Annotated in this window: 54 protein-coding genes (1 of these 54 running past the window's edge); 30 read left to right on the forward strand and 24 right to left on the reverse strand. The window is 63.6% G+C overall.

Annotation, left to right across the window (positions count from 1 at the left end; translation table 11 throughout):
- The 15 genes from AC1DBN_RS19315 to AC1DBN_RS19385 all read left to right on the forward strand — a co-directional run.
- Positions 1 to 288, forward strand: a 288-nt coding sequence (locus AC1DBN_RS19315) for a PadR family transcriptional regulator (protein ID WP_477723717.1), incomplete at its 5' end; no start/stop codon positions are given.
- A gap of 25 nt (positions 289 to 313) precedes the next feature.
- Positions 314 to 937: a hypothetical protein gene (locus AC1DBN_RS19320; RefSeq protein WP_477723951.1), complete on the forward strand. Its 624-nt coding sequence runs from the start codon at positions 314 to 316 to the stop codon at positions 935 to 937.
- Between the two features lie 626 nt (positions 938 to 1,563).
- On the forward strand, positions 1,564 to 5,895 hold the full coding sequence (locus AC1DBN_RS19325; RefSeq protein ID WP_477723952.1) for a DUF7933 domain-containing protein: 4,332 nt from the start codon (positions 1,564 to 1,566) through the stop codon (positions 5,893 to 5,895).
- Positions 5,896 to 5,971: 76 nt separating this feature from the next.
- The gene (locus AC1DBN_RS19330) at positions 5,972 to 7,474 is read left to right on the forward strand and encodes a SpaH/EbpB family LPXTG-anchored major pilin (protein WP_477723953.1); all 1,503 of its coding nucleotides are present in this window, start codon (positions 5,972 to 5,974) and stop codon (positions 7,472 to 7,474) included.
- A 174-nt stretch (positions 7,475 to 7,648) separates the two neighbouring features.
- Positions 7,649 to 8,485, forward strand: coding sequence for a class C sortase (locus AC1DBN_RS19335; RefSeq protein ID WP_477723954.1), 837 nt, complete (start codon positions 7,649 to 7,651; stop codon positions 8,483 to 8,485).
- A 358-nt stretch (positions 8,486 to 8,843) separates the two neighbouring features.
- A complete protein-coding gene (locus AC1DBN_RS19340; protein WP_477723955.1) occupies positions 8,844 to 9,230 on the forward strand; it encodes a PadR family transcriptional regulator in 387 nt (128 codons plus the stop codon).
- Between the two features lie 841 nt (positions 9,231 to 10,071).
- Complete coding sequence (locus tag AC1DBN_RS19345) at positions 10,072 to 10,575, forward strand: hypothetical protein (RefSeq protein WP_477723956.1); 504 nt, start codon at positions 10,072 to 10,074, stop codon at positions 10,573 to 10,575.
- A gap of 1,369 nt (positions 10,576 to 11,944) precedes the next feature.
- Positions 11,945 to 12,163 carry a Flp family type IVb pilin gene (locus tag AC1DBN_RS19350; protein WP_477723957.1) on the forward strand — a complete coding sequence of 73 codons (219 nt, stop codon included), beginning with the start codon at positions 11,945 to 11,947 and terminating at the stop codon, positions 12,161 to 12,163.
- Positions 12,164 to 12,294: 131 nt separating this feature from the next.
- Positions 12,295 to 13,032, forward strand: a complete 738-nt coding sequence (gene cpaB / locus AC1DBN_RS19355; protein WP_477723958.1) for a Flp pilus assembly protein CpaB — start codon at positions 12,295 to 12,297, stop codon at positions 13,030 to 13,032.
- Entirely contained in the window at positions 13,029 to 14,219 is a 1,191-nt protein-coding gene (locus AC1DBN_RS19360; RefSeq protein ID WP_477723959.1) for a CpaE/TadZ family protein, read from the forward strand. Before cpaB ends, AC1DBN_RS19360 begins: the two co-directional genes overlap by 4 nt.
- Complete coding sequence (locus AC1DBN_RS19365; RefSeq protein ID WP_477723960.1) at positions 14,216 to 15,655, forward strand: CpaF family protein; 1,440 nt, start codon at positions 14,216 to 14,218, stop codon at positions 15,653 to 15,655. The genes AC1DBN_RS19360 and AC1DBN_RS19365 overlap by 4 nt, the downstream gene beginning before the upstream one ends.
- Entirely contained in the window at positions 15,655 to 16,602 is a 948-nt protein-coding gene (locus AC1DBN_RS19370) for a type II secretion system F family protein (RefSeq protein WP_477724002.1), read from the forward strand. Before AC1DBN_RS19365 ends, AC1DBN_RS19370 begins: the two co-directional genes overlap by 1 nt.
- Positions 16,603 to 16,610: 8 nt before the next feature.
- Entirely contained in the window at positions 16,611 to 17,492 is an 882-nt protein-coding gene (locus AC1DBN_RS19375) for a type II secretion system F family protein (protein ID WP_477723961.1), read from the forward strand.
- A 44-nt stretch (positions 17,493 to 17,536) separates the two neighbouring features.
- A complete protein-coding gene (locus AC1DBN_RS19380; RefSeq protein WP_477723962.1) occupies positions 17,537 to 17,995 on the forward strand; it encodes a TadE/TadG family type IV pilus assembly protein in 459 nt (152 codons plus the stop codon).
- Entirely contained in the window at positions 17,983 to 19,416 is a 1,434-nt protein-coding gene (locus AC1DBN_RS19385; RefSeq protein WP_477723963.1) for a pilus assembly protein TadG-related protein, read from the forward strand. Before AC1DBN_RS19380 ends, AC1DBN_RS19385 begins: the two co-directional genes overlap by 13 nt.
- Before the next feature lie 111 nt (positions 19,417 to 19,527).
- Here AC1DBN_RS19385 and AC1DBN_RS19390 read toward each other — a convergent pair whose 3' ends face one another.
- The gene (locus AC1DBN_RS19390) at positions 19,528 to 20,091 is read right to left on the reverse strand and encodes a sigma-70 family RNA polymerase sigma factor (protein WP_477723964.1); all 564 of its coding nucleotides are present in this window, start codon (positions 20,089 to 20,091) and stop codon (positions 19,528 to 19,530) included.
- A 323-nt stretch (positions 20,092 to 20,414) separates the two neighbouring features.
- Between AC1DBN_RS19390 and AC1DBN_RS19395 the strand changes: the two genes are divergently transcribed.
- The 6 genes from AC1DBN_RS19395 to AC1DBN_RS19420 all read left to right on the forward strand — a co-directional run bounded on the left by AC1DBN_RS19395 (position 20,415) and on the right by AC1DBN_RS19420 (position 25,371).
- Positions 20,415 to 21,188, forward strand: a complete 774-nt coding sequence (locus tag AC1DBN_RS19395) for a hypothetical protein (protein WP_477723965.1) — start codon at positions 20,415 to 20,417, stop codon at positions 21,186 to 21,188.
- Complete coding sequence (locus AC1DBN_RS19400) at positions 21,185 to 21,706, forward strand: hypothetical protein (protein WP_477723966.1); 522 nt, start codon at positions 21,185 to 21,187, stop codon at positions 21,704 to 21,706. The genes AC1DBN_RS19395 and AC1DBN_RS19400 overlap by 4 nt, the downstream gene beginning before the upstream one ends.
- Positions 21,684 to 22,496, forward strand: a complete 813-nt coding sequence (locus AC1DBN_RS19405) for a hypothetical protein (protein ID WP_477723967.1) — start codon at positions 21,684 to 21,686, stop codon at positions 22,494 to 22,496. Before AC1DBN_RS19400 ends, AC1DBN_RS19405 begins: the two co-directional genes overlap by 23 nt.
- A 343-nt stretch (positions 22,497 to 22,839) precedes the next feature.
- Positions 22,840 to 24,264 (forward strand): glycosyltransferase family 2 protein, encoded by a 1,425-nt coding sequence (locus AC1DBN_RS19410; protein ID WP_477723968.1) that lies wholly within the window; start codon positions 22,840 to 22,842, stop codon positions 24,262 to 24,264.
- Positions 24,265 to 24,325: 61 nt separating this feature from the next.
- Positions 24,326 to 24,997, forward strand: coding sequence for a hypothetical protein (locus tag AC1DBN_RS19415; RefSeq protein ID WP_477723969.1), 672 nt, complete (start codon positions 24,326 to 24,328; stop codon positions 24,995 to 24,997).
- A gap of 5 nt (positions 24,998 to 25,002) precedes the next feature.
- Positions 25,003 to 25,371, forward strand: a complete 369-nt coding sequence (locus AC1DBN_RS19420; RefSeq protein ID WP_477723970.1) for a response regulator transcription factor — start codon at positions 25,003 to 25,005, stop codon at positions 25,369 to 25,371.
- Between the two features lie 52 nt (positions 25,372 to 25,423).
- Here AC1DBN_RS19420 and AC1DBN_RS19425 read toward each other — a convergent pair whose 3' ends face one another.
- Positions 25,424 to 26,350 carry a response regulator transcription factor gene (locus AC1DBN_RS19425; RefSeq protein WP_477723971.1) on the reverse strand — a complete coding sequence of 309 codons (927 nt, stop codon included), beginning with the start codon at positions 26,348 to 26,350 and terminating at the stop codon, positions 25,424 to 25,426.
- Between the two features lie 931 nt (positions 26,351 to 27,281).
- Positions 27,282 to 27,773: a universal stress protein gene (locus tag AC1DBN_RS19430; protein WP_477723972.1), complete on the reverse strand. Its 492-nt coding sequence runs from the start codon at positions 27,771 to 27,773 to the stop codon at positions 27,282 to 27,284.
- Positions 27,774 to 29,056: 1,283 nt separating this feature from the next.
- Here AC1DBN_RS19430 and AC1DBN_RS19435 point away from each other — a divergent pair.
- From AC1DBN_RS19435 to AC1DBN_RS19445, 3 genes are all read left to right on the forward strand, one after another.
- Positions 29,057 to 29,677 carry a TasA family protein gene (locus tag AC1DBN_RS19435; RefSeq protein WP_477723973.1) on the forward strand — a complete coding sequence of 207 codons (621 nt, stop codon included), beginning with the start codon at positions 29,057 to 29,059 and terminating at the stop codon, positions 29,675 to 29,677.
- A 97-nt stretch (positions 29,678 to 29,774) separates the two neighbouring features.
- Positions 29,775 to 30,437: a signal peptidase I gene (locus tag AC1DBN_RS19440; RefSeq protein WP_477723974.1), complete on the forward strand. Its 663-nt coding sequence runs from the start codon at positions 29,775 to 29,777 to the stop codon at positions 30,435 to 30,437.
- Positions 30,434 to 30,829 (forward strand): Hpt domain-containing protein, encoded by a 396-nt coding sequence (locus tag AC1DBN_RS19445; protein ID WP_477723975.1) that lies wholly within the window; start codon positions 30,434 to 30,436, stop codon positions 30,827 to 30,829. The genes AC1DBN_RS19440 and AC1DBN_RS19445 overlap by 4 nt, the downstream gene beginning before the upstream one ends.
- Positions 30,830 to 30,886: 57 nt before the next feature.
- On the opposite strand, the gene AC1DBN_RS19450 is transcribed toward AC1DBN_RS19445, so the two are convergent.
- Positions 30,887 to 31,684 carry a response regulator transcription factor gene (locus tag AC1DBN_RS19450; RefSeq protein WP_477723976.1) on the reverse strand — a complete coding sequence of 266 codons (798 nt, stop codon included), beginning with the start codon at positions 31,682 to 31,684 and terminating at the stop codon, positions 30,887 to 30,889.
- A gap of 157 nt (positions 31,685 to 31,841) precedes the next feature.
- Between AC1DBN_RS19450 and AC1DBN_RS19455 the strand changes: the two genes are divergently transcribed.
- Positions 31,842 to 32,276, forward strand: coding sequence for a hypothetical protein (locus tag AC1DBN_RS19455; RefSeq protein ID WP_477723977.1), 435 nt, complete (start codon positions 31,842 to 31,844; stop codon positions 32,274 to 32,276).
- Between the two features lie 380 nt (positions 32,277 to 32,656).
- Here the strand turns inward: AC1DBN_RS19455 and AC1DBN_RS19460 are convergent, their stop codons facing one another.
- From AC1DBN_RS19460 to AC1DBN_RS19520, 13 genes are all read right to left on the reverse strand, one after another.
- Entirely contained in the window at positions 32,657 to 33,988 is a 1,332-nt protein-coding gene (locus tag AC1DBN_RS19460) for an ApeA N-terminal domain 1-containing protein (protein WP_477723978.1), read from the reverse strand.
- Positions 33,989 to 34,142: 154 nt separating this feature from the next.
- Complete coding sequence (locus AC1DBN_RS19465) at positions 34,143 to 34,583, reverse strand: DUF4913 domain-containing protein (RefSeq protein WP_477723979.1); 441 nt, start codon at positions 34,581 to 34,583, stop codon at positions 34,143 to 34,145.
- 11 nt (positions 34,584 to 34,594) lie between these two features.
- Positions 34,595 to 36,364, reverse strand: a complete 1,770-nt coding sequence (locus tag AC1DBN_RS19470; RefSeq protein WP_477723980.1) for a type IV secretory system conjugative DNA transfer family protein — start codon at positions 36,362 to 36,364, stop codon at positions 34,595 to 34,597.
- Positions 36,361 to 37,047 (reverse strand): hypothetical protein, encoded by a 687-nt coding sequence (locus AC1DBN_RS19475; RefSeq protein WP_477723981.1) that lies wholly within the window; start codon positions 37,045 to 37,047, stop codon positions 36,361 to 36,363. The genes AC1DBN_RS19470 and AC1DBN_RS19475 overlap by 4 nt, the downstream gene beginning before the upstream one ends.
- Positions 37,044 to 38,618, reverse strand: a complete 1,575-nt coding sequence (locus AC1DBN_RS19480) for a helicase HerA domain-containing protein (protein WP_477723982.1) — start codon at positions 38,616 to 38,618, stop codon at positions 37,044 to 37,046. The genes AC1DBN_RS19475 and AC1DBN_RS19480 overlap by 4 nt, the downstream gene beginning before the upstream one ends.
- Positions 38,618 to 40,126 carry an SCO6880 family protein gene (locus tag AC1DBN_RS19485; protein ID WP_477723983.1) on the reverse strand — a complete coding sequence of 503 codons (1,509 nt, stop codon included), beginning with the start codon at positions 40,124 to 40,126 and terminating at the stop codon, positions 38,618 to 38,620. Before AC1DBN_RS19485 ends, AC1DBN_RS19480 begins: the two co-directional genes overlap by 1 nt.
- The gene (locus AC1DBN_RS19490; RefSeq protein WP_477723984.1) at positions 40,113 to 41,393 is read right to left on the reverse strand and encodes a TrbL/VirB6 family protein; all 1,281 of its coding nucleotides are present in this window, start codon (positions 41,391 to 41,393) and stop codon (positions 40,113 to 40,115) included. The genes AC1DBN_RS19485 and AC1DBN_RS19490 overlap by 14 nt, the downstream gene beginning before the upstream one ends.
- Position 41,394: 1 nt before the next feature.
- Positions 41,395 to 42,150 (reverse strand): DUF8175 domain-containg protein, encoded by a 756-nt coding sequence (locus AC1DBN_RS19495; RefSeq protein WP_477723985.1) that lies wholly within the window; start codon positions 42,148 to 42,150, stop codon positions 41,395 to 41,397.
- A 28-nt stretch (positions 42,151 to 42,178) separates the two neighbouring features.
- Positions 42,179 to 42,448 (reverse strand): hypothetical protein, encoded by a 270-nt coding sequence (locus AC1DBN_RS19500; RefSeq protein WP_477723986.1) that lies wholly within the window; start codon positions 42,446 to 42,448, stop codon positions 42,179 to 42,181.
- 11 nt (positions 42,449 to 42,459) lie between these two features.
- A complete protein-coding gene (locus tag AC1DBN_RS19505) occupies positions 42,460 to 43,092 on the reverse strand; it encodes a DUF6668 family protein (protein ID WP_477723987.1) in 633 nt (210 codons plus the stop codon).
- A gap of 4 nt (positions 43,093 to 43,096) precedes the next feature.
- Positions 43,097 to 44,560, reverse strand: coding sequence for a MinD/ParA family ATP-binding protein (locus tag AC1DBN_RS19510; protein WP_477723988.1), 1,464 nt, complete (start codon positions 44,558 to 44,560; stop codon positions 43,097 to 43,099).
- 45 nt (positions 44,561 to 44,605) lie between these two features.
- The gene (locus AC1DBN_RS19515; protein ID WP_477723989.1) at positions 44,606 to 45,118 is read right to left on the reverse strand and encodes a hypothetical protein; all 513 of its coding nucleotides are present in this window, start codon (positions 45,116 to 45,118) and stop codon (positions 44,606 to 44,608) included.
- Entirely contained in the window at positions 45,115 to 46,194 is a 1,080-nt protein-coding gene (locus tag AC1DBN_RS19520) for a CHAP domain-containing protein (RefSeq protein ID WP_477723990.1), read from the reverse strand. The genes AC1DBN_RS19515 and AC1DBN_RS19520 overlap by 4 nt, the downstream gene beginning before the upstream one ends.
- 201 nt (positions 46,195 to 46,395) lie before the next feature.
- Here AC1DBN_RS19520 and AC1DBN_RS19525 point away from each other — a divergent pair, with 201 nt between their 5' ends.
- Positions 46,396 to 47,517, forward strand: a complete 1,122-nt coding sequence (locus AC1DBN_RS19525; RefSeq protein WP_477723991.1) for an alpha/beta fold hydrolase — start codon at positions 46,396 to 46,398, stop codon at positions 47,515 to 47,517.
- Here the strand turns inward: AC1DBN_RS19525 and AC1DBN_RS19530 are convergent.
- From AC1DBN_RS19530 to AC1DBN_RS19540, 3 genes are read right to left on the reverse strand one after another with little or no spacing between them, the layout of a single operon-like run.
- Positions 47,514 to 48,425: a hypothetical protein gene (locus AC1DBN_RS19530; protein ID WP_477723992.1), complete on the reverse strand. Its 912-nt coding sequence runs from the start codon at positions 48,423 to 48,425 to the stop codon at positions 47,514 to 47,516. The two genes, AC1DBN_RS19525 and AC1DBN_RS19530, sit on opposite strands and share 4 nt — an antisense overlap.
- Before the next feature lie 3 nt (positions 48,426 to 48,428).
- Positions 48,429 to 48,875: a hypothetical protein gene (locus AC1DBN_RS19535; RefSeq protein ID WP_477723993.1), complete on the reverse strand. Its 447-nt coding sequence runs from the start codon at positions 48,873 to 48,875 to the stop codon at positions 48,429 to 48,431.
- A complete protein-coding gene (locus AC1DBN_RS19540; protein ID WP_477723994.1) occupies positions 48,876 to 49,328 on the reverse strand; it encodes a hypothetical protein in 453 nt (150 codons plus the stop codon). It lies immediately after the preceding gene.
- A gap of 623 nt (positions 49,329 to 49,951) precedes the next feature.
- Between AC1DBN_RS19540 and AC1DBN_RS19545 the strand changes: the two genes are divergently transcribed.
- From AC1DBN_RS19545 to AC1DBN_RS19560, 4 genes are all read left to right on the forward strand, one after another.
- Positions 49,952 to 50,188 (forward strand): hypothetical protein, encoded by a 237-nt coding sequence (locus AC1DBN_RS19545; RefSeq protein WP_138605593.1) that lies wholly within the window; start codon positions 49,952 to 49,954, stop codon positions 50,186 to 50,188.
- A gap of 201 nt (positions 50,189 to 50,389) precedes the next feature.
- Entirely contained in the window at positions 50,390 to 52,231 is a 1,842-nt protein-coding gene (locus AC1DBN_RS19550; RefSeq protein WP_477723995.1) for a MarR family transcriptional regulator, read from the forward strand.
- 236 nt (positions 52,232 to 52,467) lie between these two features.
- Positions 52,468 to 53,103, forward strand: a complete 636-nt coding sequence (locus tag AC1DBN_RS19555) for an AAA family ATPase (protein WP_477723996.1) — start codon at positions 52,468 to 52,470, stop codon at positions 53,101 to 53,103.
- Positions 53,097 to 53,498, forward strand: a complete 402-nt coding sequence (locus AC1DBN_RS19560; RefSeq protein WP_477723997.1) for a hypothetical protein — start codon at positions 53,097 to 53,099, stop codon at positions 53,496 to 53,498. Before AC1DBN_RS19555 ends, AC1DBN_RS19560 begins: the two co-directional genes overlap by 7 nt.
- Before the next feature lie 1,534 nt (positions 53,499 to 55,032).
- Here AC1DBN_RS19560 and AC1DBN_RS19565 read toward each other — a convergent pair.
- From AC1DBN_RS19565 to AC1DBN_RS19580, 4 genes are all read right to left on the reverse strand, one after another.
- Positions 55,033 to 55,350 carry a hypothetical protein gene (locus AC1DBN_RS19565; protein WP_477723998.1) on the reverse strand — a complete coding sequence of 106 codons (318 nt, stop codon included), beginning with the start codon at positions 55,348 to 55,350 and terminating at the stop codon, positions 55,033 to 55,035.
- A gap of 45 nt (positions 55,351 to 55,395) precedes the next feature.
- Complete coding sequence (locus AC1DBN_RS19570) at positions 55,396 to 56,676, reverse strand: Y-family DNA polymerase (protein ID WP_477724003.1); 1,281 nt, start codon at positions 56,674 to 56,676, stop codon at positions 55,396 to 55,398.
- A 349-nt stretch (positions 56,677 to 57,025) separates the two neighbouring features.
- Positions 57,026 to 57,169 carry a hypothetical protein gene (locus tag AC1DBN_RS19575; protein WP_477723999.1) on the reverse strand — a complete coding sequence of 48 codons (144 nt, stop codon included), beginning with the start codon at positions 57,167 to 57,169 and terminating at the stop codon, positions 57,026 to 57,028.
- Positions 57,170 to 57,481: 312 nt separating this feature from the next.
- Positions 57,482 to 57,671 carry the 3' end of a helicase associated domain-containing protein gene (locus AC1DBN_RS19580; RefSeq protein WP_477724000.1) on the reverse strand. 482 nt of this gene lie beyond the right edge of the window, so the window shows 190 of its 672 coding nt (coding positions 483-672); its start codon lies beyond the right edge, outside the window — the gene reads right to left on this strand; its stop codon occupies positions 57,482 to 57,484.

Consider the following 57,671-nt stretch of genomic DNA (forward strand, 5'->3'; position numbering starts at 1 on the left):
GCGCTGCTGTCGGCAGAGAGCGTGTGGGGCCTGCAGATCGTCAAAGATGTTGGCAAGAAGCCGGGTACCGTCTACCCCATCCTGGACAAGCTTGAAGCTGCCGGATGGGTCCGGGGCGAATGGGACGCCAGCGAGGAGCGGAAAGGCCCCCGCCGCCGGTATTACCGGCTCCTGGCCGAGGCCCGCCCCCTTGCCCAGGAATACGTTGCGACGCAGAAAGCCAAGACGCCACCAGTGCAGGGACGACCGTCGCCCGCGCTTCTCGAAGGTCGCTGGAGCGGGGCATGAGCGTCGGCGACGCCCTCCTGAACCTGTGCCTGATGGTGACACCGCCCCCCTGCGCGCGGTCCGCGAAGAGCAATGGAGGGCCGACCTTCGCGACGGCCCGTCCATGGGCATTTCAGCGGGTTCCCTCCTTGCGGCGGCCGCGCGTTCGTCGGCCACCGCAAGGGTCCAGGACATGCTTTACCGCGGCGGCACCGTGCTGGCGCGCATCAAAGGGGGAAACATGAAGATGACACTGGGCATTGCCGGCGCTGCTGCATTCGTGGTGGCTGGGACGGTCTTTGGCGTTCAGGCCAGCAACTCGGCCGGGGAGGCACCCGCGGCTCAGACGCCTGTGCATGACCTGCAGATCCAAGGATACGAGGGGTGGTGGAACTCGACGCCGGCAAACGGCGACACCACCGGGCTGCCGGCAGAGACAGTTACCGTCAACACCCGCACCGGAGACGTCATCGACGTCTTCAACCGGGCCAAGAACAGCACCCTGGCCTCGGATGTGGATTACACGCCCGTCCCGGATCCGTCCTGGCCGGCCAACTCGATCATCATCATTGACACGGCCTCCGGACAAATAATCGAAGATTTCCTGGTCGACGACAAGGGCTCCCCACTCGACGAAAACGGCAAACCCCTCGGATCCCCTGGCGCATAGAGGTCGCTGAGGTCTGACCGGTACGGCAGCCGCTCACTAGCCCGTTTCGAGTGCAAACCGGTTCTGACTTCTACCGCCATCAGCCCGACAACAGAAGCCGAACGTCCCACCGGACCCACTAAAGGACCCCACTCCCCCAGCTTTACAGAATATCCATTATCGGCGTTTCAAAACGGCTAGGGGAGAGGTTCCGGCAGGGGCCGTTTACCGGCGCACAGGCACCCGGTTCCCTCTCCACCGAAGCAGCTACTGGCGCGTCCACGACCTGTTCAGCGTCCGGCCCTGGACGAGCACGAGGGGCGACGGTTGATCCGCGACCTCGCCGAACTTGCCGCAACCCGCCGGCCCGAGACTTCCTAAGAGGATCACCACCTGGCGTGCGCTGCACCATGAACGTACTGTCCACAGCGGGTGTCACGTGTCTCGCCAAGCTGCTGACCAGTACTAATAGCGAGATATGTGATTGTACGGTCTTTGAACCCCTTGCTATATTCATCCTGTCAGCGCGCCTTCAGTGCGCGCAGACTCTGGAGTTGGGGGCTTCTTCTCGGACCTGGTGACGCTTGCGTTACATCCGTCGTGGGCGTCTGACAAACGACCACGTCACCGAGGGGAGCGCTACCCTGTTGAAACACTCAAACCAACCGGGGCGCGCTGCTGCCCGGTCGGGCGCGCGGCGCGTGATCCGCGTCATCTCCGCCGCGGTCGCCCTGGTGGTCATGTTGGGCGGATGGGGGGCAGCTGCGGCCGCCTTGCCGGCCGAGGCCAGCCTGCTGCCCGCCCCGGCAGAGACCCTGGCGCTACCCGAATCCCCTGAGGCAGCCGACGGTTCCGCGCTGTCCACGTCCGGTCCGAAGCCCGGGCCGGCTCCTGAGCATCCGTCCACCCAGCCGGAAACCCCGGAGAAGCCGACACTGGACGGATCTGACCCGTCCACCACCGGCCCTGTTCTGGGAACGGAACCCGTTCCGGCGGGTAACGCGGCGGTCCCGGGCACCGCCCCCGAGGTGCCCGGTGAGGAATCGGTGGCCGAATCAGGCCGGGCTCCGCCCCCTACAGCCCATACAGCCCAGGCGATCGGCCCCTTCGCCCAAGTCGGTCTTCTTGCTGCGGGGGTTGCCGAGGCACCCCGCCAGGTGTGGTTTGAGGCCTTCGAACAGGGACTGATCAACACCGCCAGTGGACTCCCTGCGTACTCCGGAGGCCAGTACACGGCATCGACAGGCTGGCTAAGCGGCACCAACTGCACCGGTGTTCTTCTGAATTATTCCGCCCCGTACCCGAACCCGGCTTTTTGTCCCACGCAAGCAAATGGCCTTGGGCAGTCTTCCCTTTCTGCGCGGGACACCCGCCGTATGGCAGATGTCCTCGGCCAGGTAGCGGCAGGGGTTCCGGGTTCCGCTTCCGCCACCTCACCGGCCAACAGTTCTACTGCTTCCACGCAGGGTAACCACGCCCTGGTTGCCCGACCCTACTCAACCGTCGCCGGCGGCACGACGGTACTGCAGGCCACCAACGGGACCGGTGTGACCGCCCCCGATTCCCGGTTCTATGCGCTGGGCATGAACGCCGTCGGCGCGCAATGCGGGACGAACAACGCATCGCTTTCACTGAACCTGGTGTCGGGGGCAACCACCCTGCTGGCAGGGTTCGCGTCCCCGGTTATCCCCTGCACGAGCACGGGCAACGTCTATTACACCTCCCCGGTTCTTCCCACTCTCGGGACCATCTCCGGGATCCTCGACCCGGTCTGGTCGGCCTCCGTACGCGCCGGAACCTACAGCGGGACGAACACCGCCCTCCTCACGCCCGCACAGATCTCCGCTGCCAGGGTGCAGCTCGTGAACACGGTGACTGGTACCGGCAGCGGATTCGGTGTCGACAACCTCCGCGTCCTTGATGTCACCCCTGCCCTCGATGCCGCTTTCGAGACGGGCCCTGCGACGGCGACCGTCCCGACCACGCTGACCTACACGGTCACCAACACCAGCGACCTGCTCGCCAAGACCGACTGGGGATTCACCACCGCACTGCCCTCCGGGCTGACGGTCGCGCCGACCCCGGCGGTGGCCGGCACCTGCACCAACGCCGCCGGCACCGCTTTCACGGTCACCGCCGCGGCAGGGTCGGGCAGCATCACAGCGGCCGGCGGTGACCTCACCGCGGGCACGACCTCGTGCACGATCTCCGTTGATGTGGTGGCCGCCAACGCCGGAACCTACACCAGCGGCAGCGTGAGCCCCGCCGGGCTCATCACCGCCCAGCCCGCCAGCCTCACGGTAGCGGCCGCGACGACCATCACGGTCCGTAAAAACCTGCCCGCTCGCACCACGTCAACGGACCAGTTCACCCTGTCACTCCAGAGCGGGACCACGGTCCTGGCCTCGGCCACCACTACCGGCACAGCGAGTGGTATCCAGGCCGCGCAGATCAGCCGTACCGTTGTGCAGCCCGGGGCGACCTACACCATCCACGAGGCCCCCACCTCGGGTGCAGGGCTCGGCTACGCCAACAGCTACGAGTGCACCCGGTCCGGCACCGTGATCGCCTCCGGGGCCGGGGCCGCCGGCGCCATCACCATTCCCGATGAGGTCGGCATCGACGTCGTCTGCACCTTCACCAACACCGCTCAGGCGGCACGGCTGTTCTGCGACACGAACCATTTCTACTCGATCACCGCCGCGGGCGCCCTGGAACAGGGCGACATCGTCTCGGGGAACCTCGCACCTGTCGGTAGCTGGGCCGGTGTCACGGCCGCCAACGCCCTCGGCGTCGGCGCGGACGGGAATCTCGCCTACGCCCTGGACCGATCAGCGGACGCCAGCGACGTCGCCTCCATCCTGAAGTGGACCCCCGGCGGCGGCTTCCAAAAGCTGGCCAACACCGCTTACACGACCGTCGCCGGCGGAACCCAGATCGATGGCAGCATCGTGGCCGGCGCCATCGACCTTTCGACCGGCAGGTATCTCTTTGGCACCTTTGCCAACTCGCAGTTCTACCTCTGGAGCTTCACCGAAGCGAACCCTGCCGCGACCCGCTTCGCGTTCGTCGGGGCCTTCCCGACCGGCTCCGCACCGAACGGCAACGGCGACATGGCCTTTGACGGCCGCGGAAACCTGTACGTCGTCGGCGCGGCCACGGTCAACTCCACCAACAGCGCCACGATCTACACCGTCACCGCTGAGTCTCTTGCCGCGGCATCCGGCGGCACTCTGGCTGTGAACACATCCACGGTCAAAGCAACCACCGGCACCGATGCGGCGTTCGCCAATATCAACGGCATCGCGTTCTCCCCGCGGGGCACCGTCTACCTTTCCAACGCCGGCAGCGCGTACGAATTCGATGCAACGACCTGGCGCCGTGTGGCCGGCACCCCGCGCGTGGCGGTGAACTCCGTGGACCTCGCCGGCTGCTCCTCACCGCCGACAATCACCGTGCAGAAGAACGTCGTCGGACGCCAGGCGGCCAGCGACCAGTTCACGCTGACAGCATCCGCCGGGTCCCCCCTGGCAGCATTCGCGACGGCAACGACGGCCGGCACGGCCACCGGGCGGCAGGCCGCGCAGATCGGGCCCTTCCCAACCCAGGCCGGCGCCGCGATCACGATCTCCGAAGCCATGGCCACCGGGTCGGCCTCGGCCATCAGCGCGTACACCACCCTGTTTGAGTGCTGGGCCGACGGTGTGCGGCTGAGCACGGGCACCGCCACGACCGGGTCCGTCACGATGCCGAACAGGCTCAGTGCGAACGTGACCTGCACGTACTTCAACTCCCCCGCCCCGGTCTCCACCGTCCGGATCACAAAGACCATCCGGGAATTCTCCGGCCTGACCCGTCCCGGGGCCGACTGGAGCGTGGGCACCACGGCGACGGCAACGACCGGCACCGCGACCGCCCTGCCGGGCGGGGCACCCCGGCAGCAGACCGACGCTGCAGGCCAGGCCAGCTGGACCATCCTCTTCGGCTCGGCAGCATCCCGGGCAACAGTGGTCGTCTCGGAAGTCCAGCAGGACGGCTTCGCGTTCGTCAGCGGCGCCTGCACGGTCAACGGGACGGCCCGGCCGGCTACCTTCACCCAGGCCGGGACCGTGATCAGTGCCTCCCTGACCGCCATCGCCCCCTCCTCGGCGGTCGAATGCACCCTGGTGAACCGGCCCACCGCGTCCCTGACCCTTGTGAAGGAGGTGGCCTACGGATCCGCGCTCCCGACGGACTGGACCCTCAGCGCCACCGGCCCGGCCGGGGCGTTGCCCGGGCCAGCCGGCCGTAACGGCACAGCAGCAGCCTCCGGGGTTCCCGTCACCCCCGGTGTCCCCTACCGCCTGGCAGAAGCCGGCGGCACCGGCACCTACGTCCAGACCGGGACCTGGCAATGCCGGACAGCAACCGGCGCCACCGTGGAGGTCACGGCCTCCGGGGACCTCACCCCGCCCGGCACCGCGACGATCACGTGCACGGTGACCAACGCGACGGCGTCCATCACGCTGCTGAACCAGGTGATAAACCCCCGGCCCGGCTTCCAGGCCCCCGACTGGAGACTCACCGCGACCCCCGCACCGCTGCCAGGGGTGGCCCTGCCCACCGAGAACCGGCCAGGGGCCGAGTACGCCGCTGCAGGGAACCCGGCGAACACCTTCGAGGTGCGGCCGGGACACAGCTACACCCTCGCCGAAGCCGCCACCGACCCGACACGGCGGCTCGCGTACCAGGAACTTCGCCTCGAACGGCTCACAGGGTCAGTGTGGACCCCGGTGACCTCACGAACCATTTCCGCTCCGGCGGCCGGGCAGACCGCGGTCTACCGCTTCGTCAACGCCCCCGTGGAGCCGACCCGCCTGCCGCTGACCGGCGGCACGAGCGCCGACGCGTTCTACATCGGAGGAGGGGCGCTGCTCGTTACAGCCCTCGGCCTCCTGCTGTGGAACAGGCGTCGAAGAATGCGAGGCGCCTTGCAGTGAACCCCCTGCTCTTTCGCCCCGTCCCCTTTTGGTCTCACTAACTATCCGCATCCTCACCTCACATAGGAGAAAACCCGTGTCCATTCCGATCCTCGGACGGCTTTCCGCCGCCGTCGGCGTGCTGGCGCTGACGGCAGCGGCAGCTCTCGTCTCCGTCGCACCGGCGACGGCCGTCACGCAGCCCGGCAACATCGACCCGGCCATCGCCCGCACCCTGACCATCCACAAATCCGCGCTGGGCCCCAACAATGGCCAGCAGATCGGCACCGGCCAGGAAGTCACCGTCCCCGGCACGCCGCTCTCCGGTGCAACCTTCACCGCCGCCCTGGTCCAGGGCGTGGACCTCACCACCACCGAAGGCTGGAACGCTGTCTCCACCCTCACCCCGGCGACGGCCGCCTCACGCGTCACGGCCGCCGACACCTACACCGCCACCACCGGGACCAATGGCGTGGCGGTCTTCAACAACGGCAACACCCTCCCGATCGGTCTGTACCTTGTGACCGAGACGGAACTGCCGGTCGAGGCAACGAACCCGTCCGCGCCCTTCCTGGTAACCCTTCCGTTCCCGACCGGCCCGGGCGGGGCACCGTCCAACCAGTGGATCTACGACGTTCACGCGTACCCCAAGAACGCTGTCACCGACCTGACCAAGACCCGCGTCCCGGCGCCGGCCAACTCGGTCGAAGCCCGCAACCCGGACCTGATCCGGTGGGCCATCAACTCCGACGTCCCGACCCTCGCGGCAGGCGACGCCCTCACCACGTTCACGCTGACCGACACCCTGCCGGCCGAACTGACCTACCTTGGCACCGGCCCGACCGGGGTCGCCCCGACAAGCATGCGGGTCGCGAACGCCGCCGGCGTCACCCAGAACTTCGTCGACGGCACCGACTACACCCTCACCTACGACGCCGCCACACGCAACGTCACCGCAGCGTTCACCCCGGCCGGCCTCAACCGCCTCAAAGCCCTGCCCGGCGGCGACGTCACCCTCACCGTGCTCAGCCGGGCAATCACGATCCCGGCGAACGGCATCATCACCAACACCGCCACGTCCGTCGTGAACGACGCCACCGAAACGGTCACCGGCAGCACACCGATCGGCCAACTCACCGTTTACGCCTTCCAGGACGAGAACGGCGTCCGGACCCCCCTGGCAGGTGCCGGCTACCAGGTGTTCCTTAACCAGAACGACGCCAACCTCGGGCAGAACCCGGTCTCCATCAACGGCACCCTGACCTGGACCACCGGGGCCAACGGCATCGTCGCGATTCCGATCATCACCCCGGGCAACTACTACGTCCGCGAGATCACCCCGCCGGCCGGCTTCCAACTGCCGACGCCGGCGCAGGTGCAGACCCAGGTCGTCGCCGGTCCGAGCTCCACCACCGCACCGGTGCAGAACTACGTCGAGTTCGAACACAACCAGGTCCCGGCGTTCGCTCTGCCGCTCACCGGTGGTGACGGAGCCCTCTGGTTCACCGTCGGCGGTATCGGGCTCATCGCCCTTGCCCTCGGAACCGGAATCGTCTCCGCGCGCCGCCGCCGTGCCACCCTGGCACCCGCCAGCGCGTAACGTAGCACTGTGAAAGCGAAGGCGGGACGTCAAAAAGGCGCCCCGCCTTCGCACTTCCCCGGCAAAGAATCAGCCACATTACCCCCCGACCCGTCCACGCATCAGAGCAGGCGCGGACGGCGCAAGCACCTTCGATGGCGCCTCCCGGCGCTTCCGCTGCTCGTCGCCGTAGCGATGGTCGCCGGCGCCGCGCTTCTCCTCTACCCGTCCGCAGCGGCATGGTTCAGCTCCGTGGAACAATCCCGCGAGATCGACAAACTCACCCAGGGAATCAAGGACCTTGGAGCAGAAACCCTGCACGAACGGCTCGCCCAAGCCCGCGAATACAACCAGAACCTGAATGGCGGCGGCGCAGCCGTCGCCGCGAACGAGCGGCTCCCGCTCGCCAACGAACCCGCCACCGATACCGGGCCAAAGTACCTCGACATGCTGCGCGGAGACTCCGAAGGCCTCATGGCCCGCATCAGGATCCCCTGGATCAAACTGGACCTGCCGATCTACCACGGCACGAGTAACGCCGTCCTCGAACACGGCATCGGTCACCTCGAAGGCACCGCGCTCCCCGTGGGTGGCGCATCGACCCACGCGGTGGTGACCGGACACAGAGGCCTGGCCACCTCCGAACTCTTCAGCAACCTCGACAAAGTCACCGTCGAGGACACATTCACCATCGAGGTCTTCGGTGAGATCCTCTCCTACCGGGTCATCGAAACCATCGTGGTCGAGCCCGATGACACCCAAAACCTGCTCATCCAGCCCGGAAAAGACCTCCTAACCCTCGTCACCTGCACACCCCTGGGCATCAACAGCCACCGCATCTTGGTCACCGGCGAACGGGTCATACCCACCCCGCAGGAAGACGTCGACGCGGCCGGCGAAGCCCCCGACATCCCAGGGTTCCCTTGGTGGATGGTGATCGCCGGCGGCGTAATCGTGGGCGCCGGATCCTACGTGTGGATATCAGGACGGCCGCCACGGGCCCTGCAGCTCCAGCGTCAGCACCGACCTTAGATGCCAAATGCTGTCCAAGCACGTCCACGGGTAGCGGCAGGATACCTGGGCCGGTGGCGTCCGGTTCCGCCTAAACAATGCGAGAACTTTCTCCCCGGGGTTTCTAGCCCGAAGAGCTTACCCGGCTTAGGTGACAACACGCCGGAACTGGACGAGTCGCATCGCCTTTACACAATCTGCATAATGGGGCGTTTAATCCGAGTGCTCACTAGATGGGGAGACACGCATCTGGTCGAGGATTGTTCTGCAGCGTTATCGCCCGAAGCCGCTGCAGCGACGCCGGAGGCCGTGACTAACGGAGCGGGGAGTTCCTGTAGGCGGAATCGTTACGCGTACGGAGCCGAGATATCCTCGATGAGTGGCTAAGAGGATAATGGCGGAACCGGCTTTTTTCATCCTCTCAGTCCTCGCCCAAGGTTCCGCCCACGGCTACATGGTCATTTCAGAAGCAAAGAAATTGTCCGGTGGACGCGTCAAACTACAGTCCGGCGCCGTGTACGCGACCTTGCAGCGTCTCCATAGACAGGGGCTTGTATCCGTTGCCCGCGAAGACTTCATCGATGGCAGGCTGCGGCGGTACTACGACCTGAAGGACGCGGGCGCAGCTGCTCTCGCAGAAGAAATAGCTCGGCTCGAAACAAATCTCGCAGCCGGAAAAGCTTCCCTTGACCGTCGTGCGCCACGGCCGGAAAAGGCTGGAGCAGCGATAACGGGTAAACCACTCCTCGGCGCGGTCAACACATAGCCAGGCCCTCAGCCCTAAAGACCCCCAAGCGCACGCCTGGGCGCTGCTGCACCGCCCGTCTTGGACTCCGGTCCGCGGGCGGAACTAAATGGAGCTCCTGGCATCCGCGTCCGGGCGTCCTCCGGCAGCTCCTTCAGGACGATCACATCGGCGACCCGCGGCAGTTGTGAGATGCGCGCTTCCAACTACGGCTGGACCTACGTAGCAGCCAGCGGTCATTGGCTGGGCGACTCAGAAGGCCTCATGGCGCACCCGGATCCGCTCCATCAAAGTCGACTTGCTCATCTACCACGGCACGAGTGACGCCGTCCTAAAACACGGCAAGAGAAGCCCACGGCAATCATCATTGAATCCAGAGTTTCAAGCCACAACGGACCACGTAAGTAGAGGCTGAGAAGCGACAATCATTTCCGGACGCCTCGCAGCGGGCGTAAGAATATGGGGCCGGCGTCGGAAGGACCACTGGTGCCCCCCAGTACCAGCATTGGCTACTGTCATCGGCACAATCATCACGCCTTCATCCCCTCCTGCCCGGCAGCGGTCGAACCGGGAACAGCCCTGTCACGAGGTAGACGATCAATTCGCCCAGAGAACCTGTCGAAACCGAAGATCCGCCATGTTCTCTACTGAACGTGACTCGTGCGTTCTTTGCTGCCTTGGCCCCCTGACCTCTTAAAGGATTTAGTGCAGTATCCTTCCCGGAAGGACACCTTTTCCAGAAAGTCTGAGGGGACACAGACACCATGAAGAACGGCACTCTAACCAACGAAACTGGAGCCATCACCATTGGCGCGGCCTTCTTGCTGGGCGGCCGGAGCACGGGCACCGGCGCGGCAGCGGCATGATCGACAAACTGAGCGCCCTCCCGGGTGCCAAGCTCGCGTTAGGCGCATTCATTCTTACCGTCCTGCTGGGCCTCGGCGGCGCGGCCGCGTCAGCCCTCTGGCAACAAACCGCGACAGCCACCATGACCGTCACAGCCGCGCCCTCCTGGCCCGGGGAGATCACCTTCACCAGGTTCACCTGCACGAACGACAGTCCTAAGAAAGTTGCCACTCTGACCGCCATCGGCGCCAGTAAGCCAACATCAATGACGTACTCGGCACTGCAGGTGGACGGAACCTACGGCCCCTCCTACGACGACGCTGTGTCCCTGGGTACGGCGAGCACCGTGACCATACGCATGAACTCAAAGATCATTGCCGACAACCGCTCCACCTCGTTGCTGACCATCCGTGTGGTGGCCACCTACGCCGACCAAACCCACAGCACCGGGACCGCAGTCGTTGGGCTGGAACAAGGCAACAGCAGTGACAAGGTCACCTGCATTTCCACAAACACGTAGCTTCCCTCATATACCGACGGATGCCCCCGCGAGCTACCGTGCTGAGCGTCGGGAAGCGCTCCTCAACGGCCAAACTTCTCGTTCCGCGAACAGTGAATAGCCCCTTTGCTGGGCGATGGTGTTCAGCGGGGCGAGCTGTTGAACTACAGCCCGAATGACCTGCCCACTCTCTCTTCTGGGGGATTCCCGGCGCCTGTCTGGGCGAATACAGCGAAGGTCCATCGGCCTTCCGTTTCCGTATTCGCTTCAGGTCTCGATCATGGCGTCTTGTCGGCTCAGCGATTCGCTGTGCACTGGGACGCAGGGTGGGCGCGGCTAACTGATATGGGCCCGCGGGGGGCCGCAGGCACCGGTCCGGGGATACCCGGAAGGTCCCGGCCTGTTGGGAGCGGGACCTTCCGGGTAGGGTGCTGGCTGCCTAAGAGGCTCATGTCAGCCATCGTTCCCAGGACCGATGGGCGGGCCGAGGGCGACGTTGACACCCGATAGCCCTACTATCCACCTACCTACGCGTTTTGGCGAGAACCCATCGGGCGCTTCATTTTCTGGGCCGGGACCAAAGCGTTGAATCGGGGGGATGATGCGAGCCCTCACGGGACGCGGGAGACCAGTCAAGAGGCATCGCAGCCGTCACGATTTATCACGGAAATTGATCGGGCGTCCCGCGAGTGGTCGGGCAGGGGCAGATTCAGAACGACCCGTATCGTGCCGTATTTCCACAGCATTTGTAAACCGCTCAAAGTCGAATTTGAAAAACTATCGACGTGTTTTGACGGATAACAACCGCACAGCACGAAAAGGCAGTGAATGTTACTGAATTGCGGGCCCGACAGGCACCGTTTGAATGATATTCCCGCCCCCGCATTGGACTTATCTGCAGGCTCAGGTAATGCTGGTCTGCCTCGAACAGCATGGCGGACATTGATCAACCCGCACGCAGGCTTCGTGCAAGGTTGTATCAAGATTCCCGGCACCCTTCCGCGAGGAGCCAACCCGAGAAGTTCCGCCCCAGCAGGCCGTTGTCACTGGTCAGCGGGGTAGACGTGACTGCGCCGCAGCACCAGTCCTGTGGATGGCACTGCTCGAACACCTCCGACTCCAGCTGGCTGATTATTCTCGCCGAGGCCCGAAAGCGACGGTAAGCCGCCTTATTATTTTCGCTTTTTCCATGGCTTCTCAACGTGTACTCAGCTGTCGCGCAAGCAAACCAAGTAGTGAAATTAAAAGGTCCGGCTAAAAGACAGGTACCGCCTCTTGTTGCCGCCCAATATTGTTTTCCGATATTCCTTTGTTATCGAAGTTTCCAGCCGACCCGATCTGGGGGACGCGGGCCTCGACACTCATTGGAACTCACCAAAGGAACACAAAAATGAATTCACTCATGGTCTCCATGATCGCCTTCACCGCCGGCATCAAGACCCGCCTGTTCAAGGAAGAGAAGGGTGCAACGGCCGTCGAATACGGCATCATGGTCGCCCTCATCGCCGTCGTGATCATCGCAGCTGTCGTCGTGCTCGGCGACCAGGTCGCCGATGCTTTCGACAAGATTGTCGTCAAGCTCGGCGGCACGGCTCCGGTCCGGCCGTAACTGAACCGCAGCGCCTGCCGGCTGTCCCGATGCCGGGACAGCCGGCAGAGCCGGTACGGGACGGGCACCCACCGTAGCCGCGCACCGTCAGGTGCATTTTCTTGGGGGTGCACCCAGAGGGGAAGAAAACCGTGAAAACACGCTTAATCGGTGGAATCGCAGCTCTGCTGCTGGTCATCATCGGATCTTTCATGCTGATCAACTACGTCTCCGGCGCGGACCGCCGCGCCCAGGCGGCGCTGGAGCCGGCGGATGTCCTTGTTGTCAAACAGTCGGTTCCGGCAGGAACCAAGACCGAGGACCTGGCAGCCTATGTCGAAGTGAAATCCGTACCGGGCGGAACTCGGGCGCCGGATTCAGTGGCCGACCTGGCAGACGTGCCAGGAAAGGTCACGTCCGTGGAACTGGAGCCGGGTGAGCAGGTACTGTCTGCCCGCCTGGTGGACCCGACACAGCTGATCACCCCCGGGGCGGTCCCCGTTCCTGATGGCCTGCAGGAAGTCACCGTCCTCCTTCCACCGGAAGCAGTGGTCGGCGGTTCACTCCGCGCCGGCGATCTGGTCGGCGTCTATGTGTCGATGGCAGGCGCCAACCCGGCCGCTCCGGAGGAGGTCGCCACCCAGCTCCTCTTCGACCAGGTCCTTGTCACCAGCATCCAGCAGGCGCCCCCGGCAGACACCGCCACACCGGCCAAAGGAACGTCTGCCGTTCCGGGCGGTTCGGCGTTCGTAACGTTTGCGAGGAACTCTGTGGACGCCACGAAAATCATTCACAGTGCCGGAAACGGCAGTATCTGGCTCACGAAGCAGTCGGCGGCCACCCCTCCCAGCGCCCGTTCCCTGGTGAGTACAAGTCAGGTATTCAAATGAGCCGGTTCCTGGCATTCACCACCTCCCGGACGTTCGAGCGGCGCCTGACGGCGTCGCTGGGACGCGACCATGAGCTCCAGGTCCTGGACCCGGCACTCGTGGCAGGCGCACCGGCAGGGCCGCTGCTGCAGAGCCAGCAGGGCCCGGTCAACGTGCTCGTCATCGGGCCTGACGTGAACCCCGAGCAGATGCTGGCCATCGCAGCCGGGGTGGACCGGACCAGCCCGGGTGTGGTGGTGGTCGTGGCAGCCGTTCTGACAACGGAGCTCGCCCTTGCAGCGATGCAGTGCGGGGTCCGTGACGTGATGGCCCCCGACGCGGAACCCGTGCAGATGCGTCAGGTTCTTGAACGCAATGCCCTCACCTCGAGCACCCGGTTCGAGGCTGTCGCCCGCGACGCGGAAGACCAGCGCAACCGGGGCAGGGTCATATCTGTCATGTCGCCTAAGGGTGGGGTGGGCAAAACCACGGTCGCGACCAATCTAGCGGTCGGCCTGGCTAAAACGGCGCCGAGGGGCGCCGTCATTGTTGATCTCGACCTGCAATTCGGGGACGTTGCCTCAGGTCTGAATCTGGACCCTCAGCACACCATCAGCGAGGCGGTCACGGGAGCGGCGCCCAACGATCCGATGGTCCTGAAGGCCTTCCTCAGCCGGCACGAGTCCGGCGCCTATGTCCTCTGCGCTCCCCACCGCCCCGCGGATGCTGACCTGATCAAACCCGTGCACGTCACGACCTTGATCAATCAGCTGTCCCTGGAGTTCCCGTACGTCATTCTCGATACATCCCCGGGCCTGGGCGACGTGGTGCTCGCCATCCTGGAACTGGCAACAGATGGCATCTGGGTGTGCGGGATGGACGTGCCCAGCATCCGTGGTCTTAATCACGGCCTGGAAGTCCTGCGCCAACTGGATCTGGTGCCCGCGGCCAACACTATCGTGTTGAACTTCGCGGACAAGCGCAGCGGCCTCACAGTCCAGGACGTCGAGGCCACGATTGGCCGCCCCGTGGACATCGTCCTGCCGCGTTCACGCACCGTCCCGTTCTCCACCAACTCCGGGATCCCACTGCTGCAGAACGGCAGCCGGGACCCGGCAGGGAAGGGTCTGAAAAAGCTGCTGGAACGCTGCACCCGGAACCCGGAAACCACTAGCCCGAACACACCCCAAAGGAGTGAAACTCCGTGAGTCTCATCGAACGGCTGCAGAAAGCCCGCCCGGCTCCGGACACCGGTGTAGACGCCTCCCCTCTGACGGGGCCGGCCCCGGAACCCCCTGACGTGCGCGACGCTCCGGGACGCCTCGAAGCCTTGGCGACGGCGCCCGCGGCAGCCGCTGACGCGCTGTCCGGCATCAAGAAGCGTGCCGCCGATGAACTCATGGTCCGCCTGGGCAGCAGGATCACGGACACCGGGCTGAATGAGGATGATGTCCGCAACATGGTCCGCGATGCCGTCGGGGCGTTCATTGACGACGAACAGGTTCCGCTGAGCCCTGAGGAACGCCGCCGCCTGATACGCGAAATCGTCGATGAAGTCCTCGGCCTCGGACCGCTGCAACGCCTGCTCGATGACCCGCTCGTCTCCGAAATCATGGTCAACGGTCCCGGACGCATCTACGTCGAACGCGGCGGTCGCTTGCACCTGGCCGAGAGTAGCTTCAGCTCCGACGCGCAACTGCGTACCGTCATTGAACGCATCGTCTCCCGGGTCGGGCGCCGGATCGATGAGGCTTCTCCCCTTGTCGATGCCCGGTTGCAGGACGGTTCCCGTGTCAACGCTGTCATCCCCCCGCTGGCGGTGGACGGCCCGTCGCTGACCATCCGGAAATTCTCCGCTGTCCCCCTGACGGTGGATGACCTGATCCGGTTCGACTCCGTGTCCCCGGACATGGCCCAGCTCCTGGACGCCTGTGTGCAGGCCAGGCTAAACATCATCGTTTCCGGTGGCACCGGCACAGGCAAAACAACCCTCTTGAACGTTCTCTCATCGTTTATCCCCGCGGACGAACGCATCGTCACCATCGAAGATGCCGTGGAACTGCAGCTACAGCAGGACCACGTCGTCCGGCTCGAAAGCCGCCCGGCAAACATTGAAGGCCGCGGCGCGATCAGCATCCGCGACCTGGTCCGCAACTCCCTGCGCATGAGACCCGACAGGATCGTGGTCGGTGAAGTCCGCGGCGGCGAAGCACTCGACATGCTCCAGGCCATGAACACCGGTCACGACGGCTCCATCTCGACCGTGCACTCCAACTCCCCCAGAGACGCAGTCGCCCGCCTGGAAACTCTTGTCCTGATGGCAGGGATGGACCTGCCCCTGCGGGCTATCCGGGAACAGATCGCCAGCGCCGTCCACCTCATCGTTCAGCTCAGCCGGCTCAAAGACGGCACCCGGAGAGTCACCCACATCACCGAAGTCCTCGGGATGGAAGGGGACGTCGTGACCCTCCAGGACGCCTTCACCTTCGATTTTGCTGCCGGCGTCGATCATGCCGGGCGCTTCCTCGGAAAAACACAGGCCACCGGCGTGCGTCCGAGGTTCGTTGAAAAGTTCGCCGACATGGGGATTAACCTGCCCCCTGAACTCTTCATCCCGCAACCGGATGGACGGAGGACCTGGTGATGCAAGGCGCTGCGCTGCTTTCCGGTACCGTCCTGATCCTGCTCGGACTCGCCGCCGGGATCTTCCTCACCTTCCGGCCCCGGTACCAGGACATCCCCGTCAGCCGGCGGCGGCCCTACTCCCGCGGCGCCAAAGCCTCGTCAGTCATTTCACGCGTCAGCAACGCGGCGGTCGCCGCCGCCGAACGCCGTACCGGATCCGGCACCGGAGGACTGTTCGGCTCCGAAGCCCTCAACGGAGCCGGCCTGAAACTTCCCGCATCCGAGTTCGCCGTGCTCCTGGTCATCGTGGCATTCCTGGCCGGCGCTGCCGGCTACATCCTGCAGGGCCTGTTGCTGTGCATCCTGCTGGCCCTCCTCGTCCCACTCGGCGCCACAGTGCTGATCCGCATCAGGACAGGCAGGCGCCGCGCCGCCTTCGAAGGCCAGCTCAGTGACATGCTGATGTCCCTGTCCGGGAGTCTGCGGGCCGGGCACAGCATCGCCCAAAGCCTGCACAGTGCCAGCATCGAGATGGCAGCACCCATGTCTGAAGAACTTGCCCGCATCGCCAACGCCGACAGAATCGGCACCTCAGCCAGCGAAGCCATGGCCGAGGTTGGCCGCCGGATGCGTTGCGAAGATTTCGAGTGGCTCAGCCAGGCAATAGAAATCAACCGGGAGGTCGGCGGTGATCTCGCCGGCGTCCTGGACCACGTTGCCGACACCGTCCGGGAACGGGCACAGATCAAAGGCCAGGTCCGTGCCCTGGCGGCCGAAGGAAAATTCTCTGCGTATATCCTTCTCGCCCTTCCGTTCTTCGTCGCCGCGATCATCAGCGTCACCAACCCCGGCTACATCGGGGTCATGACGCAGCACCCGCTGGGATGGGTCTTCATAGCAGTCAGCATCATCATGATGGCCATCGGCTCGGTCTGGATCAGCCGCATCATCAAGATCGAATTCTAGGAGCGGACATGAACCTCACCGTGGGGCTGCTGATCGCCACCGTCGTCCTTCCACTGGGCTATCTCGCGTGGTCGCTGATCAGCGTGGACAGGACCTCCGCCAGGCTCATTCAAACCCGGCTCGCGGCCACCTCCCGCCGGCAGAGCGCCGCTTCACAGGCGGGGCAGTCTAGTGTGGCCCGCCTGGCCCGGCGGCTGACCCCCCAGGCATACATCAGCAGGCTGGACCGGCTCCTGGCCAGCGCAGGCCGCCCGGCGTCCATGCCGCTGGACCGGCTTCTGACCCTTAAACCACTGGCCGCCCTGACTGCCCTCGCCGCGGCGCTGCTCATCGGCGCGTTCAAAACCCCCCAGGGCAGCATCTTCGCCGTGATTCTCACCGCGGCCTGCTATTTCGTTCCGGACCTGCTGGTCTTCAACACCGGCACCAAACGCCAGGCACGTATTCAGATCGATCTTCCCAACGTCATGGACCAGCTGCTCATCTCGGTTGAGGCGGGGCTCGGTTTTGAAGTTGCCATGGCCCGCGTGGGTAACAGCGGCACCGGTCCCCTCGCCGAAGAGATGGTCCGTACCCTGCAGGACATCCAATCTGGCCGGACCCGCCGCGAAGCCTACAAAGCGCTTGCCGGCAGATCCACCGTGCAGGACCTCAAGAGTTTCGTCGGCGCCATCGTCCAGGCCGAAGCACAAGGCCTGTCCATCTCCCGGGTTCTGAAACCCCAGGCAGACCAGATGCGGGTCAAACGCCGGCTGCGGGCCGAAGAGAAAGCCATGAAACTTCCCGTCGCTGTGGTGTTTCCCCTGCTTCTGTTCATCTTTCCACCCCTGTTCATCGTCATCCTGGGCCCGGCCGTCATCAACGCCATTAACACGTTTTCCGGCCAATGACCCGCCCTCACCCACGCACACGACCCCCGCGAAAGGAGTGCATGATGCGCACCGCCCGCGCCAGCACCCTCCCCGGCCCGCCGGCTGAGCGGCAACGCGGCGCCACCGCCGTGGAATTCGCCCTCATCCTTCCCATGCTCCTGGCCATGCTCCTCGGCGTGGCCGACTTCGGAGTCGCCTACGGCCAGAACATCAGCCTGCAGGCCGCCGCCCGTGAAGGCGCCCGCGAAGGCGTCACACAAGGCGACGTCATCGCCTACACCAACCAGGCAAGCGGCCTCCTGGACAACACCAAGCTGCAAATCAAGTTCGCCGTCGACTCCTCCGGCGGCGCCCCAGGGCTCATGGTCGTCTGCGTCCGCTACCCCCAATCGTCCCTGACAGGCCTGTACTCCTTCGCCCTGAACGGATTCTTCCAATCAAAATCCGTCATGCGCCTCGAAGGAACAGTGCCCGCCACCACCGGCTCGCAGCGCTGGACAGGAGGATCATGCACCCTCTGACGACAGGTCCCCTCCCCCGGCGGCCCCGCGCTGGCCGGGACGACAAGGAACGCGGAGCCACCGCACTCATCGTCGCACTGCTGCTGCCCGTCCTGTTCGGATCGGTGGCCCTCGCCCTGGACTACGGCAAACTCGTCTACGAACGCCACCACCTCTCCAACGCCCTGGACGCCGCCGCGCTGGCAGGCGCCGCGTCGCTGCCCGCCAACCCGGCCGCAGCAAAGGCCGCGGCCCTCAAATACGCATCCGACAACGACCCGGAAGCCTTACCGGCCGTCAGCTTCTGGTGCGTCGTAGCCTCCACAGGGGCCACGAAAGCGGTGGCCAGCGGGCAAATCCCCTCGGTCTGCAACCCGGGCACCACCGCAAACGCCAGATGCAACGAGTCAATCTGCGCCATACCCTGCACACCAGCCGGCACGGTCACCTGCAACTCCATCACCGTCACCGATGACAAAGTTGTCCCCTTCTCGTTCGGGCCAGCCATCGGCATCAATTCCGGCAACACCGGCACCCTGGCAGCCAACGCCTGCAAAGGCTCATGCGGCTCACAAATCCCCAACCCCATGGACGTCGCCCTCGTGGCCGACCGGACCGGCAGCATGACCGACACGGACCGAACCCAGATGGTCAACGGGATCAAAAGCACACTGCAGACCATGACGAAGGACCAACAGTACGTTGCCCTCGGAACGATCCACCGAAGCGCGGACAACCCCGGAACCTGCATCACCAAGCCTTCCACGTCCCAGACAGTGGGCCCCTGGATCCCGGTGCCGTTCTCCAACACCTACACGTCCTCCCCCGCGCTCCCGGGTGGAACGCCGCCGCTGAACACGGGAAGCACCCTCGTCAGCGGGCTCAACTGCTTGAGCAGCTCCAGCGGGGGCACCTACCTCGCCGCGCCCATGAAGGCCGCCGCACGCTACGTCCTGGGGTACGCGCCCAATAATCTGGCCAGCCTGCCCACCCGGTCCCACCCCGCCCGCAAAGCCATCATCTTCGAAACCGATGGTCAACCCAACGAACAAAACATCACGGGCTCCACGGCCCTGACGACCACCAGCGACCTTGGCAGCACCAACGGCACCACGGCCTGCAACAACCTCAAACAGGTCGCCGCCAACGCGAAAGCTGCAGGCGTACTGATCGTCACAGTCGCCTTCGGTGAGGCCAACACCGCCCAGTGCTCCAGCGGCGGCGAACTCGTCCGCAACGTCCTCGCCGGCGCCGCGTCCCCAGACCCCCAAGGTGTTGCCAGCGACGCCGACAACAACTGCTCAACCGCCGCCTTACGGGCCATCGAAAACGCCGACGGGGACTTCTTCTTCTGCGCCGGAGCAGGGACTGAAATGGGCCCCATCTTCGTCTCCGCCGTCAACGCCATCAGCCCCAACTCCCGACTCATCCGCATCCCTTAGCCAACCGCCGGCCACAGCATCGGCACCCCTGACATCCGAGCATGCACCGCGCAGTGAGCGATGCGCCTGTGGCCCTACCCGGTTTCCCGGCGTCAAGGAAGGATAGGTGGACTACAGCGCCGGACCGGGACCATCCTCCGGCCGGAGCGGGTCTTGGGCTGCGATCTGCTGGATCCGCTGAGCGGTCAGGCCAAGAACAGCTGCAATTTCCGGCATCGTCATCCCCTGGCGTCGTAGTTCGGCGATCGCCTCCGACCGCTCCTGCGCGGCCGTGTGCAGCAGGCGCTCTGCCTGGCGCCGCAAATCATCCGCCCGGAGCCAACCTTCAAAAGCCGGGTGGTCGGTACTGTACGTGACGCTGAACGTGACCTCATCATCGGTGTCTTCGGACAGTTGTCGCGCCAGGCGCCGCTGTCCCGCCATCAGACGCCGGTCCGTCACCGTCACGTCCAGATCCGGCGCGACCATGATCCACTGGTTGCCGTCCCAGGAAGCCCGAACCGCGACAATGGATGGAAGGCTCGCTTCATTTGCCGGTTGTCGGCGGAGGAACTGCCCTCGGAGCCATTGATCGATGCGGCCGGCGTCGAAGCGGTCCCCCCCGGCTCCGGCCTCAGCCCGCAGATCCTCATCCGTTCCCTCGAGCGCGTTGGCAGCAAGGCGGAAGTCAGACACCGACAGCCTCGCCCTGCCGGCTGCCTGACGCAACGTCAGCGACCGCCGCGGCATGCCCTCTTGCATGTGCTCGGACACCGCTACCCCCGCTTCACCCGTCCCTGTACCTCAGGCCACAATAGCGGCAGCCGCCCTGTTCCAGGCAACGAGACGCCCCCGGAAATCCAGGCTTCCCAGCTGACTCTTTTGAGAGTCTCCGGACTTTTCCCTCCAAGGGGGTCTCCCTAATGCGGCGCCGCAAAAGAAAGGGGATATTGGCATCTTGTCGCGGCAGGGTGCCGGGTCCACTATTAAGGTCCCATTGCAGTCTGCAGGAGGCAGTCATGTCTGAATTGTTGGACGTCAGCCAGGTTGTGAATTCGCTGAGGTCGGCACGGTCCGCCAGGGAATTAACTCCCCGGGTTTATCACCTGGACGGCGATGCAACAGAGTTGGCGCCCCCTGGGTCCTTGACCGTCCTGTTTGGGGTCAAGGGGTCTCTGGACCGGATTGAGGAAGCCATCGCAGCGGGTGATGTAGACCGGATCAGCGAGGTGGCTTCGGAGAGTAACAAAGCTATCCAGGGCTACCGCAGGGGCATCGGTGCCCTGTCCAATGCCCTTGCCGAATCATCATCTTTTGTGGATGTTTCCTACGGCGGACGCACCCTTGCCAGCGCATTGACCGCCGATGACAGGACGTTCACGCGCGTTATCCACCCTTATCTGGGCGGGGGTGTGGAAAACGAGCAATTCTCCGTCGCGGAATTCTTTGATGAGAGCCGGGCTGGCCAGGAATTGGATGTCGTTGTTGTTGTTCACGAACCAAAAATCGATGATGTCACGCGCGGCGTGCTCGACAGGATCGGGGTTGACGAAACTGAAATCCGTGTCGGGGTGGACCCCAATCTGGTGGCCTGCACGGTCACCGCCACCCCGGTCGTTGTCGCGGTCACCGTTGCCATTGTCGCCACGGCAGCGACGAGCTGCGCCTCGTCCTGGAATGACAGGGAGTGGTACACCGACCCTGACCCCATCATCGGAGAACTGGCCCCGCGGCTGGCCGTGGAGAGGCTGCTCGCCATCCGAGCGAACGACTTCGCCAAGCCCTCCCGGTGACGGTCCTGCTGGTCCTGCAGGTCCTGGTCGGCGCTGCGACAGCCACGCTCATCGCCTTTTCTTCGCTGCGCGCGGTGCCCGTCCTGTGGAAAAAGCTCGCGGGCAGGGACGTTCTGCTGGTCGTGCACGACACCGCATACTTCGCCCCCACACCCAATACGGCAGACTATTACCTCGTTGCCCGGCGCAGTGCCGGGGAAGTGTGGAATCCGGTCCGGACATCGCACCGTGCCATGCGGCTCCACCTCACGGATCCGCACCGGCGGATCCGCAAAGCCCTGGTGGATCTGGGGTCGATGTACATCACCATTGACTCCGCCCGCCGGGGCCGGTCAGCACAGGAGACCAGAACCGAGATCGCAACCTCCGTGCCCTACCTGATCGCCCTCAGCACATGCACCAGCGCTGCGCCCGGGTGGCCGAGCATCCAGTTTGGCTTACTGCGGCTCGATCATCAGGACGGCGCCGAGGCCGTCGACATGCTGGCCATTTCCGATGTCCACCCCACTGTCAGCTGACCAGGCACTGCTGGGGGTTGCCGGGTGCCTGTTCCTCAGCTCAGCGATCACCGGCACCGAATGGCTCAGGCTCATCCGGTCCGGAGAAACCGGGCGGGGCGGCCTGCTCGACTGGAATGTCCTGCGCCTGCGCCGAAGCGTCCTGAAGACTGCCGCCCTCCGCCCCGTGGACCGCCTGTTCCTTAGCAACAGGATGACCGCTGCCCTGGTGGTCACCGGGGTGCTGGCCGCATTCGGTGTCGTTCTCACCTGGCATACCCCGGCGTCCGCCGTGTGCGGGTGTATCGCTGTGGTCTACCTTCTCCTGATGTCCCTGCGGTTTCCCCTTGGACGGGACGGTGCCGACCAGCTCATGCTCGTCCTTTCCCTGGCGGTCTTCGGCTACACCCTTTTCCCGAACGACGTGTCCGCGACGGTCTTCGCCGGCCTGATCTGCGCTGACCTCATCATCGGGTACGAGATTTCAGGGGTCTCGAAGTTCCTCGGCAAACCCTGGCGTTCGGGTACAGCCCTGGCAAATATCCTCCGAACCCGCTGCTACGGATGGCCCTGGGCCGTGAACGTGGTTCCCCCGACACTGCTTGCCCTCGGCGGCTGGGCTGTCATGGTTTTCGAAACGGCATTCATCACCATCCTCTACCCTTCCATACCCTTAGGGCTCGCCCTCGTGACCATCGGTGCTCTCTTCCACTTTGGCTGCTGGGTTGCCATGGGACTGAACGGGTTCTTTTTCACTTACCTCGCGGCCTATCCAGCCCTCATCTGGCTCGTCTTCTCCCTGGGCGGGTAGACCCGCTGCGGCCAGCACCAACCCTTGTACGCGGGCCACGCCGTCTCCCGCACGCACGGTTCCGCCACGTTGCCTGTCCTCCGGTCCTGCCAGCGCTGGTTGCCCGTGTCGACGTGCCACAGGTGATGCTGTTCGCGAAGGAAACGGGCTAGGGCGCGGCCCGTCCCGGGTGACGCAGGTCTGTCCGTGTCTGCCGATGCCGGCGGGTGAAGATTTTCTTAACGGTTCCTGCAGGTGATCTTCGGAAATCCCTTGGCTGAGGTAAAAGGCATTTGGGGGTTTGCCTTGATCCGGGCTTTCCAAACTGAGCACACCCATTCATCACGTGCCGGAGGAAACACCTGTGACCGCAACACCTGAAACACTGACCGAGTCCCGCTACCTATCCGTCGTCAGAGGCCCGGAGCAGGACCAGGACAACACCCGTGCAACCATCGCCTGCGTCATCCCTGCCTACAACGAAGAAGAGACCATCGCAGAGGTCCTGACCGCGCTGCTGGACCAGACCCGGTTGCCGGATGTGATCCATGTCGTGATCAACAACTCCGATGATGAGACCTTCTTCGTGGCCCGTGACTTCGCCGGCCCGCATCAGCGAACCTACCGGGACACCACCCAGATGACCGAGGTCTTTATCCACGACATCGGGGTGAACAAAGACAAGAAGGTCGGAGCCCTGAACTACGGCTTCGCGCAGGTCTGCGATGACTTCGACTACTTCCTCGGCGTGGACGGAGACACCGTCGTGGATGCCTACGCGGTCGAACACCTGGAAAAGGAAATCCTCTCCGACCCGCGCATCGGCGGGATCTCAGCCATCTACACCGTCGCCGAACCCGAGAAGAAAGGTCTGACCGCCAAGTTCCTCACCGCCGGGCAGAGGGCACAGTTCGCTGCCTTCAACATGGACAACCTGCTCCGCGGCCGGAACATGGCCGTCCTGGGCGGGCAGTGCTCACTGTTGTCCATGGAAGCGCTAAAAAACGTCATGGTCGACAACCGGCAGTCCACCCCCTGGGTCAAAGACTCCGAGGTCGAAGACTCCCTGCTGTCCCTGCAGATCAAGAACCTGGGGTACGCCACGAAAATCTCCGCAGCCGCGCGGGCCTCAGTGGGTGGCATGGACACGCTGCGTTCCTTGGACGGACAGCAGGTGAAATGGAACTACGGAGCGATCGACCTCATGTGGCCGGGGCAGCGCAGCAACACCCCTGGCCAGCCCCTGCATCCGAACCTGCGGCTGCGGTGGAGCGAGAACATCTCGATGGTGTTCAACATCCTCACCCGCATCTCCTTCCTGATGCTGCTGGCCGCGTCACTGAGCATCAACGCCTACGTCTTCTACCCGGTATGGCTCATTCCCCCGGTTGTGGCTATTATCCTGAACCTTCGGATCGCCCTGTCGATCAAGGGAAAATCGGGGCGGGACATCGCCTTCGCCCTGCTGGCCTTCCCCGCCGAGGCCTACCTCTGGCTCCGGATGGGGCACTTCGTCCGGGCCTGGTCAAAGTTTTTCGCCAGAGCCCAAACGGACAACTGGGCCGCCCAGGCCAGGGCCGAACGCGGCGCCGGGTCCGCGCACCTGATGCCGGCCATCGTCCTGGCCGTCATCGCCGCCGGCGTGATCTTCGCCTGGCTGCAGATGTCGGTGGACCTCAGGTCCGCCATCCTCTCCATGGGCTGGCCCGTCCTCTATATCACCACCATGGTCCAGACCGTCTTCATGCTCCGCAAGGCCCTCCGCGGCCACCGGGGCTTCCACGTCTAACCCGCCATGCGCACAACGCCCTTCCCGCCTGCCCTCAGCACCTGACCAAAGGAACCCTTCCATGGCCAACGCACGCCACGCCGCACCCAGACCCCGTTCCCTTCCCCGGCTGCACGCTTCCAGGGCCCTCCCGGTCCTGTCCCTGGCCGCCGTCCTGACCGTGTCCGGCTGCTCCGTCCCCGGCCTGCCCGGGCCGACGGGGGCGCCGGTCGCCGAAGCAGAACAAGCCGCAGCGGTGACGCGGGCACCTGAACCAGTCTCGGCTTCCCCGGCACGGGAGATCCGGAACGACCTGGCCGGTGGCTCAGCGTCCCACCGCCTAGGGGCTGCCGGCAACCAGCTGGCGGTGGACTACTGGACAACCGAAAACACATCGACGTGGACCCCCGACAGTTCGCCCATTATTCAAATCAGTGCCAAGGTAGCCGGCGCCGTCGGGGACAGGTCGGTGAAGATTACCCGCTTCAACGCCAGAGTCGATGCCCTTAACGCAGTCCTGGCCAATGACACCGGTGACTTCGCCATTGGAGATCCTCAGTCTTACTCCTCCGCCGTCCTCGTGCCGGAACACCCCGGCGCGGACAGCACACGTATCGTTTTCACGTTCGACCTGATGACCGAAACTGCGCCAGGCTCCGGGGTGTTCACCCGGCAGACCGTGATGGACTCCCTCACGATCGGGTATGCTGCTGGAGCATTGACGCCGGAACCGGCCCCGACCACGCAGAAGTAGTTGCCATGAATACCCTCACTGCGGTCGTCATTGAAGCCGACCCGGAGCTCAGCAGCCAGATCAGCTCGGCCCTCCAGGACGGCGGTTTTCGCGTGCGGACCGTGGGCACCGGCCAGGATGGCATCGATGCGGTCTCAGACGATCCCCCCTCGTTGGTCACCACAGACCTGCAGCTTCCGGGCATTGACGGACAGGAAGTCGTCCGCCGGATCCGGCAGTTCAGCAACGTCCCGATACTGATCCTGAGCACCAGCAATGAACTCGGTGACCTGATCTGCGGGCTGGGACGCGGCGCGGACGGCTACCTCGTCAAACCGGTGAAGCCAAAGGTTCTACTGGCGCACGTCCAGGCCCTGCTGCGCCGCCCGGCGTGACCCGTGCGCGGCTGCAGGGCCTCCCCGGAAACTTCACCGCGGATGCGAAAGCTCAGGTCCAGCCAGCCAGGTTGGCTGCCAGGCGGTATCCGAAGCCGTGGACGGTTTCAACCCACCGGGGGCTGGAAACAGCATCACCAAGCTTCCTCCGCAGGTTGGCGATGTGCACCTGCACGACCTGTTCGTCCGCCTCCCGGCCAAACCCGCCGGCGGCGGGCTGTCCGCCACGAAGTACCTGGGCCAGGTCTTCCTTTCCCTGCACGGTCCGGCCGCCGGCCAGCAGGACGTGCAGCAGGTCAAACTCCGAGGGGGTGAGCTTCAATTCTGACCCGTCGACCTCAACAGTCCGGGCCCGAACATCCAGCCGCAACCCGTTGTGCTCGAGAAACGACGGCTCCCGAACCGCCGAGATACCGGCCGCAGAGTCTGACCCGCCGGACGGTTCTGGATCCGCCAGCGGGGAATCGGTCAGGCTCACCGATCCGCCGCGGATGCGCGGCCGGCGCAGCAGCGCCTCTACACGGTAGCGAAGCTCTCTGGGTCGGAACGGTTTAGTGAGGTAATCATCGGCCCCCGCTTCCAGGCCCAGGAGGGTATCCAGCTCGTGAGTGCGGGCAGTCAACATCAGGATGTAGGCGTTGCTGAAGAGACGGACGCGGCGGGACACCTCGAACCCGTCAATATCAGGAAGGCTCAGATCGAGGATCACCACCTGCGGACGGTGTTCGCTGATACCTTCAACACCTTCCAGGCCGGTCCTGAAAACATGGACGTCGAAGCCGGCCTCACGGAAAATCCCGGCCAGCACCGAACGAATATCCGTATCGTCCTCAATAATTGCCATGGTGCGCTTTTCCACTGGAGAGCCCCCTCTTGAGACCATGCGCTTGGGATGGCAGCACGCTAACACCCTGCCCTCAAGGCCGCAGATCCCAAACGGGCAAAACCTGAGAGACTCTTGACCGGTTCTTGACTTCATCAGTGCCGGTTCCCTGATAGATGCCGCGGCCAGTCAGCTGTAAAGCTAACCTTTGGCAGGGTTGACCAAAATCCCGGAAAACCATGTCAACGGCCCTGCTAGCAGCTTCCGCCTCGCGGCGCTGACCACGTCCTGCCCAGCCCTTCCAGGCGAGGGAGGACGTCCTGCGGGTTCAGCCGATCTTGAGCCACTCTTGACCAATCATCACCGGGCCAGGCCCCTCCGGCCGCCCTGGCGCGGAAGGACACAGGCCCGGCGCCAGGGGACGACGGCGTTGACCTTCGAACGGTTCGGTACGCCTGCGCCCCGGCGACATCATCCGGACCCGCCAGCGGGGCATCCTGAACATCTTTGCCCGGCCTCCCCTGAGTACCCAGCCGGCCCCGCCAAGTACCGCCACGCTGCGCAGGCTCCCAAGACAGGTACCGGCTACCCGTGCATCACGGATGAGAACCCGTAGGTTTGAAGTCAGCACCGGTTCACGTCCTCCGGTGCAACCGTCACGGATCCTGAAACAAACCCACCCAGACCGTGCCGGCGGCGAAAGGGTGCTTACTGAGACCGGAGCACCCCCACCCCCAGCCGTCGCCGGCACCATAACCCCGTCCCGTGTCACCAATGAAGCTGACGCGGGACGGAACCCTCCGACCGGCATTGCCGCCTCTTGCCGGGAACCTACAACCCCCTGACACGGGAAAGCCCCACCGGGATAAGAGGGGCCTTCCTGCGTCAGGCAACGATCACCACCGGCCCGAATAATGTCCTTCCTCCCGGCGCGTGGACGCCCACGCAGGTCTCGTGGGCCCACTCTAATGCCATCGCACCTTCCTATCCACAGCTGCCGCAGCGGCAGGAGCAGACCGGGCATTGGACGGCCCAGGTAAAATCCTCTGTTCGGGAACCGGTGGGAGCGCAGGCAGCCTAAGCCGGTCTACCGGGCAAGCGGAACGACCAGAACGGGCCGTGCCCGGTGATGGGTGAGCTCTACAGCAACAGAACTCACGAGCAACTGCTCCAGACGGACGCCGAGTCTCTGTTCGCGCGTCCCGACAATAATGATTGACACATCCGCGAATTCCGCGAACTCGCTCAGGGCCCGGACAGGGGCCCCGGAAAGCGTACGAAAGGACCAGCGGACCCCTGCCTGGTTCAAGATCAACTCCAGCCCGGCACGGATGCCCGCACTGACCCCCTCAGAATCATCCCCGGGTCCTGTCACCGACTCACCAGACAAATAGCTCGTGACATCCACGTAGGCGCAGATCAGCTTCACGTCCAGGCTGAGGGCGAGCTCCACCGCCCGGTGCACAATTTCCAGCGGCTGGTCCGGAACGACGCCGGCCAGTACTGGTCCCCTCACCCGCTGCGGTGCCCATGGGGCAGCATCGCCCGGCACTCGCTTGCGACCGCCGACGTTACCCATCACAGTTCAGGCGCACATGCACGCCGCAATCCTAAAGCGTATGCAGCACTCCGTCGAGGCACCGGTCCCAATTCGAACTGCCAAAATGACACCCGCGACAACGCCCGCCATGGCAAAAGCCCAGCGGCCTTCCCCATCCTTCGGCAATGCCCAAAAGATACGCCGCCGTCCCGGCATGACACGGGGCGACGGCGGACCCCAGTGAACTGGTGTGCTTCCGAGCTGCTCCAGAGGTTTCCACACCACCGCCTCTGCTTAGCGGCTGCCCACACTCTCCCTTCTCCTGCTCACACTGGTCAAACCGGAAACGCGCTCCCCTGCGCCCGGCCAGCGTGAGCGGGCAGCGAGCCCATCCCATCCAGGCACGAGTATCCGCAGGTGAAGCAGGCATGGATACCCTCGCTGGCCCGGGATGGCGGCTTGGACCTGCCACGGAGTGTGACGAATGGAGGGTACTGCTCCCCGAGGCTCTGGCCATCACGTGGGGCTGCTCAATGCGTTGACGCCATGTCAAAAGCCGGCAACCGGGATCTGCACGGAAGCTGCAGCCGAAGGGATGTTCGGATCCCTGAGCCGCTGCAGGGTTTGCAGACAGCACCTGCCGAGGAGCGGCAGAAACTTCGCCGCAACCTGAGGCAGCCGATCGGCCATGTCCGCTGTGTTGCCGCGCCGCGGACTTCGGCTTCCACATCCCCGGCAAGTGCAACTAACTGCTCAGCGCCTACTGTCTGGCCGGAGACCTTCACGGCCACGATCACCGCCAGTGCACCCGGCAGGTCAGCGGTGGTCAGTGCCAGCCGGAGGCTGCTGAGCTGCAATGGCAAGGCTTTGACGAAGTTCGATACAAAAGCCCCGTTGCAGCCGAAGCCCTTCTCCCTTTCGGACCAGAACCGGAAGAGGAAGGACTGGTTCACCACCGGAAGGTGGGCTTCCTGAGCGGATGTCATCTGCAGGGCTCGTTCCATAGTGAGTCGGACGTTGCGTTCCCACCAGCCCTATCAGTCTAAGAGGCTGTGGCACCGAAGGAGCAGCTGGGGACTGGAATTGTGCTGAATTGACCGAGTTCCCAGCGACGCGTACCGCGCGGGCGGGACCCGGTAGCGAACCAACGCTGGTGCCTCCCGCGCCCTGTTGCGGAAAGTTGAAGAAGTCTTGAACTTTTCTTGTCGGTGATGCCCGGTTGGCCTTGAAACTGGGGCGGCAAAGTTGTTGTTGTCAGCCGATGGGGCTGGCACACAGTCCGCAGGCCGCACAGGCCGGCCATCACGAAACGGATCACCATCATGGGTCTCAACCTCAAGTCCACCACCGGCAAGGTCCTCGCTTCCACCGCCCTGGTTGCCGCCGCAGCTTCCGTTGCAGGCCTGGGTACCTACGGTGCCTTCACCTCCACCACCAGCGCCAGCGAAACCGTCGCCTCCGGCACGGTCAACGTGGCCCTCGGTGCCACCGGCACCGCCGCGAACCGCCTGTCCGTCGCAGCAACCGGTCTGGTTGCCGGCGACACCGTCCAGCGTGCCGTTACCCTCTCCAACACGGGCAACCAGAACCTCTCCGCCATCACCCTGACCACGGTGGCCTCGCCCACGTCCAAGCTGGACACGGATGCGGTCAACGGCCTCCAGCTGACCGTGGATGCCTGCTCGGTGCCGTGGACCGAGGCCGGCATCTCCCCCGCCTTCACCTACACCTGCGCCGGCACGGTCACCCAGGTCCTCGCTCCCCGTGCCGCCGTGGGTGCCAACATGGCGCTGGCCGGCCTGAACTCCGTGACTTCCGCGGCCGCTGACAACCTCCGCGTCACCGTGACGCTGCCGGCCTCCGCTGACAACTCCTTCCAGGGCCTGTCCAGCACCGTCGGCTTCAGCTTCACCGGCACGCAGCGCACCGCCAACAGCAAGTAACCTGTTCCGCCACCAGCCGTTCCGCACGGCGGCGCGGATGCCCAGGCATCCGCGCCGCGGAATCAAGAACCCCTACCAGACCTGAACCGAGGGCATCATGACCACGCAGACACAGTCCTACCCCGGACGGCGGAGCGCCGCGGCCGCCGCGCCCTCGTACCCCACCGCCGCCGCAGCGATCCGGACCTTGACAGGGATCGCGAAGCGCACGGCGAAACTGGCCGGCAAGGTCCTGATGGTGGGCATCATGGTGGTGGCCACGGCAGCCTTCCTGTTCCTTGCGGTGGGCCCCAGGGTGTTCGGTTACCAGACCTCAACCATGCTGACCGGGTCCATGTCGCCGCTGATCAACCCGGGTGACGTGGTGGTCAGCGTCCCTACACCGGTCAATGACCTCAAGGTGGGCGACATCGTCACGTACCACATCCCCGTGGAGGACCAGCGGATCGAGACCCACCGCATCACCGGCGTCACGCGGGCCGGCGCCTCCACCACCATCCAGACCAAGGGCGATGCCAACAACGGCGCGGACCCCTGGACCGCCATCATGGCCGAGGACCACGCCTTCACTACCGTGGCCGTTATCCCGCACCTGGGCGATGCCATCCGTGCCCTCCGCTCACCGGTAGTGGGGAAAGTACTCCTCTACGGCGCCCCGGGCATCCTGGTCCTGCTGCTGCTGACCAGCATCTGGTCAAAGCCCAAAGAATCCCCCGCTTCCGCCCACGGCACGGCACTTCCGGCTACCATTCCCGCATGAGCAACGCCACTGCGGACGTCCCGCATCCCACCGGGCAGGACGCCGGCGCAGTGCTGGACAGGTCCTGCCTCACCGACCTGGCCGATCAGCTCGCCTCACCCGAAGCCGCGGCCCAGTTCGCCGCGGTGTTTGTGGAGATGCTGCCGGAACGGGTGCAGGCCATCGAAGAACCCCTCGCGGACACCCGCGTGCAGGCAGCCCGCACCGCAGCGCTGTCCCTCGGATCCTCAGCGGCCATGATCGGGGCGCAGCAGCTGGTCCGTGATGCCGGGCTGATCAACCAGCACCTCAAAACCGGCTCACTCGACGCAGCCCGCGAAGTGGCAGCACGGCTTAGCGCGGACGCCGCCGCCGTGGCCGCCGCCATCGAAGACCTGCTCGCCGGCCAGTAGCCACCCGTACAGGCTGAGTCAGGACACGGCCGACGGCGGCGGGTCAGGACAACAGCGTCAAGACAGGGACGACGGCGGCACCAGGCCGTACCCCACTCCGCGCACAGTGCGGATGATCTGGGTATCGGAACCGCCGGCGCGGATCTTCCGCCGCAGGTTACCGACATGGACCTCCACGAGGTGCTCGTCCGTGGCCCACTCATCACCCCACACACGCCGCAGCAGGGATTCCTTGGTCCAAACCCGGCGCGGCGCCCCAACGAACGCCGCCAGCAGGTCGAATTCAGTCCGGGTCAGCACAATTTCGTTGCCACCCACGTGGACAGTCCGGGACTCCGTATCCACACGAACCGGCCCGTGAACGCTCGCCCCGGAATCGGCCTCATCACTGGCCGGTTGCTTGGGCGCCGCAGGCTGCTCCAGCTCGGCAGTGGCGGACCCTGCAAGCACTGCAGAACCGTCGTCGCGGATCCCCGGCCGGGGCCGCCGGAACATGGCCGTGATGCGCGCGCCCAGGGCCCGCGGGCTGAACGGTTTGGTCACAAAGTCGTCGGCACCGATCTGCAGGCCCAGGAGCTCATCGATCTCCTCCACGCGCGCAGTGATCATCACCACGTAGGCGTCGGAAAATTCGCGCAGCCGCCGGCACACTTCGGTCCCGTCCAGGTCAGGAAGGTTCAGGTCCAGGGTGATCAGTTCCGGATGGTGTTCCCGGATCCGGGCCAGCCCGTCTACACCGTTTCCCGCCACCACCACATCAAAGCCCTGCATGCTGAGCGTCCTGGACAGCAGCAGCTGGATGTCCTTGTCGTCTTCAACAACAACGGCCTTGCGGTTGGCGGATTCATTCTGCATGAGCCTTAGCATTTCAGACAGCCCGCCCCTGTTCCCCGCACGGGGGCAGGGAGTCGCGAAGATTCTTGAGGAAACCTTGAACTGCCCACATGCGGGTGTTGAAGCCAGGGGGCCAGAATTGAAACAAGGCAATCACCACGGAAGGCAGCAGCGGAACATGGGCACGTCAAGGCACTCAGGCGCAGCACGGCATCTACGCCGTCTTGTTGCCGGTTTCGTCGTGGCCCTTTTCCTGGCAGCCACTCCCGCCATGGCCCAGGCCGCGTTCAGGGCCACAGCCTCCGCACCGTTCACCACGTCCACCTACGTGATCGCCGCCCCCGCGACCCTCGGCGGCACCTACTCCTGCGACACCACCAAGCCCTTCGGCTCCACCATCAACGTCACCAGCTTCGGCAAGGTGCCGCGCGCCACGGCCTACCAGCTCACGGTCATCGCGCCCGACGGCACCTCGCTGTCCCAAACATTCACAGCGAACACCATCAGCATGACCAAACCGTCCGCCCTCAGGAATGGCACTTTCACCTACGAACTCAGCGCCCTCGTGGGAACGTGGACCGGAACTCCCTACAAGGGCACCTACACCTGCTGACCAGGTGGCCGTACAGGTACTCGGGTGTGTCCTCAATTCCGGTCGGACCACCGAATGCGGCCTTCGTTGCTTCAATGCACCGGTGGAAACTACGTGGCATCACCCCCGGAGCCAGCAGGAATTCTGGGGTAAGCCCAGCATGCCGATCACCGGAATATAGGCGGTCTGGCTTCGTCGCTGGCCATGTATGCGGGACGCTTGCGCCTTGAACCACGACGGCGCCCGCTGAGGGCATCCTTGACGGTCACATTGAAGTACACCCCAACCTGACGTCAGGAAATGGGCCAAAAGGCGTCAAGGTAGAGTACGGTTTCCCCTTGTCTGACGGTGGAGCTGGAAACTCTTAGACCCCGTCCTGACTCCTATTTGGAGGCAGGTGGTTAGTCGACCTTCACGAAATGGCGCGGCTGCTTGTCATTCTTGAGTCGCGACTTCACCTCGTCCATCGAGATGCCAAGCTCTAGCGCGACCCAAGCTCGGACGACCATTACGCTCTCAGCCCAGGAGTTCATCACATCGACGTCATCAGGCAGAATCCGATTGGCGTGCTTTAAAGCGTTGTATGTCGCAACGGTCTGCTTCGCCCAGTCTGGGCCATCGAAGGGCAGGCACTCACCGAGGTCAGAAAGGATCCGTTCGAACCGTGCTTGTAGCGTGGCTTTGGCAGCCTTCTTTATCTCCACCCCGTCCCGGATCATAAGCAGGTACCCCAATGCCTCTACGCCCGGCCCTGTATGAGCAAGGCGTGTCTGAGGGGTGGTGTTGCGGAGTTCAAGGCTCGTGATGACCGGGTCGAGAGCACGGGCGAACTTATTCCTGAGCGCTACCCAGCTGTCGATGCCTTCGAGGCCAAGGTCCTGGTACTGCAAGAGGTGCGGGTGATAGTTCTTTGGCGCAGGGGTCCGCTCGTCATCCGCAACTACGACTTCGCGCCACTGTTCTCCGTGAGTTTTTCCGTCCAAGGTGGTCAAGGGATCATCCTCGCGGAGGGCACGGACCGCGACGCAGGACTCTTCGCGCCACCTCGATATGGCGAGCAGGTCGCGAACCGCACGGTGAAGTTGCATGTGAACATCCCAATCCATCGGCTCAGCACTGCGGGTGGTGCACCTCAGATGGTCAAGAAGGACTCGACGATCTTGCTCTGTTTCCGGGACGACCTCCCAACCTGACCTAAAATCGAGGGTTATTCCAGCGTGCTCTCTCACCTTCAACTCCTGCGTTTCGAGCGAGGTCAGAGTGACCTTGAGACTGCCTCCGTCATATTCATGTTGTTCCTCCCAGGAGGTGACTCCCAGCCATTCACGGAGTCCAGATATCTCGGTTTGCAGCCCCTGTGGCCGGTCGAATTCTTTATCTTCCCGCACACCCATGATCGCCGCTTGAGCCCACAGCTTTCCGCTCCCCGGTCCTCCGACATTCGCGTGGTATCCGCGTGCCCGACACCGAATCAGAAGTATGGTCCCGTGGGAATCGTGAAACACTACGCGTTTCGGCGGGGGCTTATATTCTGTTTGAGATCCAACGCCAGACAAGGATCGGCCGTTGCCCATGAACCAAGCCGCGTAGGGTACGTTCGGGTCGGACCAAGGCACTGTGACGCTAATGCCTGCGTCCGACCGTTCAAGCGTTACCTTGACTTCGGGAGTGTCCTCATAGGTGTCGTAGAAGTCACCAGATCGGCGCGTTCCCTTGAGTAACTCGTTCGGCACGAGCTCTCCTCTTTCATCGTGTGTGTACTGTGCACAAGTGGCAACGCGCGGTTTCATAGCACTCGTCGCGCTTCCTAAGGGAATGGCGGCGAGGACTCAACGCGATATTTCCATGCAAACGTTAGACCCCCAAATCCAGCCTTAAGTGACTGTCTTACGCAAGGTGAACCCGTACATCGGGGAACCAGCCGGCTGGGGCCTTCTTGGGTTCAAGGTGCTCGGGGTCGCGGTGCTTTTGCATATCGCATTTGTAGAACGGCCCGCGTGGGTCGAGAAGCACGCTCATGTGGTGGTCTGCGTGGTCTCTGAACCACACGCTCATGCCGGTGGCTCCGTCGAGCCTGAGATGTTCCCAGGCCCGCCACAGCGCTTCCAAGCGGGAGACAGCCTCTGGGTGGAAGTACCATTCGAGGCACCATTTTGCGGAACGCCCGTCGACGTCGCGGACGTAGGTGGGGAGCAGCTGCTCGTGCAGGAACTCTTCGGCCGAGCCGTAGACCAGCTCCGGCGATTTCTGCTCTCCCCCGGCCTGAGCGCCAGTGTCCTCTACGTCCGGTTTGGGTGCTTCACCGAAGCGTCCGATGTCGATTGTCATGCCCTACTCCCCTACCCGGTCACCCAAGGATTGGCGGCCGGCGCCGCTGCCACCGGTACCGGTTCTTCTTGCGGCCGCGGGCTGTACTTCTTGATGGATGCTTCCACGGCGTCTTTGTGGGGCCCGGTGTACCAGGGCATCGTGCGGACCAGGGTCGCCGGAGCGCCGGAGGCGAGGACGACGGCGCGGCCGCGGTCCAGCTCCGCGAGGTTGGAGACGTCGAAGATGCGCTCCTTTGATTCCTGGCGGGAGCGGCTGGAGCCGGATTTGCCGGATGAGACGGAGACGTTGATGTAGCTGTAGTCACCGATCAGGTCCGAGAGGGCGCGGAGGAAGCCTTCTTCGGCGACGCCGCCGCCGTAGACCTTGACATTGGCGGCGGACCAGATTTTCCGCATGTTTGCCTCTCCCCAGAGCTCGACGCCCTGGGACCAGGACTGCAGGATGCCCATGACTATCAGGCCCTTGGAGCCGTAGTGGCTGAACTGGTCCGGCAGGCCGGCCCACCGGACAACGTTGGCCAGCTCGTCGAGGGCGAACACGGCCGGTTTGGGTAGGCGTCCGCCGCTGCGCTCGGCCCGTTCCTCCATCGCCTCAGCGATCGCCACCGTCAGCGCGGTGGTCAGGGGTGCGGCTGAGCCGGCCCCTTCCTTGGAGAGAATGTAGATCGTCTCCTGCGAGGCGGCAAAGGCGTGCGGGTTGAACTGCCGGCGCGCATCACCGGCCACGGTCGCGCCGCCGGTCGGGGCGACCCAACGGAGCGTGTTGCGGCTCTTGAGGCACTGGATCATCTTCTCGGCGGTACCGAAGATCCCGTCGCGTTGCTTGTCAGCCAGCTTCAGCGTGGACTCCAGACCCTTGTACTGCAGCTCGTAGCCATGCTCCCGAAGGATCTCGATGGGTTCCTGGCTGACCTGCTCGGTCACCCACAGGTAGACCTGCGTGATCGGCAGACCGCCCAGGGCGGCCGCGAGGAAGTACGAAGAGAGGATGTCTTCGGCCTTGGGATCGAAGTAGGCGTCTGGCTTGGACCCGGGAACCCGGGAACCGACCGCGAAGTGCTGGGTGAGTTTGTAGGCCTTCTCTTCGTCCGTGACGTAGGAGAGCGGGTTCCACCACCAGTCCGGTTCTTCCTGGGCGATCTTCTGTGGGTCGAACACCCACACCGGGGCCGTGGCCTCGCGGACGCCGCGGGTGCCGTCGACCACGTCGCGCTTGTTCGACGTCGAGACAACAGCCCCTGGCGCGTCGAGAATCGCGGGCATCACCCGTGAGGTGGACTTACCTGTTCGGGGTCCCCAGATGTCGAGGCTGAGGTCTTCCCAGGACTGGACGAATATCTGGCCGGTGGAGACCACTTTGCCCACGACGATGCCGGGGTTGTCCTTGATTCCCAGCCGATCGGCCTTGGCCTGCGCTCCCTTTTCGGAGAAAGCATTGAGGGACTTTCCGCGGCCGAGGTAGCGGGCGGCCTTGTCGACCCGGGCGCGCTTGGACGCACCCTGCCGCCACGCCACCACGACGACTACTGCCAGCGCCAAGACGAGTGCGGCCATGACGCAGACGACGACGGTGGCCTGGACAGGCCACGGCACCTTGCCCTTGATAAGCCCAGCGATCAGGTCGACGGGATGAGTGGGAGGGGCATCCACGCCGGCCATCCACGATCCAAGGTGCACGGCGGCGTACGTACCGCCACCGAAGACGATGATGAACCCGATGGCGACCCAGACCAGAGTGGCATCCCCCAGGCCCATGCCCTTACGGTTCGGTGCGCTCACTTGTTCTTACCTCTCCCCTTGCGGCCCCTCAAGACAGGTTTTACCTTTCCAGGAGTAATTGTTTTGCTTTTTTCCAGCCTCTCGATATCCGCTCGAAGCTCAGCAATCAGATCGTCAGTTTCGGCCTCACTGCTCCAAATTGGTTCTAAAGAGAAAAGGGTGACAACAATCACCGGCCAACCAATCCAAGGGCCGAGCTTGGGGTCTAGGTTGAAGGCAACCGCAGAAGCTAGAACTCCGATAAGAGTTATGCCGTTTCGAATAGGCGTGATTTCGGGGTTGTAGATAGTTGTCTTGTACATGGCCCATAGGCCGAGTGTCAGGAGCGCAGCGAAAATCGTAAGTGCGAGTGAAAACCACAGCCACGGGGAAGGATCTGGAAGCCGTGGTGCTGCAAGGACGGTCGGTGCCTGCAGGTAGGTGACAACAGCTCCCACGAGTGTCAAGGCGCTCAGGAGGATGAGCACAATGCTTCCAGCTCGGTTCCATACCACGATGACAAGAGAGAGGAAGAGAGCAGTCAGGAGGGCGGATGCCACCATTATGGGGGTGCCGGAATTCACAGCATATTCAACTACAAAGTTTGCAGTTAGTGCGGCCCCTAGTAGAGCTAGGATCCCAGTGCGGTGGAACCAGGAACCCGGGTTGGCTTTCGCCAATTTAATGATTTTCTTAAGTTTCACAGTGAGCTTCCTTCGGCGGGCAGGATGGGCGCCGTGGGGTCGAGGATGGGTTCCGGGGATCCGTGCCATTTGCCGTCGGTGTCGTTGACTCCGTCGGGGCCGTGTTCCACGGAGGTGAGGCCGACCTGTACGGGGATGCCGGGGCGGCCGCCGACCTTGATGAGGAATTTCCCGCGTCCTGGTGGTTCGACGTCGACGCCGCGGGAGTCCCAGGCGGGCGGGTCCTGCCAGGAGATGAGCTTTTGTTGTTCCTGCCGGGACAGCGGTATCGCGGAGGTCAGCAGCGGCATTTCGGAGGCGGGCAGGCCGCCGCAGATGACCATGCCTGAGCGTTCGACGAAGCCGCGGGCTTTCATCCGGTCCTCTTCGGCCGAGAGTGCCAGCAGGTCGGACATGGTGTGGGAGATCATGATCTGTCCGACGCCGACGGACCGGTTAAGCCGGGTTAGGGCGTCTACGCGGTCGACCATGCCCTTGCCGGCGCGCAGGGCCCGCCACAGCTCATCGAGGACGACGAAGTAGTTCCTGCGCGGCTCCAGGCCGGCGTCGGCGAGGGCGTTGGCGACGTTCACCGTCCCGAAGCCGTAGGACCAGCAGGCCAGCAGCACGGCCGCCTGCAGGTCGGTTTCGGTCTCGTCGATGCTGGAGACATCGAAGACCACGGCCCGGTCCCGCTTCATGGGGTTGGTGGTCTGCCGGGAGAAGATTTCCCCGAGCTTCCCTCCCCCGGTCAGGCCCAGCAGTGTTGCTTCCAGCGCCCGGGTCTCCTGCAGGTAGATGTTCATGTCGCCGCGGTCCAGTGCGACCTGGCGCAGCTCGTCGGGAGCGGAGACGATCACATCCAGAAGGTCTTTCAGGACCGGGACGCCGTCGAAGCGTTCGTCGAGGACGCGCAGTGCCCGGTCCAGGATGGTCTGTTCCTGGTCGGTGGGCGGGTTGTTCCGGCTGATCGTAATGAGGGAGACGACCATGGTCAGGCGCCGGCCGTGGGCGTCGGCGCGGACCCGTGCTGCGTCGTCGTGGCGGCCGCTGTCTTCGAGCAGCTGGGCCGCTTCGACGGCCTGGCCGGGGTCGAGGATGTTCATGTAGCCGACGCCGCGGCCGAGCTTGATGACCTGACCGCCGAGGGCTTTCACCGCTTTAACGTGCTCGCCTTTGAGGTCGCCCAGGATCAGCGGGTGGACGCCCTGCGCGGAGAGGCCGATGAACATCCGGCGCACCACCGTGGATTTTCCGAGTCCGGGTTTGCCCAGGATGAACGCGGACGGGTTGGAAATCAGCCGCGCGCGCTGGAACCAACTGACTGGGTCACAGCAGACCGTTGCCTGTGTTTCCTCATGCCGGCCCAGGGGGACACCGATCATGGGTGAGGACGCACCCGAAGAGAACGGCCACAGACCGCAGACCTGCACCGTCGTTCCCCGGTACTCCCGGATGACCGGCAGCAGCTGAGCCATGCCGCCGCCCCGTCCGATCCAGCCCCGCGAGCCCGGGCCTGCTTCCTTAGCCGGGGCTTTTGCTGTCTTTACTGTCTTTGCCTTCTTTGCTGTCACGAGCTTCATGCGGGCCATTAGAGGGCGTCCTTTATCTCGGTGGGCACCATGCTGTGTTTGGGCAGGACCAGCCCCAGGGGCAGGGACGCGGCGAAGGCGGTGTCTTGGGAGCCGTAGGCGCGGCGCAGCAGCACCCGGGCGGTACCGGAGGTCTGCTCAATGGCGGCGACGGCGTCCGGAAGGCGGTCCTTGTCAGTGACTGTGGCCGTGACGACCATGCCGAAGTTCACCAGACCGGCGCCCTGGGCTTCTTCCTGCGCCGTCTGCACTGCGGACCGGGCATCAACCAGAGCACGGGCGGAAGGCCGGTTACCGGAGGTGATGCGGACGTTGGCGTTGTTCTGGTCCCGCTCAACCACAGCTGCTGCGCGGGCGGAGTCCATCGGGCGGTACAGCAGGGAGACGCGCTTGCGGTCGATGTCCCCGTGCGGGGCCAGAAGCCGGGACAAGACCGATGAGTTGACAGACCCTCGGGGCGCGCCCGTCATGGTCCAGGAGGCCGAGAACGCGGAGTCGTGCCGGTAATCATCCCAGCTGGCCTGCGTCGCGGTCGGGCCGACCTCGCCCCACTTCAGGGACACCGGGGTTCCGGCGGCATGGGCTTCGTCAATGATCAGCGCTGCGGGCGGGTCGTAGGCGATCCGCACTACCTCGCAGAGTTCCTGCGCGGACATGGGCCGGGCGATCCCGGCCCCGGTGGACTGGAGCCGGGCCGACAGCCCGGGGATCCGGGAGGCCAAATCCCGGGCGACGTCTTCCGGGGTGCGCTTTTTCGAGCCCGCACGCAGGGAAGCGTTGAAGGTCAGGGACACCCAGGCGCGGACCGTGGCCGAGCCTTCCGGGTAGGTGTCGACGACCTCATGGAGCATGTCTTTGGCGAACTGCGGAGCGTTAGGGTCGATGTTCATCATGACCTCATTCCGCAGCCGGTACCCGGAGTCCGGAGCCGTCTCAACGGTCACGGCCGCGGCGTCCAGGCCGGCCTCGTCTGCCAGCCCGGCGAGCCAGCCGCCCCAGTTGGCCACCCAGGCGTCAACCTGTTCCGGGTCCACGAGGGAAGCCCCGTCGGGTTCGGTGGAGAAGATCACGGTGAAGTGGCTGGTGGCCGGGACGTGGAGCATGGCGAAGGGGCGCTTGTAGGAGTCGGTGAAATCGTACAGCGTGGACTTCGCTGCCAGCCCGGGGAGCTGGTACATGCCCCACTCGGTCACACCCAGCGGACCGGAACGGTACAGGTTGGTGCCGGAGGACTTGGAAACCTTGAAAGCCAGGCGGGTACCGAAACGGTCTACTACTGACTGGCCGTGCTTGTCCTTCACGGTCAGCAGCAGCGCGCAGGCGCCGGCGACGGCAAGGACGCCGAGGCCGACGAACAGGCCCCAGATGGCGAAGCTGACGATGCCCAGCAGGAGGCCGATCATCACGATGCCGGTGCCGATAGCGCCGAGATTGCCCAGGCCGGCTGAGCGCGGGACGCGCCAGTTGCCGTAGGACGGTTCCTTGTACTCGGTATTAATTGCTGCCACTGGGGCCCTCCCCTGTTGAATCCTGCGCGGTCGTCTTGATTGCCTGCGACGTCGCGGACGCCACCTGTACGCCTGTGGCTACAGCCATGCCAGCCGGGCCCGTGGCTGCGGCTCCAGTCGTAGCCCCAGGACCTGCGGTGGATGCTGCCGTCCCTGCTGTGCCCGGGTTCCCTGTGGTGCCAGCGGCGCCGCCCGGACCGGTAGATCCGGGTGTCGGCTGACCTCCCCCGCCGCGAGGCCCCGAAGACCCGGGGCTTCCCTTGGGAGATTCGTTGGTGTGGGTGCTGGTTGTGTTGCTCGTGCTTGCCGGGGTCGGTGCTGCGTTGCCGCGCCCGCTACCGGAACGGCCTAGGGAGACCGCTCCGGTGGCAATAGCACCCACGGCTGCTCCGGCGGCAGCGCCGCTGCCAGCAGCGACGGCGCCAACCATTGGAGTGACGAACCGCATCAGGGCTGGAAGTGCGAACAAAGCCACGATCATCAGGGTGAATCCACTGATGGAGCCCACGAGAGCGTCGCGGCCGCTGGTGTTTCCCATCAGCAGGAACGCGACCGAATACACGATGGCAGCAGCCGGCTTGTAAAGGATGAAGGCGATACCCCAGCCAACTGCCTTCTGGAACCACTGCCTGCCCATCTCCGTATTGGTGAACGCGGCTGTGGTGGGCAGGATGCCTGCGAGGATCACCAGCATGCCGCTGCGGACGACCATGAGAACGATCTGAACCAGGGAAGCGATCAAGCCGACGAGCCCCAGGACAATAAGAATGAAGACGCCGACGCCAGTTTGCCCGGTCATGACCAGGACATTCATGGACGCGGCGAACCCTTTGCCGTCTGTGGACCGGGCAATGATAGCGGCCGCGAAAGCATCCGCGGCGATGATCAAGATCGAGATGACCCCCACACCCAGGCTCGACACAACAGTGAGCGTGATGAGGGAGCGCAGAAGATCCTTCAGCGGAGCGCCGCGCTGCTCCCAAATCATCCGGATACCACCGAAGATGACTGCCAACACGGCCAAGGTCAGCGTCCATGGCCACAGCTGGCTGTTCACCGTCGAGACCACCGGGGTAACTCCCGTTCGGTCCTCGCTGATCAGGTTCACCGTCGGCATGGAGACCCAGAACGTCGACAGGGTCGTCACCATCTGGCTCATTCCCTCCATGATGGACTTAGCCAAATTGCTGATCGCATCATCAGCCAGCCCTGCGGCCCAGTTCTTCAGCTCACATCCGGCGTCGAGCATTCCGCATCTCTCCGCCATGTCAGGCTCCTGACCAAGGAATGAACCCGCTGAGGTCCCGGATCTGGGTAATCTCGTTTACCAGTCGACCCGAGTCAGCAATTGCCAGCTTCCAGTCACCTTCTTCCCACTTCAGAGGAAGTACCGCATGACCCAATACGCCGGTGTCGGTTTGGAAGGCGATGTCCACATTGGCTGCCGACCGGGAGTAGCTCTTAACGACGAAGCCACGGAATTGAACGGTTGCACTTGGCGCAGCGGTTTCAGACATTGCTTGGGCATCAGCTTTGGCAATGTCCCTGCCGGGCCCGGGAAGCAAGAGGGTGTCCGTCAGTTTTTGATTGACTGCCCGGTCTCCCGAGGAACCCATGGCAAGAAGGTTGGCAGCGGCATAGAGCGCTCCTGTTGGCGATTGGGCAAAGCACGAACGGAAGCCATCTTTGTCAGTGGTTCCTGGGCCGAAGGTATCGGGCTCTGTAGGCGTAGCCATCTTGCCCACAAGCTCCCATCTTGTAGCAGGAGCCGTCCCCAGCGCTGTTTCGGACCCGGAAGGCAGCCCACAGACGCTGCCACCAGCGGAAGAGGCGCTGGAGCTAGCAACAGTTGTGCTGCCAGTTTCGAGAGTAGATGGTGCTGGCTGGGCATCCTCCTGTCCTTTGGGAAGCAAGAAAATGATGATGGATGCGGCGATCAGCGCGACCACCAGCACTGCCGCGATGATGAATCCGGGCTTGGTGAACGGATTGCTTTCCGTGGTGCTCTCTGTTGACTGGCTCATATGGAACCTCCCGTTGATTGGTGCTGTCTTAGACGAAGGCGCGGACGATGCCCGCAGCTCCGGTGATGATGATGCAGCCCATGAGGACCCAACCGAGCTTGCCTATCGCTTGCGCGCCTTCACCGCGCTGGAGCTGGATGACCATGCCGATGCCGACGATGATGACGCCCAGGACGCCCAAAACGAGGCCGATGCCCGAAGCCCAGTTCAGGATGGTCAACAGACCGCCAGCCTGCGCGGGGACGACGGGGGTCGGGTTGGGAATAACGCCGGTTGAGAGTGCCGTAAACGTGTTCATGGTGAGACCTTTCAGTGGCTAGTTGTCGTGGCCAGGGCGGCCACGTCGGTAAGGAAGCGCTGGTATTCACGGACGGCTGGCAGCTCCGTGGTGTCCGTGTGTCGCCAGACGTCCACCCAAGGCAGAGTCCAGAACCGTGGCGCTCCGCCGCCTACGAGGGCGGCGAAGTCCCGGAGTGCCTTGGGTGACTTTCCCGGAGCGTCTGCCATAACGACGAGGCCGAGCAGGTCGATCTGCGGGGCCGCACCTGACGCCCACTGGGTGAGCGCGTTCCTGGCAGTCGTCAGGCCACGCATGTCTGCGCGGCAGACCAGCAGCACCCGCGGCTTGCCGCCGGCGGGAAGAACAGGCCAGCAATGATCAGTCGAACGGGCAGAATCGACAAGGTCAGCAATGCGGCTTTCACCCGCTCCCCCATGGGTACCGACGACCCAGAGACGGGCTGTGCCGACCATGGTGCGTGACGCGAGGCGGTCTGCCGCGTCTGGCTCGACCATGCCCCGCAGCGGCGCGCTGATGGCGGCCGGCGGCGGAACAGCCGCGTCCAGTGTTTCCTCAGCCAGTTCATCGGCTGTGGGGCGGGTAACCCAGGGGTTCAGGGGTCTGTTGCATGGTTCCTCCACAACTCGTACGTTCAGTGGCATCGTTCTAGAAGCCTTTGGCTACGGCGGCCGCCGCCGCGAGCCACGCCCGCTGGGTCGCGGGCTGGAGCGCTTCGTAGCGGATAGGCCCGTTAATCAGGGCGGGGTCGTACGGGATACGGACGACGGCGCGCACGAACGGCTCGAAGCCGTCCGCGATCCGCTGTGCTTCGGCCTTGGCGCGCTTCAGAGCCTCCCCGGTCATGCTGCGCTTGGCGTCGGTAGATTCGGAGACGATCACGACGGCGTTGCGTGCCAGCTCGGCGTCGTGGCCACCACGGGATTCGAGGGTCTGCAGCGTCAGCCGTGCGGCTTCTGCACGGTCTTCAATGGCGGTGACCGGGACGACGAGCTGGTTGGTGTGGTCGATCATCCGCCGCCAGTTCGCTGCGCGGGCGGTGTTGCCGGAGTCCATGATGACAAGCCGGTAGTACCGGGTGAGGACCTGGTGGGCGATGTCCACTTCCTCTGCGGTAACTTCGTGGTCGCCTTCTTCGTTTTCGTCCGAGCGCAGCACGTCGAACTTATCGGCGGTCTGGTGGTGGACGAACTTTGCGATCTCGGCCGCGTTCGTGGACGGGGACAGCAGCTCGGTGGAGGAATCGATCAGGTCCAGGACGCTACGGTCGTGGACGCCTTTCTCGGTCCGCCATCCCAGGGTGCCCTGGGATTCGTTGTTGTCCCAGGCCACGGTCGCGGCGCCGCTGTAGCGGGCAAGGATCGCCGAGAGCATCACGACGGTGGGGGTCTTGTTGGCCCCGCCCTTGCGGTTGACCACAGCGATGGTCCGCGGGCCGGGCCAGTGCTGGCTGACAGTGCGGATGTCTTCACGCTCGGACAGCTCCTCTTCCGAGGGGTCCATTCGGAAGCCCAAGCGGGTCAAGGCCCCGCGCCAGCCTTGTGTCGCAGGCTCCAGCACAGGGGCGCTGACCAGGAAGGAGGTCTCCTTCAAGCTGCGTCGGGTCACCGGCGCATCGGCTGCAACAGTCTGCTCGGGTGCCGCGGCGTCGGCGGGAGCCGCGTCCTCTGCCAACGCCGTCTCCGCTGGAAGGGGCGGCCACGGTTGGCGTTCCACGGTCGGCTGGGCAGCTTCAGGCTTCACCACAGGTGTTGGCGCTGGAGTCGTGTTGGCCACTTCTTCGACGGTCGCCACAGCGGGCGTGCTGGCGGGTGCCGCGGTGCGGCGGCGGGCGGGGCGGGGCTCGTAGGAGACGGATTCGACTTTGCCGTCCGGGTGGACGATCAATTCGCCGTGGCCTTCGGGATCCTCGATGCCGACGCGAACGGGGCGCTGCAGCGTCTTGGCTTCGGCCACGACGAGGGCAAGTGCATTGTCGCGCAGGTCCTGCAGGGTCTCCCCTGCTGGGACGACGCGTGAGTTGCCGGCGACGGTGACCTCGGCGGTGCCGTTGCCGCTGATGATGGCCTTGATGTTCGGGAAGGCCAGGACCTCTGTTGGTGTGGTGCTCATGAAACCTGATTCCTTACGTTGACGGGGTCGGTGAAGTCCGGGCGCTCAAGAGGTTGGCGGAGTGAGTCGGTTGACCTTCCACGGGGCCTCCGGGCCCGTGCGGAGCAGCTGCAGGGTGTAGGTCCCGGCATCGGTTGGCACGGCTGCCACAACGCCGTAGCCGTTGACCTCATCGACTGTCAGTGTTGCGGGGCCAGTGACCCGAGTGGCGGGGACATTGGCCGGATCCACGGCGGAGTAGTCGGCGGTGGCCTGCGGCGTGAGCCAGCGGGCGAGGTCGTTGGCCCACTGCTTGTCCTCCACGCCCGGGCGGGCGAAGTCCGTCATGGCCTTCTGGGCGATGTCTACGGCGGCGTCTTTGCTGGCCTGATCCCAGCTGATGCCGATGGTGGCCGGCACGGTGCCGTCGGGGGCCTGCGGGCCGCTGCCCGCGCTCAGGGAGACCGGCGCCGAGGCTGTGGCGACCGTGCTGGTCGCCGGGGCCGGAGTGGTGTTCGCTGCCGGTGCGCACGCCGTGCACAGCAGGACCATCGCGGCCAGTGGCAGGGACTTTTTCACTTCTTCTCCTCTTGGGTGGGCAGGTACAAGAAGGCTGACGGCACCGTGTTGCTGACAGTCCGGGTGTAGTAGTTGTGGTCATCCGGGGGTGGGTTGCCGTTGTAGCCCTCTTCGACGTAGGTCCCGTTGTCCTTGACTTCCTTGACCACGGCGACATGGCCAAAGGTCGAGTCCGCTCCCCCGGCCCCGGGCGCGTACCAAACGACCGCCCCAACCCGGGGCGTCTTGCCTGTGGCCCAGCCCTTGGCATCCCAGCCGGCCTTCCAAGTCAGGGCCGAACCCAATCCCTGGCCGTCCGGGCGGAAGGTGCCGTTAAGAAGCTTGAACGGGGCGCTGGTGGACCCCATCTGCTGGTTCACCCGCCACAGTGCGAAGTCCACGCATTCGCGGTAGAACATGCCCAACGGCGACGCTGCCGCTGTCCCCCCTCCGGCCTGCATCCAGGTCGGTGAGTTCTTCCAGGGGTAGTCATCCCCGGCTCCGGACTGCCCAGGGATAGCGCAGCCGCTGCCTTCCAGCGAGAACTTGCCGTCCGAGAGTGCCTGGACGAGTTTCACTGACTCGGGCCAATACTTCTGATAGTGGTACGGGTCGGCATTGCGCTGGACCTTATTGCCGGCAACGGTCGGCTCCAGCAGCTCCCAGCCATCCACCTTCTGCAGCGCCTTGATGAAGTTCGTCGCGCTGATGGTCGGGTCCATCCGGTCCGCGTACGATCCCCAGGCGCCGTTCCCGCGCTGCTGGAAGAGTCCCCGGGAATCCGGCCCGGCGACGTCGCCACGGTCCAGGACACGGAGCCCCGACTCCCCCAGAGCGACCATGACGCTGATCATCTGGCCCTTCACAGGCAGATTCAGCGCCTTGCCGGCACCCATGATCGCCGCAGCGTTCCTCAACTGCTCTTGGGAGTAGCCATCGACCTTCATGTCGCCGTTGATGACCACTGAGACGGCCGAGCCGCAGTCGGCAGCGGCGGGCTTTGCCGGGGCAAGGAGTAAGAGGATGGAAAAGACCACGCCTATCAAGATGCCGGGGACCACGATCAGGGCCACGAGACCAAGTGACTTTCGCTGCATGTAAATCCCCCTTTGAGCCCCCGGCTGGCCCCTGCCAAGGATACCGGTCTGTAGTGGACATGTACAATGCATGTAGTGGACGCGCTTCATACGCCTCCAAGGCTTGAGGAACGTTTACGATGAATGGGCTTCGATACTCTTCCCGGATCGGTGCTGGAGGGCGGGACTTAGATGCTGACGACACGGCGTGGTCTGGCCTGCTTGACCCTCCTTGCTCCGGCGGCCGCATTATTCGGATTCGCGGTTGTCATGGCGCGCAAGATCGTCAAACGAGGTCCAAAGGACTACCGTCGCGCCCAGCTGACAGATGATGGCCGCAGAGTCCGCATCGCCTTGGACGACTACACCAAAGCCCACGGCGACTTCGCCGTGTTCGACCCTGCGGCCGAGCGCTATACCCGGGTTGGCAAGGTCACCCTGATCGACGAGGATCACAAGTTCGTCGAACGGCTAATCCATCCGACCCGTTCCGGTTCAGCGAATCTGGGACCGGTGGTTGACTGGACCCCCGACGTGTTCTTCGAACCCTCCGGGGTGTCCGAGCGGTTTGGAGAAGTGCTCATCCCCACCGCCTACGGTGTGGCGCCGGCATGGCTATTCCAAGGCCAAAACGCGGAAACTTGGGTGATCCATATCCATGGCAGCTGGACTGATCGCTCGATCATGTTCCGCGATGTCCACGCCTTCAGTCCCTTGGGATTTACCTCTTTGGTGCCCTCATTCCGCAGCGACCTGGAGGTCAGTCCGCCACAGGTCCAGTCGAGTCACCTTGGTCAAACGGAATGGCGTGACGTGGAAAGCGCTGTGGCCTATGCCGTGGCTCATGGAGCGCAGCAAATCATCCTTTCGGGCTGGTCGATGGGCGGAACCATTGCCCTGCTCACAGCGGAGCGCAGCGCCTACCAGGACCGGATCGTGGGGATGGTCCTGGTAGGACCGGTGACGAGCTGGCGCAAAGCCATTACGGCGGGGGCGGCAGCGGCCGGCGTTCCGGTCATGGGAGCCAACTTGGTCACCTCCTTGCTGCAGGTTCCCCCATTCGCGAAGATGCTTGGGCTGGAGGAACCGATCGATTTCGATGTCCTTGAATGGGTCGACGCACCTAATCGGGTGTCCATCCCGACGCTGGTCCTGCACTCAACCGCGGATCGGCAGGTCCCCTGGGAAATCTCGGCGGCGTTCCAAGCCGCGAATCCAGACACCGTGACCCTAATTCCCTTACCTGAGGCGCACCACACGCAGGAATGGAATGCCTCGCCTCGTATCTTCACCAAGGAGCTCACGAGCTGGGTCACCAGGACGATCCTGACCGAGCAAGGCTAAACCTGCGCGTCCAGCTTGGCCTCAATTTGGTTGATCCTGTCCTGAACAGACTCCGGGAACGGGAACAAGTTTCCCCGTTGGTAGTTGTGCAAAACAATGAGGCTCTTGTAGACCCCATTTTCCAGCGTTTCATTGAACAAGTCCCAGGCCGGACTAACCCGGGAATGATCTGCATTCACCCGGATCCTCAGCGCAGTAAGCCAGAGCGCGTCGATCATCCAGAGCCGCAACTTCGGCAGCTGCTTGGACAGGAGAAGAATCAGCCACCCCGCAGCTGTCACCGAGAGGCCAGCATAGAAAAGCCGGTCAAACCAGGCTCCGATCGCCTCTGCGACAGCATGCCAGGGCGTGAAGTGGAACAGCAGCACATATGCGATGTGGCACGAGACGGCAGCCGCAACCACGACCAAGCCTGCTGAAAATGTTGCATACAGGCCCCTGGCCTTGTGCCGGAGCATGTAGATGATCCTGAGCACGGTGAATAGCAACGCGAGCATGTACGTGCCGCTGTACGTGGCAGTTGCAAGCTGGTCCATGCGGTAATCAATGAAGTCCGCAGAGGTTGGACCTTTGTCTCTAATAAGGGCAAAGCTGACAATCATGACGGGAACGCTCAGTAACGGGGCATAGTAGGTCCATCTGACTGGTACGTTTGCCAGCCGCCGCACACTGTCGTTGAAAAAGAAGATTGCCAGCAGCGCGAAGATGGCTTGAAGAAGGTTCGTTACGTTGATGCCACCGAGGTAGCTGTCGATGGATGCCAGCGGTGTAACCGTCCCCAGCACATAAAGCGCCGCGAGGCCGAACATCGATGCCACCCACGATGCCCGGGCCTCCACCACTTTGACCACCGAGGGGATCCGAAGGAGGCAAAGGCAACTCAGCAGAGCAAAGAGCAGCAGTTTCATGGTTTAGAGGAAAGGCTCAGGCGTGGACGAGCTGCGTGCGCGGGTTTTCTTGGACATCTCGAAAGCGAACTCCTCTACCCACCGTTCGACAGGATGATTCGGAACAGACCGGCAGGTCACACTAATTGCGTCCGCGGTCTCCCTCAGCATTTCCTCGGAAAGATTCGGCAGAGTTATGGACGTCCCAAGGCTCTCCAGATATATGTGGCCCAGCTCGTGATAGATGCAGTGAAACTTGTACTGCTGCGATTTCTGTGGGGGGAAGTAGACGTTAATGCGGTCTTCAAACTCGGCTTTGAAGGCCGTTAACGCGCCCCAGGACTCATCAAACTCGATCAGATTGATCGGCTTCTCACAGATCACGGTCAAGCGGTCCACAACTTCATCCAGCGACGTCGTGTTGTCTCCGCATAGCTCCCGGACCTTGTCTGCGACCGGCGGGAGGCCCATTCAGTCTTCCTCTTCGCCGTTCATCGATGCATCGATGATCCTGGTAATCGTCCGCAGCATTTCGGGTGAGGTGGCCCCCAGGTTTCTTGCCGCAAAGTTCTTCACCTTGAGCTTGCGCATCTGCACAAGGAACTCCATGCGCGCGTCCACCTCAGGAGGAGTCCCGCTGTTGAGATCACACAGGTAACTGGCGGGTACAGCAAAAACGTACTCTGCTATGCCCTTTAGCAGTTCCTGATCGGTCACTAGGCTGCCGGTGCCGTTGATCAAGTAGGACCACCGCGTCCGGGACAGGTGGATTCCGTGTGCGGAAAGGGCTTCTTCCACATGCGGGTACGTGAGCGCTGTGTTGTTATCAGACTCCCAGATGTCGACCAGGATGCCCATGCGGTCCGCCAGCCGCTCCTTCTTCTGTTGCTGCGTGAGAAACACGCTGCGGCCCCCATTTGCCATCTACGTAGCTCCTTAGCAGCTCAGCCTCTTGCGTGTACCGCCACACAAAGTAGGCGGGCAGCTGTCAAAAATGTTACCCGATGACTACCGGAGGGTACAGGCGATGAGTTGTGCATGTGCGGAGCATGTAGGTAGTGTGTCGACTGCTTGGCATCTTTCCAATGAGCGCCAGGTGGCATCGCGGCAGAATCTGTAGGTCTACAGGTTCTCTGGAACCGAAGTGAGGGTGAGGGACTTGGAGGAATACCGTCCACCCAGGCTGCTCGGCAAAAAGGCGCCCCTGAATTGTCTTGTGCTCCCAGATCAGCACCACGCTGCGTGGGAGGCTACGCAGCGGTACGACATGGCCTTCGGCGAGTACATCGGCGCTCTAATCGACCGCGCGGAAGGATGTCCCAACAAGCTTGATGGGATGCAACGAAGGGCAATGCCTATCGAGGAGTCGTCGGACACGTCACAAAAAGCGACACGCGCCCGTTTTCTGAAAACAAATCCCGAAGGGTCTATACGGCCGGTGATAGTTTCGGAGCAGTCGCAGGGACATGCACCTAGTCCTGGTGGCGGTGAATACAACGATGAAGCTGTAGGCGTTCAGGCGGCTACAAAATCAAAGGACACAGCAAATGACGGCAGTAGCAGTTAATCGAGGCGGCGGGCGCCCCAGCAAGGGCCTGCGTAAGTTCATTGGTTTTCGCTCACCCGAACCCACCGCTGACGGCATCGCCAAAGTGGCAGCTCATAAGGGCCTGACCGTCACGGAATATCTTCTGTCCGTTGTCGAGCCACAACTGAAGGAAGATCTGGCTGCCCTCGACCAGGACGACTACCAGCAGGAGCTGCCCATCCGCATCGCCTCATGACAAAAGAAGGCCCGCACTAGGCGGGCCTTCGAAGCTTGAGACTTACTCTCTGGATTGCTTGCCGGCGGATCAGATTGTAAGTCGTGGAGGGCCTGATAAGGCCATCCCTTGTGTTGCTATGAAACCGATCTGGCAGGATCGGCCCTTTTTCGTACCTCAATCCCCGGAAGGATTACTCACATCGTACATCAGCATGTCTCCGTGCTTCCAGCATGCCCAGCTAGAGGCGTGTCAAGCCAACGGGACACCGCGTCCAATGTCTGGGCAGCTCTGGCACCTCTGTTGGCTGGCCAACCTCGAGTCCGCCTCTCCAAGGACGCTGGAAAGTCGTATCCGCAGAAGCATGAGCGAAACCTTACCGAGGCCCTTCCCTCTGTTCCTGCTGCGGTCCGGATCTTTGGTAAAGACGGCACCTGCGCTGCGATTTTCCTCGACTTCGACTCTTCCGTAGCTGGCCAAGAATGGGTCCAGGCCGATGTCCGGGCCGTCCAGATCTGGCTGCACTCGGTGGGCGCCCGCTGGATCGAGGACTACTCACCCAACGGTGGCCGCCACGTCTACGTCCCGCTGGCGCAGCGGGTCACCTTCTCTGAAGCGCGTGATCTTGTCGAGGCGCTGGGCACCCGGTACCGGACCCTGGACAAGACCCCGCACCAGAACCTGCTTCACGGCTGCATGCGAACCCCTGGCTCGCCGCACAAGCGTGGCGGGTACCAGGAGCTGGCAATGAGTCTGTCCATGGCTTACGACATCGTCCGCCGTCCCAACAGCTCAACAATCTGGACTGCAATGACGAACGACCTGGCCGCCGAGATCAAGGCAGTCCGGGCCCTCCGTCTGCAGGGAACCCTCTCGGCCGCCACCTCCGAGGCGCCGGCCACGGAGCGATCTACTGGCCGCATGTCCCGGACCATGCAGGTCCTTGCACAAACCGGGCTGTACGACACGAACCGCTACGCCACGGACTCCGATGCACGCCAGGCGGTTCTCGTTGGCGCCGCAGCGGCCGGCCTCGAGCTGGTCGATGTGGAACGTCGGATGTTGCAGGGTACCTGGCCCGGATTGGCCTCCTTTTACGCCCGGTACGCCGCCCGGCACCGGCTCACGGCCGTGCGCCGGGACTGGATGAACGCCCTTGCCTACCTCAGTAAAAACCCGGCCAAAGAAGACGGGAATAACAATGTCCGCAGATCCCCCACAAGCCAGCCAAATACACAGGGGGCAGTGCTAAGGAACTCAACTTCGATTTCAAATCCCGATGCGGAGCATCGGTTCATCCGGACTTGGCGCAGTGCTCTTAGGATCAGAGAGACTAACTACCAGCAATCCAGGACAGGGATGGCTAGAAGGATGGTGTTGCGGGCCCTGGGAGAGGCAGCCCACATGACTGCATCGCGCTTCATTGAATTTGGGGTCCGGTCCATCGCTGTGGCCACCGGTCTCGATCACACCACCGTCGGTGTTCACCTGCGAGAACTGCGCGCCGAGAAGGATGCCCTGGTCACCCTGGTGGAAGAAGCCCGCGGAACGAAGGGCGATCTGTACATGCTTACTGTCCCCGAGGAGCTCAATGCTGCGGCTGAGGATGCCACCTGGCAGAAGGGGAAGGTGCACGCCCTCCGGCCCGTCTTCCGGGAACTGGGTCTGCCCGCGGCATTCGTTTACGAAGCACTGGAGCACTCCCCCGGGCTGTCCACCACCGAAATCGTCAGCGCCACCAGCCTTTCCCGCTCTGCCGTCCACGAAGCTCTTGAGATCCTAGCCGCCTGGAATTTGATCAGCCGCAACGTTGGCCGGATGTGGTCAGTTGTAGCGGCCACATCCCTCCACCAGCTGGCCGAGCGGCTAGGAATAGTGGAAGCCGTGGCCGCCCAGGTTCAGCGATACCGCGCCGACCGAATCATTTGGCGTGAGTGGTTGGCCAAGAACGTCAACACCGTCGCCGAGCTCCTCTCCCCCGACGATGATTACCCCTGGGAAATGTTCGAGGGGCCACCCGACGACTGGTCGCTTTCCGACATTGCGTTTCGACGGGCTGGCTGATCCTCAAATCTGGGTCTGCTGATGAGCATTCAATGATCGTTCCTAAGCAAGTCGGACGGCCTTGCAATGCGCGGAACCAGTCGCGGCGCGCCTCCCCGAGTAGACCGACCTAGTCCGGAATTATGGAAGTAGAAGAAGCCCCGGCGATATGCGGGGCCCTCAAAACACACTCCCGCAGTGGACCGCTCTGGCCCCAGAGTGGTACCACACCGACACCACACTAGGACGGTATTTCAGTGATCATTCTGGTTGCGCATCAAAAGGGCGGGGTTGGTAAGTCCACCATCGCCGTGAATATAGCCGTAGAGTTCACCTCCAAAGGTAAGAGCGTCATCATTGTCGAAGCTGACCCGACTGTAAAAACGTCCAGCACTTGGGCCAAAGACCGTGAAGACAGTGGATACTCCCCTATCACCACTGTTCGTCAGACCGGCAACCTTCGCGGGACGCTACTCGATTTGGCAGACAAATATGACGTGGTGATAGTAGATGCACCTGGTAAGGATTCCTCGGAGATGCGGACTGCAATGACAGCTGCTGATCTCATGCTGGTGCCGGTCCCGCCGAGCCAGCCCGACCTTGACACGACCGAGAGTCTGGTCGTCACCATCAATCAGGCACGGGACTTCAATCCTGACTTGAGGGCATTAGCTGTACTGAACCGAGTCCCCACCAACGTGTTTTCTGAAGCGGATTCCGAAGCACGTACTTACCTTGCCGATTTTCCCGAGCTGCGTGTAGCCCGTACTAAGCTGCACGAACGTAAGGTTTACCAGACCAGCGTCTCCGAAGGCTTGGGTGTCGTCGAGATGAAGGATTCCAAGGCTAAGCGTGAAATCCAGCTTCTGACCGAGGAGGTCCTGGCATGGTGAGGCAGAGGGGTCGTACCGATCCGCAGACGGAGAAGCAAATAGAGGCCTTTGCTGCTCGGGCAGAACAGCCCCTTGCTCCTGTAACTGCACTCCCCCAGCCGGCTGAGGTGACGCCGGCCGTGGTCGACGAGCCCGTTAAATCGAAGACGCCGACGGCTCCGAGGGCCGCAGGATCCGGTTCCGCCAGGGCCCGCATCCTTGCTCCTGCTATGGAAGCCTGGAAACAGCGGAACCGCGAGCCGAAAAACGGGGGCATCAACTTCCGTGCCAGTACGTCTCAGCTGGAGTTGCTGCGGACTGCTGCACTCGTCGAGGAGATCAGCCAGCAAAAGATCTTGGAGCGTCTCGTCTGGCCCATCCTCGAGGAGAAATACGGTTCGAGCCTCTCCGAATAGCCTCTCCCCCACTTGAGTGTCATTGCGGGCGGTACCACACCATCCTGGTGTGGTACCGCCCGCAGTTGTTTCCGACCCGGTTCTGCCTCCCCTGCCGAGACACCTTTTCGGCCTGATAAATAGCCAAAGTGCAAGCTCTTTGCCGTACTGGTGTGGTACTCAGCGGTATGGGAAATGTTGTCCTCTTGCCGGTCTGGTACTAGTCCGGTACTGGTGCGGTCGTGCCATCGGTGTGGTACTAGTGTGGTACTAGTGTGGTACCAGTATAGAGTTACTACCGGTATGGTGCTGGTTGGTGCTGGTGTGGCATGCCGTACCGGTGCGCCTAAATCGGTGTGGTACTAGTGCGGTACCGGTACGGTGTCGGCATGGTGCAAGTACCGGTGTGGTTGTGGTAGGGGATTAGGATGGTACTGGTGTGGTACTGGTATGGTACTGGCACGGTACCGGTTTCGGTATATATTTGGTGCTAGTCCGTTAGCAGTATGGTCCTCGTGCAAGAGTTGCCCACAGTGCAGGTCAGGAGCTCTGGTGGTGCGGTACCAGCTCGCCGGCGGTAGCAGCGTCGCGAGGGGCCGGTGGGGGTGCACTGGGGAAGGGACTAGGGCGGTATTTAAGTCGCTGTCCAAGGCGTACCTTCTCGAGAGTCCAAACGTCGTTGCCGGTGGTGGCGTCAACTCGGGGATGGCGATGCTATTGCCTACGGGCCACTTTCTGGGCTGGTATTACACCGATGTGGTACCACAATGGTGTAATACGGCGCTTAAGGCCATGGCATGGCATTATCCAATGAGTTGGGCCCGCCTGACACCAGTGTGTCGCATAGCAAAAAACTGGCAAAGCCCCTCACACAAAAGGTTTTGAGACATAGTTATGCGAATCTCCGAGAGCAGAAACGTCGCGTGATTCCGCAGGAACCAGGACCACCTAAGGAACCGTGCCAGTGAGACGTCGAGTATGCCAAGGGCTTCCAGACAGTGTGGAGCGTAGTGCTTGGGGCGCCTTCACCCTGCGGGGTAAATTTCCCCATCAGGGATAGAGACCGATGCAGGAAAGCATGACCTGGTAGCGCGCCTGGACGACCCGCCTGCTGGCGGTAGTCAGTTCTCACCGTCGCCCGCACAAACCTTGAACCGCACCGGCCAAATGTCAGGGTCTTCGGGTCAGGGTGCTTTCCAGTGCTGCCAACAGTCTTGGCGCATGGTTGCCTACCCTGAGGTCTACCGGCCGCTCTCCACCCAACGGGTGGCAGGGTGTCATCATCCAGAGGGCGAAGTAGTTATGAGGGATGCGCTGTTCTATCGCGCGCTGGAATAGGCCCACGACGACTGGATCCAGCGACAGATCCCGCTGGAACTGGAAACCAGGACAAAACGTGCCGTCGTCAATGAAGACACGAACGAGTTGGCGCAACGCCGGTTCGGCATCCGGAAAAACGGCTTCGAACCGTTCCCGGGCCTTGCTCAACGCTGGCAGACCGAATTCATCGCGGATGGCGTCCCATAACTGCGGTGGGATGGGGGAACGGTATAAGTCAGTTGGCATCGATGATGGCGCCCAAAAGCCATTGTGTGGAGGTGGGCTCACGGCGTAGCAGGAAAGTTCGCAGCGCTGAGCTTGCTGATGAAACCTGGACTTGCCAGTGTTCGATGTCGACGACGTTCCCGACACCGACGGGCACGGTGTTGCGGGTTTCCCCCCAGGAGTCTCTGGTGAACCAGTGGGCGCTGTCCAGGCTCGGGTCGACTGCCCAGATCCGGTCGTCGTAGCGGATGGCCAGGGGAGTGCCGGCGGTGGTGAAGCGGACATCGACGGGAATGCTGAGTGTGGGGGCTTCGGGGGTGATGGTCATTGCTGGTGCTGTTCTTTCCGGGGGTAGCTGCGTGGGGGAGTGGTGTTAGGCGGCTTTGACGAGGGGGAGTTCGTCCCAGTGGGTTGTGTATCTGGGCGAGAGCATGTCGCGTTTCATGGTCCAGTCCGGGCCTCCGCGGATCCCGCCGTAGCCGAGACCGATGGACCCGCGGCCGTACCGGCGGGTGACGTCTTCGAGCAGGGGGCCGATGTGGCGTTCCTCGTGGGGATTTTCGAACAGTTCGAGGGGTTTTTGGTTGCCTGTGGGCCGTAGGTCGGTGACCATGAACCCGGCCCGGGCATAGCCGATTCCTTCGACGATGCGCGGCAGGAGGGCGTGGGCTGCTTTGGTGAGAATGACGGGGTCGGCGGTGGGCATGGGCAGCGGGACTGACACGGCGGGGTAGGAGGTGTCGTTGGGGTTGAAGTGCGAGGTCCCGGCGAAGGCGGTGAGGACTTTGGCCTGTAAGCCATGTTTGGCCAGCCTCGCGGAGGCTTGTTGGCCGTAGACGCTCTTGACCTGGCGGACGCCGGCCTTTGTGGTGATGGGTTTGGCGAAGGAGCGGGAGAAGATCAGCTGGTCCCGGCCGATGCGTTCTTCTTCCATCGGGATGCAGGGGGTGCCCTGCAGTTCCAGGACGGTGCGCATCACGACCACGTTGAACTTGTCCCGAACCAGCACCGGGTCGGCTTGGGTGAGGTCGGCTATGGTGAAGATTCCCATGACGTTCAACCGCTTCGTGAGCCGCCCGGCGATGCCCCAGACTTCCTCGACGGACAGCCGGACAAGCAGGGCCTGGCGCGCTTCGGCGGGGATGGAGTCCCAGTGGCAGACTCCGTTGAAGGTTTTGTTGTTCTTGGCCCACTTGTTCGCCAGCTTCGCCAGCGTCTTGGTCGGGCCGATGCCAACGCATACGGGCACGCCGACGTTCCGCCGGACCGTGGCCTTGATCGACCGGCCCATCGCCGCAAGCTCCGCGGGAGTGCCTTTGACGCCGAGGAAGGCCTCGTCGATGCTGTACACCTCGAGCCAGGCTGAGTACCGGCCGAGGAGTTCCATCACCCGGGCGCTGATGTCCCCGTAGAGTTCGTAGTTGCTCGACAGGGCAACCAGGCCCCATTCCTTTGCCCTGGGTGCGAGTTTGAACCAGGGATCGCCCATGGCGATGCCTAGTGCCTTGGCTTCGGGGGAGCGGGACACGGCGCAGCCGTCATTGTTCGAGAGCACGATCACCGGCCGTCCTTCCAGGGACGGGTCGAATGCCCGCTCCGCGGAGGCGTAGAAGCAGTTCACGTCCACGTGCGCAATCTGCGGCATCCGCCGCATCAATGCAGGTTTAGACACCGCCAGCTCCTCCGCTAGGACGCGGGGCTGCCAACGGGGCACTGTGCTCACACCGGGGTGCCGTAAAAGACGCCAGCGGAACCACTGAAGACTGAAATAGCACATAGGAACGAATAAGCACGACAGCAACACACCTATAATCGAAAGTATATTCGAAGAGCTTACAGCGGGGCACTGACAATGTGGTTTTCCACCAGGCTGTATCCAACGGCAGGACCTGGACGCCGTTCGGTTTGTGGTCAGGGGCGGCGCACTGGGCAGGGCGGGTGGGGGAGCGGAGGCCCTTCCGAGGAGAGGAAAGCCGGGCCAGGTTTTGCCGGCTGCTGGGCGTCTAGGAGAGGCGGCGGTAGGGGCCTGGCTTTACCTCGACCAGGAGGGGCAGCGGCAGCTGGACGGGGTCGGCCCCGACGGGCTCGTCGAGCAGCTCGTTGATCGAGGTCTGCCCTGTCAGTTGCCCGGATGCGTCCCGTTCCATGTCTTAGGCCCTAGACGCCGACTCGTCGGCTCATTTGCGGACTCGCTGAGCCCGGGATGCCTGAGGGTCCGCGTTCTGCGAACGCGGACCCTCAGGGGCGTAAACATCCTGCTGCTTACATCTAAGAGCATCCCACAAAACCCGGTACGCAGCTCCCCGGACAAGCCATCAGGCCCCGGTTGAACGGACCCGGCCGCAGCGGGCAGGGGAGTGGGCGGCCGTCTGAGACGGCCCAGCCCCGTGCGGCTGCCCCCGGCTCTGCGCTGCCGGTGCACGCCGGGGCTGGTCGGGGCACGACGCGGACCGGGCGTCCTAAGCCGGAGCGGTTCTTGGTTTCTGGCCGCTGCGCCGGCGGCCTTCGCGCCAGCCGGGAAGGAGGTCGTTGAGTTGCTCCGCTTTGACCGGGTCCATCCTGCCGGCACGGTAGTCGATCCGCTGGGTATGCAGCCACACCCCGAGGGTGCGCTCGTCCCTGTCGTCGGTCTTCTGGTGCCGCGGCCAG

The organism is Pseudarthrobacter sp. 10T415, assembly GCF_056394175.1.

Coding starts and splice junctions, on each gene's coding strand:
- AC1DBN_RS19335 (WP_477723954.1), top strand. CDS start 7,649: ATGGTCGCCGGCGCCGCGCTTCTCCTCTACCCGTCCGCAGCGGCATGG.
- AC1DBN_RS19345 (WP_477723956.1), top strand. CDS start 10,072: ATGATCGACAAACTGAGCGCCCTCCCGGGTGCCAAGCTCGCGTTAGGC.
- AC1DBN_RS19350 (WP_477723957.1), top strand. CDS start 11,945: ATGAATTCACTCATGGTCTCCATGATCGCCTTCACCGCCGGCATCAAG.
- AC1DBN_RS19360 (WP_477723959.1), top strand. CDS start 13,029: ATGAGCCGGTTCCTGGCATTCACCACCTCCCGGACGTTCGAGCGGCGC.
- AC1DBN_RS19370 (WP_477724002.1), top strand. CDS start 15,655: ATGCAAGGCGCTGCGCTGCTTTCCGGTACCGTCCTGATCCTGCTCGGA.
- AC1DBN_RS19375 (WP_477723961.1), top strand. CDS start 16,611: ATGAACCTCACCGTGGGGCTGCTGATCGCCACCGTCGTCCTTCCACTG.
- AC1DBN_RS19380 (WP_477723962.1), top strand. CDS start 17,537: ATGCGCACCGCCCGCGCCAGCACCCTCCCCGGCCCGCCGGCTGAGCGG.
- AC1DBN_RS19385 (WP_477723963.1), top strand. CDS start 17,983: ATGCACCCTCTGACGACAGGTCCCCTCCCCCGGCGGCCCCGCGCTGGC.
- AC1DBN_RS19395 (WP_477723965.1), top strand. CDS start 20,415: ATGTCTGAATTGTTGGACGTCAGCCAGGTTGTGAATTCGCTGAGGTCG.
- AC1DBN_RS19405 (WP_477723967.1), top strand. CDS start 21,684: ATGTCCACCCCACTGTCAGCTGACCAGGCACTGCTGGGGGTTGCCGGG.
- AC1DBN_RS19415 (WP_477723969.1), top strand. CDS start 24,326: ATGGCCAACGCACGCCACGCCGCACCCAGACCCCGTTCCCTTCCCCGG.
- AC1DBN_RS19420 (WP_477723970.1), top strand. CDS start 25,003: ATGAATACCCTCACTGCGGTCGTCATTGAAGCCGACCCGGAGCTCAGC.
- AC1DBN_RS19425 (WP_477723971.1), bottom strand. CDS start 26,350: ATGAAGTCAAGAACCGGTCAAGAGTCTCTCAGGTTTTGCCCGTTTGGG.
- AC1DBN_RS19430 (WP_477723972.1), bottom strand. CDS start 27,773: ATGGGTAACGTCGGCGGTCGCAAGCGAGTGCCGGGCGATGCTGCCCCA.
- AC1DBN_RS19435 (WP_477723973.1), top strand. CDS start 29,057: ATGGGTCTCAACCTCAAGTCCACCACCGGCAAGGTCCTCGCTTCCACC.
- AC1DBN_RS19440 (WP_477723974.1), top strand. CDS start 29,775: ATGACCACGCAGACACAGTCCTACCCCGGACGGCGGAGCGCCGCGGCC.
- AC1DBN_RS19445 (WP_477723975.1), top strand. CDS start 30,434: ATGAGCAACGCCACTGCGGACGTCCCGCATCCCACCGGGCAGGACGCC.
- AC1DBN_RS19450 (WP_477723976.1), bottom strand. CDS start 31,684: ATGCAGAATGAATCCGCCAACCGCAAGGCCGTTGTTGTTGAAGACGAC.
- AC1DBN_RS19455 (WP_477723977.1), top strand. CDS start 31,842: ATGGGCACGTCAAGGCACTCAGGCGCAGCACGGCATCTACGCCGTCTT.
- AC1DBN_RS19465 (WP_477723979.1), bottom strand. CDS start 34,583: ATGACAATCGACATCGGACGCTTCGGTGAAGCACCCAAACCGGACGTA.
- AC1DBN_RS19480 (WP_477723982.1), bottom strand. CDS start 38,618: ATGGCCCGCATGAAGCTCGTGACAGCAAAGAAGGCAAAGACAGTAAAG.
- AC1DBN_RS19490 (WP_477723984.1), bottom strand. CDS start 41,393: ATGGCGGAGAGATGCGGAATGCTCGACGCCGGATGTGAGCTGAAGAAC.
- AC1DBN_RS19495 (WP_477723985.1), bottom strand. CDS start 42,150: ATGAGCCAGTCAACAGAGAGCACCACGGAAAGCAATCCGTTCACCAAG.
- AC1DBN_RS19500 (WP_477723986.1), bottom strand. CDS start 42,448: ATGAACACGTTTACGGCACTCTCAACCGGCGTTATTCCCAACCCGACC.
- AC1DBN_RS19505 (WP_477723987.1), bottom strand. CDS start 43,092: ATGCCACTGAACGTACGAGTTGTGGAGGAACCATGCAACAGACCCCTG.
- AC1DBN_RS19510 (WP_477723988.1), bottom strand. CDS start 44,560: ATGAGCACCACACCAACAGAGGTCCTGGCCTTCCCGAACATCAAGGCC.
- AC1DBN_RS19520 (WP_477723990.1), bottom strand. CDS start 46,194: ATGCAGCGAAAGTCACTTGGTCTCGTGGCCCTGATCGTGGTCCCCGGC.
- AC1DBN_RS19530 (WP_477723992.1), bottom strand. CDS start 48,425: ATGAAACTGCTGCTCTTTGCTCTGCTGAGTTGCCTTTGCCTCCTTCGG.
- AC1DBN_RS19535 (WP_477723993.1), bottom strand. CDS start 48,875: ATGGGCCTCCCGCCGGTCGCAGACAAGGTCCGGGAGCTATGCGGAGAC.
- AC1DBN_RS19540 (WP_477723994.1), bottom strand. CDS start 49,328: ATGGCAAATGGGGGCCGCAGCGTGTTTCTCACGCAGCAACAGAAGAAG.
- AC1DBN_RS19545 (WP_138605593.1), top strand. CDS start 49,952: ATGACGGCAGTAGCAGTTAATCGAGGCGGCGGGCGCCCCAGCAAGGGC.
- AC1DBN_RS19560 (WP_477723997.1), top strand. CDS start 53,097: ATGGTGAGGCAGAGGGGTCGTACCGATCCGCAGACGGAGAAGCAAATA.
- AC1DBN_RS19565 (WP_477723998.1), bottom strand. CDS start 55,350: ATGACCATCACCCCCGAAGCCCCCACACTCAGCATTCCCGTCGATGTC.
- AC1DBN_RS19570 (WP_477724003.1), bottom strand. CDS start 56,676: ATGCGGCGGATGCCGCAGATTGCGCACGTGGACGTGAACTGCTTCTAC.
- AC1DBN_RS19575 (WP_477723999.1), bottom strand. CDS start 57,169: ATGGAACGGGACGCATCCGGGCAACTGACAGGGCAGACCTCGATCAAC.